Here is a 56,737-nt window from a genome sequence, read left to right as displayed (position 1 = left end):
AACCCGGCCGGGGCAGAGACTGCGTCCCCGGCGATCACGCCCGAATTGGTCGCCGTCGCGCAGTCGCACACCAATCGGCGCAGAAGAAGAGCCAGCACGACCGGAGTAGGAAAACCGTGACGGCTGCCGGTCACGGCCGCCTTGGCGCGCACAGCTTCAAACGTTAAGACGCCCTCTGACGCTGACGGTGTCTGAAAATTCGGCCGGCAGCATCCGGAGGTCCGTGACTTTCAAGCGGCGTTGGTCAAACACTCCGCGCCGATAGCCCACCGGCTGAAAAGTATCAGACGCCGCATATTCCCGCAGCGCGAACGAACGACAGCCAATGCCAACGGCACGTAGGCGCCGAGAGCAGTCATAAGCAGGAAGCCGCATGCCGACCTTGTCGCGCTGCCGATATCGCCGGATCGCACTGGCGAGCATCAAGCACTTGGCAATTCGCCCGGCGCTGCTTTCCCGAGGTTCCAACGGATTTGGCCCTTCCAGGGCGCCAGATCTGGGCATGATCTGAGCTTAGATCTGGTTTTAAGCTGGATAGTATATTACTCTTTTGAGTGGGGCTTGATTCAATTGAAATTCCAGGTGGATTGAATCAATTTGAAGTTGCAAACGATAGATAATGCCGGCCCCCATCTGGCTTCCGCGCTTCCACCGCCGATTGTCGTCATCAACACCGCTCACTCGGGCAGCCGACTTCTTGCTCGGGTGCTGATGGACGCTGGCGTATACATGGGCACGAACCTGAACGAGTCGCTCGATTGCCTGGAAATCCAGCCATTGGTGGAGCACGCGGTTCTCGCGTCACGAAACGGCGTGCCAGCCGGCCGCGAGCTCGACGACCCTCAAAGCCGTCGCTTGGCCGAACGCCATTTCGGCAATCACCTTCGTGACTTGGGTGCCGCGACCCGGTGGGGCTGGAAGCTGTGCGAAACGCTGCTGATCGTCCCCTTGATACGAAGGTATTTTCCGAAGGCGATTTTCATCCATCTGGTGCGGGACGGCCGCGATGTCGCGCTGAGCCCTTTTGTGGCGCCCAAAGCCGCGTTCTGGCGGAAGGTCTATTTCGGCAGTTCCGATCTCGACTCCTGGCACGGATATCCCATGACGCAGCGGGCCTATCGGGCTCGCGGCATGCTGTTTAACGCGCATCGGTGGCAATACCACGTCGATCTTGCCAGGGAGTTTTCTCAAACGCTCGGCGAACGCTATATCGAGGTCAAATACGAGGACTTGGTCCTGGACTATGAGGCTACCGTAAGTCGCCTGTTTGGCAGGCTTTCACTGTCTATGGCCCAGACCGGCAAGAAGCCCAGGCTGCCCACGTCTTCGATCGGCAAATGGCGCCAGCTCCCGCAGCGCGACCTCGATGCGCTGTGTGCCATCATGGAGCCAACGCTCTCCGAGGTCGGATACACGCAAGTCGGAGATATCCCGCCGGCTCGTCATGCAACGCTGCTGGAGAAGCTTGCCTACCGCCGGTATTTTTAGGCGTGTGAAACGGTTTTCCGTCCGGATTTGGCTTGAGACAAACAAGCCACCGCCCTGGGCGCCTGGCGAATGGCGACAGTTCTCCCGGCGCTCGATCAGTTCTGCTGGATGGAAATGCCCTTGTCGTCGATCTTGAGCTCGACGCCTTTCGGCCTTGTCTGCTCGCGATAGATGTAGACGCCAAGCGCGATGACCACGACCACGAGCGCGCCGATGATCAGGTAGAGTGCGTTCTGCTTCATGGCGCGTCTCCGAGGTCCCTTTGCAAGGTCAGGCCTGCTTCACCAGTTTGATCAGCACCAGCAGGATCACCGCGCCGATCGTGGCGTGGACGATCGCGGCAAGGATGCCGCCGCCCACCGCAAAACCCAGCCTCGGGAACAGCCAGCCGGCGATCAGGGCGCCGACGATGCCGACCACGATGTTCCCGACCAGTCCAAAACCGAAACCCTTGACGATCAGGCCCGCAAGCCAGCCCGCGATCGCGCCGACGATGATGAAGAGGAGCAGACTTTCGACACCCATGCATGTCCCTCCGGTGAACGGCGACGGCGGAGACAAGCTCCGAATCAGCCATCGATTACAAGGGCTTCAGGCTAAAGCATGTCTCCCGAAAGTGGAAACCGGTTTCCGGACAAAGGGATTAGCAGATCAAAACCCAAGGCGCATCGAGCAATCGCGGCGTGCTCGGTGCATGTCGCCCGGAAGTGTGCAGCGGTTCTGGGGCAGCGACATGCATCAAAACAAGGACTTAAAGCGCGTCGCCGGAATCCCTTTCAGCGCGACGCGCTTTGGGCGAAAGTTGCGCGCCGGCGACGTCGTTCTTTTGGTCGTCACTCGTCGCCTGAAGCCGGCCGCCAGCTGGTCGGAACGACCTTCTTTTGGGTGTCGCTGTCGATGTAGACCCACCATCCGCCGTCGCGATACTGCGCGATCGATTCGTTGACCACGCCGTCGCTGTCCTTCCACAGGACGGTGACCTTCGAGCCGTCCTTCGGCGCGCTTTCGATCGGTTTGCGCTCTGCCATCTCGACTCTCCCTTGGACCGGCAGGAACGCCCCTCGACGCGCCCGGTTCCGTCAGCTGTGCGCGAAGATGTCTTCTTCCGCCCAGCCCATCAGGTCGAGCTTGGCCCGTGTCGGCAGGAAACGGAAGCAGGCGTCGGCCTCTTCGGTGCGGCCCTCGCGCGCCAGCCGTGCGGCCAGCGCCTCGCGCAGCCGGTGCAGGTAGAGCACGTCCGAGGCGGCATATTCGAGCTGTTCCGGCGACAGCGTTTCCGCCGCCCAGTCCGAGGACTGCTGCGCCTTCGACAGCCCGATGCCGAGCAACTCGTTGCAGATATCCTTCAACCCATGCCGGTCGGTATAGGTGCGCGTCAGACGCGACGCGATCTTGGTGCAGAACACCGGCTCGGCCATGACGCCGAAGCTCTGGTAGAGCACGGCGATATCGAAGCGGCCATAGTGGAACAGCTTGGTGATGGCATGGTTGCGGAGCAGGCTGACGAGATTGGGCGCCTCGCGCTGCCCCGGCGCGATCTGGATGACATCGGCGCTGCTGTCGCCGGGTGAGATCTGCACCACGCAGAGCCGGTCGCGATGCGGGTTGAGACCCAAGGTTTCCGTGTCGATGGCCACCGCCCCGACATCGTAGCGGGACAGATCCGGCAGATCATTCTTGTGGAAACGGATATCGGTCATCTTTCTCTCCGGTCCGCAACCGCAACGCCAGACATCCGTGGGATGCGCAAGCGGCGTTGCGCTGATAATCCGTCCTTGCCGTGATCAGCGCAAAAATCAACAGAAAGTTGCTTCTGAGCTTCGCGTGGTGATGAGGTCAGCGGGTCAGCGCATCGAGAATACGGGCCCAGGAGCGCTGCCCCTTGTGGAAGGAGGTCAGCTCGTATTTCTCGTTCGGCGAATGGATACGGTCGTCGTCGAGGCCGAAGCCGACCAGCAGCGATTCCATGCCCAGATAGGTCTGGAAGTCGCCGACCACCGGGATCGACCCGCCGCCGCCGGTGGTCACCGCCTGCTTCTCCCATTCGTCGGACAGCGCGTCCTTGGCCTTGGCCAGGAACGGTGAGTCGTAGGAGAGCTGAATCGCCGGCGAGCCGCCATGCGGATGGAATTCGACCGAGCAATCGGCCGGGATGCGTTCGCGCACGAAAGTCTGGAACGCGGCACGGATTTTCTTCGGATCCTGCTTGTGGACAAGCCGGAACGACACCTTGGCCGAGGCTTCCGCCGCGATCACCGTCTTGAATCCCTTGCCGGTGTAGCCGCCGATGATGCCGTTGAACTCCGCCGTCGGCCGCGCCCAGGTGAGTTCCAGCACCGAACGGCCCTTTTCACCGGCGGGAATGGAAAGCCCGACCGGTCCAAGGAAGGTCTCGGCGGTTTCGCCCAGCCCCTCCCAGGACTTCAGCACCTGCGAAGGCGTCTCCTCGACGCCGTCATAGAAGCCGGGGATGGTGACGCGGCCGTCCTCGTCGTGGACCTCGGCGAGAATCCTGGCGAGGATGCGGATCGGATTGGCGGCCGGGCCGCCATAGAGACCGGAATGCAGGTCGCGGCTGGCCGCCTTGACGGTGATCTCCTCGCCGACCATGCCGCGCAGCGAGACACAAATGGAAGGCGTCTCGCGGTCCCACATGCTGGTGTCGCAGACCAGCGCGAAATCAGCCTTGAGCTCGGCGGCGTTCGCTGCGAGGAACGGTTTCAGCGACGGCGAACCGGATTCCTCCTCGCCTTCGAAAAGGATGGTGACGCGACAAGGCAGATCGCCATGCACCTGCTTCCAGGCGCGGCAGGCCTCGACGAAGGTCATCAGCTGCCCCTTGTCGTCGGCGGAGCCGCGCCCGGCGATCACCTTGCGGCCGGGCTCGATCTCCTTGATCGACGGCGCGAACGGATCGCTCTCCCAAAGCTCGATCGGATCGACCGGCTGCACGTCGTAGTGGCCGTAGAACAGCACATGCGGCGCCCCCGCGGGTCCCTCGTGATGCGCAACCACCATCGGATGTCCGGGCGTGTCGCGAACGCTGGCGTCGAAGCCGATCGCCTTCAGTTCTGCGACCAGCCAATCGGCGGCCTTGCGGCAATCGGCGCTATAGGCGGGATCGGTGGAGATCGACCTGATGCCGAGCAGGCCGAGAAGCCGCGCCAAGCTCTGGTCGAGATTCTGGTCGAGGCGATCGAGGACGGGGGAGATTCTGGACATGCCGAAGCCTTTCGATTTTTGGGCGAACCCTAAAGGGCCGCGCCGAAAAGGCAAAGCCGCGATCGTTGGACCAAGGGACGGAATTCCTGCCGACGGGCAAAAAAGAACCGCCGTGGTGGAGGGGGAACCACGGCGGTCTTTACTCGAAACGTTGCGGCAGCCCGGAGAGGGGGGATAGGCTGCCGCAGTTTGCCCGGTATAGGCGGGGGACGGGCCTTGCTCCGGACTTCGGCGAAAACTGCCGATGACGTGTATTTGGGTCTGTGAACATGGCGATTCAAGGGCACGAAGATTACACTTTTGTAACATACCCGTGAGCGGCCGATTCCACCTGCCGGGGCGATGTCAGGGTGTTGCTGGAACCGGTGGGTTGCACCGCCTTTGGCATGGACCGCGAAGCTGTGCCGCGCTATCCCTGCCGGCATGAAAAAAGGCGATCATCTCTTCCTCGTCGACGGCTCCGGCTACATCTTCCGCGCCTACCACGCCCTGCCGCCGCTCAACCGCAAGTCGGACGGCCTGCCGACCAGCGCCGTCCTCGGCTTCTGCAACATGGTGTGGAAGCTGATGCAGGATGCCCGCAATACCAATGTAGGCATCGTGCCGACCCACTTCGCCGTCATCTTCGACTATTCGGCGAAGACCTTCCGCAGCGATCTGTATCCCGAATACAAGGCCAACCGCTCGGCGCCGCCGGAGGACCTCATTCCGCAATTCGGTCTGATCCGGCAAGCCACCGCGGCATTCAACCTGCCCTGCATCGAGATGGAGGGTTTCGAGGCCGACGACATCATCGCCACCTATTGCCGGCTGGCCTGCGAAGCCGAGGCTGACACCACCATCATCTCCTCCGACAAGGACCTGATGCAGCTCGTCGGCCCGACGGTCGGCATGTACGACCCGATGAAGGACCGTCAGATCGGCATTCCCGAGGTGATCGAGAAATGGGGCGTGCCGCCGGAGAAGATGATCGACCTGCAGGCGCTGACCGGCGACTCCGTCGACAATGTTCCGGGCGTGCCCGGCATCGGGCCGAAAACGGCCGCGCAGCTCCTGGAGCAGTTCGGCGACCTCGACGGCCTGCTCGCGCGGGCCTCGGAGATCAAGCAGGAGAAGCGACGCGAGACCATCATCGCCAATGCCGACAAGGCGCGCATCTCGCGGCAGCTGGTGACACTGAAGAACGACGTGCCGCTGAAAGAGGGCCTCGACGAGTTGGTGCTCCATGCGCCGGACGGGCCGAAGCTGATCGGCTTTCTCAAAACCATGGAGTTCACCACGCTGACCCGCCGCGTCGGGGAAGCGACCGCAACCGAGATCGGTGACGTGCAGGCTTCGGCTGTGACCATCGAGCGCGCGGATACCGCGCACGGCCCCGATGTCGGGGCGGGTGCGCCGCCGGCAAGACCAGCCGCGCCCGGCTCGAACGGCACTGGAACAACTGCAAGACCCGCCGTCAGGGGTGAGGATGCGCCGCCGCAGGGCGATACCCCTTCCCTGCTCTCGGCGCTGCGGCTGGAGGCGGCGTCGGCCCATAAGATCGACTCCTCCACCTATGTCGCCATCCGGGATACGGACACGCTGAAGGCCTGGATAGCCGAGGCAAGAGAGGGCGGCCTGCTTGCCTTCGACGCCGAGACCTCCTCCTTCGACCCGATGCAGGCCGAGTTGATCGGTCTCTCCATGGCGACTGCACCCGGCCGCGCCGCCTACCTGCCGCTAACCCATGGCAGCGGCAGCGGCGACCTGCTTGGCGGCGGCCTGATGGCCGATCAGATCCCGGTCCGGGAAGCGCTGGCGCTGCTCAAGCCGCTGCTCGAGGACAGGTCTGTTCTCAAGATCGTGCAGGACATGAAATACGACATCGTCGTGATGAGCCGGCACGGTATCGAGGTCGCACCTTTCGACGACACGATGCTGATCTCCTATGTGCTCGATGCCGGCACCTCCGGCGGCCACGACCTCGCCTCGCTGTCGGAGAAGTGGCTGGGCCATGCCCCCGCCTCGAAGAAGGAGCTTGCCGGCTCGGGCAAGAACGCCGTCGGCTTCGACCAGGTCGATATAGGGCGGGCGACCGCCTATGCCGCCGAGCAGGCCGACATCACGCTGAGGCTCTGGCAGGTGCTGAAGCCGAGGCTCGCCGCCAAGGGACTGGTTTCGGTCTATGAGCGGCTGGAGCGGCCGCTGGTGCCCGTACTCGCCCGCATGGAGCAGCGCGGCATTTCGGTCGACAGGCAGATCCTGTCCAGGCTGTCGGGCGAGCTGGCGCAAGGGGCAGCGCGCGCCGAGGAGGAAATCTACGGCATCGTCGGCGAGCGCATCAACATCGGCTCGCCGAAGCAGCTCGGCGACATCCTGTTCGGCAAGATGGGTCTGCCGGGCGGCTCCAAGACCAAGACCGGCCAGTGGTCGACCTCGGCGCAGCTCCTGGAGGACCTCGCCGCCGAAGGCCACGAGCTGCCGCGCAAGATCGTCGATTGGCGCCAGCTCACGAAGCTGAAATCGACCTACACCGACGCGCTGCCCGGCTTCATCAATCCCGGCACCAATCGCGTGCACACCTCATACGCGCTCGCCGCGACGACAACGGGACGATTGTCGTCCTCCGATCCAAACCTGCAGAACATCCCGGTGCGCACCGCCGAGGGGCGCAAGATCAGGACCGCCTTCATCGCCGAAAGGGGCCACAAGCTGGTCTCGGCCGATTACAGCCAGATCGAGCTGCGCGTGCTGGCGCACGTTGCCGAGATCCCGCAGCTCAAGCAGGCCTTCGCCGACGGCGCCGACATCCATGCGATCACCGCCTCCGAGATGTTCAGCGTTCCGGTCGAAGGCATGCCTTCGGAGGTGCGCCGGCGCGCCAAGGCAATCAATTTCGGGATCATCTACGGCATCTCGGCCTTCGGCCTCGCCAACCAACTATCGATCCCGCGCGAGGAGGCAGGCGCCTACATCAAACGCTATTTCGAGCGCTTCCCGGGCATTCGCGACTATATCGAGGAAACCAAGGCCTATGCGCGCGAGCATGGCTTCGTCGAGACGATCTTCGGCCGCCGCATCCACTATCCGGAGATACGAGCCTCCAACCCGTCGATCCGCGCCTTCAACGAGCGCGCCTCGATCAACGCCCGGCTCCAGGGCACCGCCGCCGACATCATCCGCCGCGCCATGGTCCACATGGAGGAGGCGCTGGAAAAGGCGAAGCTCTCGGCCCGCATGCTCCTGCAGGTGCATGACGAACTGATCTTCGAGACGGTGGAGGCGGAGGTCGACGCGACGATTCCCGTTGTGCGCCGCGTGATGGAGAACGCGCCGATGCCGGCGGTCTCGATGTCGGTGCCGCTGCACGTCGATGCCCGCGCCGCCGACAATTGGGACGAGGCGCATTAGCCGGCATCCACGCCGGTAAGTGCGGCGAGATTCAGGTCAGGCCGAGTCGAAAAAGGCGGATTCCGAGACCGGAGCGGAGCGTACTTTTCGTACGTGAGCACCGGAAGCGCAGGAAGCCACCTTTTGCAGGCCGGCCTCACCTGAATATCGGCGTACTTATGCCGCTTCCGACCTGCACTTCGCGCAGACACCCCGAAACTCGATCACCGCCTTCTTGGCGGCAAATCCCGTCGAGCGCACCCACTCGTCCAGCCGGTGGTCGACGTCGTGGTCCGACATCTCCGTCACCTGGCCGCAGCTGTCGCAGATGGCGAAGGCGGTCATCGAATGGCTGTGGTCGTGCGGCTCGGCGCAGGCGACGAAGGAGTTGAGGCTTTCGAGCCGGTGCACGAAGCCCGACTTCACCAGCGTGTCTAAAGCGCGATAGACCTGCAGCGGCGCGCGGAAGCCCCGTTCGCGCAGCTGGTCGAGCAGCGTATAGGCGCTGAGCGGCCCGCTGGCCGCCTCGAGCTTCTCGAGCACGCACAGCTGGTTCTTGGTCAGCGCATCCCTTGCCGTCATCATCCCGTTCCGGTCATGGCGTCGTCCCGCGCGTCGATTGCGCACGCGAACGGTCTCGACTCCATGAGATAACGACGAACCGGCGTTTTTGCCACTGTTTCCGCAGCGCTCGCCGCCCTGGCGTCGGCCAGGCCCTACTTGCGCGGCGGCCCTTTGCGCTCGGCCGAAGCCGCCCACAGGTTGATATCGGCCTCGTGCGCATAGGTGTCGATCTCGGCGAGCTCGGCATCGCTGAAGTCGAGTGCCTTGAGCGCGCCGACGCAATCCTCGACCTGCTCCGGCTGGCTGGCGCCGATCAGCGCCGTAGTCACCCTGCCCCTGCGCAGCACCCAGGCCAGCGCCATCTGCGCCAGCGTCTGGCCGCGCCGGCCGGCGATGGCGTTGAGCGCCTCGATGTTGGCGATCGACTTGTCGTTGATGAAGGCCGGCCTGAGCGACTTGCCCTGGCTGGCGCGGCTGCCCTCGGGAATGCCACCGAGATATTTGTCGGTCAGCATGCCCTGCGCCAGCGGCGAGAAGACGATCGAGCCGATGCCGAGACCCTCCAGCGTGTCGAGCAGCCCGTCCTCCTCGACCCAGCGGTTGAGCAGGGAATAGCTCGGCTGGTGGATGAGGCAGGGCGTGCCGAGCTGCCTCAGAATGTCGGCCGCCTCGCGCGTACGCTGTGAATTGTAGGAGGATATGCCGGCATAGAGCGCCTTGCCGGAGCGCACGGCATGGTCGAGCGCGCCCATTGTTTCTTCCAGCGGCGTCTCGGGATCGAAGCGGTGGGAATAGAAGATGTCGACATAATCGAGCCCTATCCGCTTCAGGCTCTGGTCGAGGCTCGACAGCACATATTTGCGGCTGCCCCATTCGCCGTAAGGTCCGGCCCACATTTCATAGCCGGCCTTGGTGGAGATTATCAGCTCGTCGCGATAAGCGGCAAAGTCGGTGCGCATGATCTCGCCGAAGGCGATCTCGGCCGAGCCGGGCGGCGGGCCGTAATTATTGGCCAGGTCGAAATGCGTGATGCCGAGATCGAAGGCCTTGCGCACGATTGCCTGCTTGGTCTTGTGCGGCGTGTCGTTGCCGAAATTGTGCCAGAGCCCGAGCGAGATCGCCGGCAGCTTCAGACCGGACCGGCCGCAACGGTTATAGATCATCTTCTCGTAGCGGTTTTCGGCGGCGACATAGGGCATAGGGAATCCTCAGATCTGAACGGAGCGGGCCCAGCCGCGAAAGTTGCGCGCATAAACCACGCCCCACCCTTTACCTTCTCCCCGGCGGAAGGAGGAGAGGCAATCGGCAAATTATCGATAATCGCAGGAGGCTACTTCCCCGTGGCCATGAGCGCCTTTGCTTCCTTGATGCCAAGCGCTGCCGGCCGCTCGCATGTCGTCTGCATGGCGACGAACTTGCCGCTTTCGCCCGAGCGCAGGATGCCGGTCATCACGTCGACGGCGTGCAGCGCCAGTTCCATCGAGCAGCGATGCGGCCGCCCTTGCGCGATCGCGATCGCCATGTCGGCGAGGCCGGCGGTGCGGTAGTTGGCCAACATGCCCTGCGAATGCATGTCGTTCGGCACGGCGAAAGGGTGCTCCCATCTCGGTAGCTTCTTGACCGGCTTGGTGCCGTTTGTGAACCGCACCTCGCCGCCGAAGAAGTTCGGGTCCGGCACGAACACGGTGCCGAGCTCGCCATAGAGTTCCATCGGCGCATGGCCGTGGCTCCAGACGTCCCAGCTGGTGTTGAGCGTGATCACCGCGCCGTTCTCGAACTCGAGCAGGCCGTGGATGGTGGTCGGTGTGTTGACTGGGATCTTTTCACCCGCCCGCGGCTTGGAGCCGATGGTTCGCTCCTTGGCCGGCGTCGCCGCGAAGGCCGCCACTCGGCTGACCGGCCCGATCAGTTGGATCAGGTTGGTGATATAGTACGGGCCGATGTCGAGCACCGGACCGGCGCCCGGCTGGAAGAAGAAATCCGGATTGGGATGCCAGTGCTCCATGCCATGGCCCATCACGTGGCAGGTGCCGCTGGTGATCCTGCCGAGCTTGCCGTCATCGATGAGGCTGCGCACCAGCTGATGCGCTCCGCCGAGAAAGGTGTCGGGCGCCGAGCCGATGCGCAGGCCTTTCTTTTGCGCCCGCTTCTTCAGGTCGAGTCCTTCCTTGACCGACAACACGAAGGGCTTTTCGGAATAGACATGCTTGCCGGCGTCGAGCACCTGCTTCGACACCTCGTAATGCACCGCCGGGATCGTCAGATTGACGATGATGTCGATGTCGTCTGCCCTGAGCAGTTGGTCGACTGTCTCGGCGCGCAGCTTGAATTCCTTCGCGCGCGCCTTCGCTGCATCCATGTTGATGTCCGCGCAGGCGCGCATCTCGATACCGCGAAACAGCGGCGCCAGCGAGAAATACGCTCTTGAGATGTTGCCGCAGCCGATCACGCCGACGCCAAGTTTCCTTGCCATGTGTGGTGCTCCTAGTGGGTCTTGGCGGCTGCGATCGAGCGGCGGGCGAAACGCTCGATGTCGTTGGGGTTGTCCTGTTCCATCACGTAGTAGCTTGCGGCGCTCTTGGCGCGGAATGCCTTGATCAGGCCGGGCCAATCGATCGTGCCGTGGCCGACATCCGACCAGCCGTCCTCATCCAGTCCCTCGCCGGGCTTGGCGATGTCCTTGACATGGACGGCGACGATGCGCTTGCCGTGTTTTTCGATCCAGGGCAGCGGGTCGGCGCCGCCGCGCACCACCCAGGCGACATCCATCTCCCAGCCGATGTCCGGAGCGGCCGCCAGGATATGATCCTGTGGCAGCGAGCCATCGGCGAGCGCCTTGAATTCGAAATCGTGATTGTGCCAGGCAAATCCGTAGCCCGCCTTCTTGGCGGTCTCGCCGACCTTGGCCAGACGCTCGCCGAAGCCGCGCCAGCCGGCGGCATCGCTCGGCCGCGCATCAGGCATCAGATAAGGGCAGATCAAAAGGGTTATGCCGAGCGCGTCGGCTGTTCTGCGCACACCGTTGAAATCCTTCTCCAGCGCATCGATCGAGAAATGGCCGGTCGGCATGGCCAGCCCGTTCTTGTCGAGTTCGGCGCGGAAGCCCTTCGGGTCGTCATAGACGCCGCCGAAGCCTTCGACTTCCTTGTAGCCGAGCTCGCCGAGCATTTTCAGCACGTCCGTCCATGGTTGGAAGTTTCGGGCGCTGTAGAGTTGGAATGACCAGTTCATCTGTCTGTCCGTTCTGCTTGGGGTGGTTTGGAAGATCAAAGGCGGTTGCCGGTTTGAGCATCGAAGAGAGAGGCACGCATAGGATCGAAGCCGATGCTGGCCGTGTCCGCATTCTTGGGCGTGCGCTCGGAAGTCACGCGAACGGTGAAATTCTGCTTGGCCAGCTTCAGCCAGACCAGCGTGTCGGACCCCATCGGCTCGACGACCTCGACAGTCGCCGTCGCGGCGAACGGCCACCCAGTGCCGCTATTGAAAGCGACATGTTCGGGGCGGATGCCGAACACCGCCGGTCCCGGCGTCGGCTCCTTCTCGAAAACATAGGTTGCCAGCGGAATACGCACGTCCTCGACCGCGAAGGACCAGCCATCGCCGCTTTTTTCGAGCCTGCCATCGACGAAATTCATCGCCGGCGAGCCGAGAAAGCCGGCGACGAAGCGATTGACCGGGCGGTTGTAGATGGTCTGCGGCGCGTCGAGTTGCTGGATGACGCCGCCTTTCATCAGCGCGATGCGGTCGGCAAGCGTCATCGCTTCGATCTGGTCATGGGTGACGTAGATCATGGTGTTCTCGAGCTTGCGGTGCAGCAGCTTGATCTCGACGCGCAGCTCCGAGCGCAGCTTGGCGTCGAGGTTGGAGAGCGGCTCGTCGAACAGGAAGACGTCGACATCGCGCACCAGCGCCCGCCCGATGGCCACCCGCTGGCGCTGACCGCCGGAAAGCGCGGCCGGCTTGCGCTGCAGCAGCGGCTCGATCTGCAGGATCTCGGCCGCGCGCGCGATGCGTTTGGCGATCTCGTCCTTGGGCACGCCCGCGACGCGCAGGCCGAAGGAGAGGTTCTTCTCGACCGTCATTTGCGGGTAGAGCGCATAGGACTGGAACACCATGCCGATGCCGCGATCCTTCGGCTCTTCCCAGGTGACGTTCTTGCCCTTGATGAAGATGCGGCCCTCGGAGATGTCGAGCAGGCCGGCGATGCAGTTGAGCAAGGTGGACTTGCCGCAGCCGGACGGCCCGAGCAGCACGATGAACTCGCCCTCCGCGACATCCAAGTCGAGCGTTTGCAAAACGGTGACCGCGCCGAAATTGAGCGACAGATTCTGGATCGAAACGCTAGGATTGGCGATCGCTGCCATCGTCATCCTTTCACCGCGCCGGCGGCGATGCCGCGCACGAACAGCTTGCCGGAAATGAAGTAGACGATGAGGGGCACAAGGCCGGTCAGGATGGTGGCGGCCATGTTGACGTTGTACTCCTTCACGCCCTGCACGGAGTTGACGATGTTGTTGAGCTGCACCGTCATCGGATAGGTGTCGGGGCGGGTGTAGACGACGCCGAACAGGAAATCGTTCCAGATGCCGGTCACCTGCAGGATGATGGCGACGACGAAGATCGGCAGCGACATCGGCAGCATGATGCGCAGATAGATGCCCCAGAAGCCGGCGCCGTCGACGCGCGCCGCCCGGAACAGTTCCTCCGGCATCGACGTGAAGTAGTTGCGGAAGAGCAGCGTCAGGATCGGCATGCCGAAGATCGAATGCACGATCACCAGACCGGTCAGTGTCCCGTAGATGCCGATCTCGCGCAGGATGATGACGATCGGATAGATCATCACCTGATAGGGGATGAAGGCGCCGACGATGAGGATGATGAAGAAGGCATCGGCGCCCTTGAAGCGCCAGTTGGCCAAAGCGTAGCCGTTGACCGAGGCGATCGCGATCGACAGCAGCACCGACGGCACCGTAATGCGGACCGAGTTCCAGAAGCCGCGCGAAAGTCCGTCGCAATTGAGACCGGTGCAGGCCTGCGACCAAGCCTTCACCCAAGGCTCGAAGGTGATCTCCAGCGGCGGCGAAAAGATGTTGCCGAGGCGGATTTCGGGCATGCCCTTCAGCGAGGTGACGACCATCACGTAGAGCGGCAGAAGATAGTAGAGCGCCACGACGATGAGGGTGCCGTAGAGTAAGATGTTGCGCCGCGAGAGCACATGCCGCGGCTTTGGTCCGCTCGGCCCGACGGCTTGGCGCCCCAGCGCGTCCGCGTCCCTGGAGACAGCTACGTCAGCCACGTTTCCTGCCTCCGAACTCGAGATAGGCCCACGGCACGATGACGATGACCACGGATAGCAGCATCATGGTCGAGGCGGCAAAACCCTGCCCGAGGTTCTGAGCAAAGAACATGTAATCGTAAACGTATTTCGCCGGCACCTCGGAGGCGATGCCCGGGCCGCCGCTGGTCTGGGCCACGACGAGGTCATAGACCTTGACGATGCCGGCGGCGATGATCACCAGCGTCGTGATGAAGACCGGCCGCATCATCGGGATGACGATAAAGAGGTATGTCTTCCACATCGGTATGCCGTCCACCCGCGCCGCCTTCCAGATGTCCTCGTCGATTCCGCGCAGGCCGGCGAGCATCAGGCACATGATCAGCCCCGTGCCTTGCCAGAGTGCCGCGATCGAAATGCCGTAGATGACGATGCTGGAGTTGTAGAGCGGATCGAAGCTGAAGCTCGTCCAGCCGAGGTCTCGCACCACGCCCTGGATGCCGAAGTCCGGATTGAGCAGCCACTGCCAGACCAGGCCGGTGACGATGAAGGAGAGCGCGAACGGATAGAGGAAGATGGTGCGGAAGGTGTCCTCGAAGCGGATCTTTTGGTCGAGCAGGGCCGCCAGGATAAAGCCGATGACCAGCGAGAACACCAGCGAGATGACGCCGTAGATCAACAGGTTCTCGATCGAGACCAGCCAGCGCGGCGTCGCCCACAGCCGGTAATACTGGTCGAGCCCGACGAAGTTCAGCCGCGGCAGAAGCTTCGAATTGGTGAAGGAGTAGAGCACCGTCCAGGCCGTGCCGCCGACGAAGACCACGAGCGCGGTCAGGATCATCGGGATCGATGCGACTTTGGCATTGAGGTTGCGCAAAAGCTGGTTGGGGCGTTCGCTGTTGCTCATTCGGCAGCCGGGCTGAAACAATGAGGACATCATGCTCCCGACCCCGATTGGCAGGGCCGGGAGCCGGCGGGGGCGCCCGTGATCAGTCGGCCGAAGCGATGATGTCGGCGAAGCGCTTCTGCGCCTCCTCGAGCGTCATGTCGGGCTTGGCGAAGAATTCGGAGAACAGATCCTCCTTCTGCTTCTGGCTGTCCTGCGAGAGCAGCTGGTCCGTCCACGGGATCACCGCGCCTTTGGCGAGAATGGCCAGACCCTTCTTCATGCAGTCGTTCGCCGCGTTGACGTCGACGTCGCCGCGCACCGGCAGCGAGCCCTTCTTGAGGTTGAAGGCGACCTGCGTCTTCGGATCGAGCAGCGTCTCGGCCAGCACTTCCTGCGCCTTCGACTTCTCCGCGTCCTTGAGCAGCGGGAAGTAGAACGCATCGCCGCCGGTGGCGATGACCTCATTCAGGCCAAGGCCGGGCAGGCAGGTGTAGTCCTTGCCGGCGGCCTTGCCGGCGACCTGGAACTCGCCCTGCGCCCAGTCGCCCATGATCTGTCCACCGGCCTTGCCGGTGATGACCAGATTGGTCGCCTGGTTCCAATCCTGCACATTGGTGTTCTTGGCCATCTTGCGCGCATCGTCGGCTGCCTTGAACACTTTGGCGATCTCTGGGCCGGCCGCGAATTTGGCGTCCTTTTGCTGGTACACCTTCAGGAAGGCGTCGGTGCCGCCGACCGCGGCGAGCAGCACGTCGAATGCGCCCGATGCCTGCCAGGGCTGCCCGCCGACGGCGAGCGGGATGATGCCGGCCTTTTCCAGCGCCGGCGCGGCGGCGACGAATTCATTCCAGTCCTTCGGCATCGGCACGCCGGCCTTCTGGAAGGCATCGTTCGACAGCCAGAGCCATTGCCAGGAATGGATATTGACCGGCACGCAATAGATCTTGCCGCCGATCGTGCACGAGTCGAGCAGGCTCTTCGGCCGCACGACCTCCGTCCACTTGCCTTTCGTCGCGATGTCGGTGAGGTCGCGCATCAGCCCGGCCTGGACGAGTTCCTCCGCCTGACGGCCATGGTTGAACTGGGTGGCGCCCATTGGATCGCCGCCGGTGATACGGCTGATCATGATCGGCCGCGCCGTGCCGCCGGAACCGGCGATGGCGCCGTCGACCCAGTGATTGCCGGTCGCATCGAACGCCTTGGCGAGTTCCGCGACCGCCGCCGCTTCGCCGCCAGAAGTCCACCAGTGGGTGACTTCGAGATCGGTCGCGGCCGCCGGTCCGGCGACGTTTAGCGCGACCGTCGCGGCAAACGCGGCGGCCAGGAATTTGTATCGCATTTCGGTTCCTCCCAGAATCTGAAACGTTACAGATTTTCGATACGGCAAATGGTTGAGATAGGCAACCCTCGAATGAAACGGACATACGATTTTTTCGCGTTGCGAAGAAAATTCTTCCTCCAGGATGGCCCAGCTCTGCTCGAGTTAGCTCATTTGTGTCAAAATCCACCAGAAAGGAGACCGTCCTTGTGAATCCAGTGGGTTTCGCCGTGTTTCCAGCCTCTTGTCGCGACGATCAAGGCTGACCCTTCAGTCACGAGCGTTGGCAATCTGTAACGTTTCAGTATATTAAACCGTGGCGCGGGTTGAAGACCGCGATTGTCGGCTTGCGCGATTGCAGCTTGGCCTCGCGGCTGCTATGCGCCTGATGGGCGGGACAAATGGATAGACGGGCGACGAAGACGGACGGCGAGACGTCGGCCAAGGAACGGCCGACGCTGAAGACGCTTGCCTTCATGACGGGCCTCGGCGTCACCACAGTGTCGCGCGCGCTGAAGGACGCGCCCGAGATCGGCGCCGAAACCAGGCGTCGCGTGCAGCTCGTCGCCAAGCAGATCGGCTACCGGCCGAACCGCGCCGGCGTGCGGCTCAGAACCGGCAAGACCAACGTCATCAGCCTGGTGCTCAACACCGAGCACGAAATCATGAGCTTCGTCTCGGATATCATCTACGGCGTCTCCGAGGTGATCGCCGACACGCCCTATCATTTGATCGTCACGCCCTACTCGCGCTCGCAGGATCCGCTGGATCCGGTGCGCTATCTGGTCGAGACGGGTTCCGCCGACGGCGTCATCATTTCCCGCGCGCAGCCCAATGATCCGCGGGCCCGCTACATGCTGGAGCGCGGCATTCCCTTTGCCACGCATGGGCGCACCGATATGGGCCTCGTGCACCCCTATCACGACTTCGACAACTATGCGTTCGCCGGCGAAGCGGTGCGCCACCTAGCCGGCATCGGCCGGCGCCGCCTTGCTCTGGTGACGCCGCCGGTCGGGCTCACCTATTACGGTCACACGCTGAACGGTTTTGCCGATGCCTTGAGCGAGGTCGGCGCCAGCGAGGTTCCGTTCAACAGCGTTTCCATCGATCACTCGATCGATCAGATCAGGATGCGAACCGCGCAATTGATGCGCCGCAACGACCGTCCGGACGGCATTGTCAGCAGCGCCGCCGCCGCTACGCTTGCCGTTGTCGCCGGCATCGAGGACGCGGGCTTGAAGCTGGGCAGGGATGTCGACGTGGTGTCCAAACAATCGTCGGAATTGCTGCACCTTTTCCGGCGCGAGCTGCTCGTCGTCAACGAGAATTTCAGGCTCGCCGGCTCAGAGCTTGCGCGCGCCGTGCTCGGCTGGATCGCCGGCGCCGACCCCGGCTCGCTGCAGTCGCTCAGCATCCCGAGCGAGGTGCTGTCGTATCGCGGTTAGTTTTGGTTTCCTTCGTCATCCACGGGCGGAGCGGGAGCGAAGCGGACGCGGAGACCCGTGGATGACGAGTAAGGTGCTTGACGACGCCATGCGGAGCCAAGCCTACGCCGCCCCACTCCCCCACGGTCCGTGAAACGCCCCCTGCTCGCCGATCCGTTCGAAGCCGTGCGCGCCGAAGAAATCGCGTTGCGCCTGGATCAGGTTCGAGGTGCCGCGTCCCTGGCGATAGCTGTCGAAATAGGCGAGCGCCGAGGCCAGCGCCGGCACCGGCGAGCCGGCCTCCGATGCCTTCGCCACGATCCGCCTGAGCGAGGGATGCGCTTCCTTCATCATGTCAATGAACGCCGGCGCCATCAGGAGATTGGTGGAAGCCCCGCCCGAACCGAAGGCTTCGGCCATCGTGTCCAGCATCTGCGAGCGGATGATGCAGCCGGCGCGCCAGATCTGGGCGATGGTCGGCATCGGCAGGTTCCAGTTGAACTCCCTCGAAGCGCCGCTCATCACCGCGAAACCTTGCGCATAGGCGGCGATCTTGCCGGCGAACAAGGCAAGCTCCAGATCCTTCAGTAGGACCGCCTCGTCGCCCGAAATCTTCTCGACGCCGATATTGCCATAGGCCTTTTCGGCGGCTTGGCGCTCGTCCTTGATCGAGGACAGCACCCGCGCCGCGACCGCCGCTTCGATGGCCGTTGCCGGAATGCCGAGCTGCTGCGCCTCGATCACCGACCATTTGCCGGTGCCTTTCTGCCCGGCGCGGTCGAGGATGATGTCGACCACTGGCTTGCCCGTCTTCGGGTCGTCGGCGGCGAGGACCTTGGCGGTGATCTCGATCAGGTAGGAGTTGAGCCGGCCCTTGTTCCAGTCGGCAAAGACGGCGCCGATCTCCTTCGGCCCCATGCTCAAGCCGTCGCGCAGGATGCCGTAGATCTCGGCGATCATCTGCATGTCGGCATATTCGATGCCGTTATGGATCGTCTTGACGAAATGGCCCGCGCCGTCGGTGCCGAGCCAGGCGGCGCATGGCTCGTCCTTGAACTTGGCCGAGATCGCCGTCAGCACCTTCTCGACCCGCTTCCACGACTCTTCGGTGCCCCCGACCATGATCGACGGCCCATGGCGCGCGCCCTCCTCGCCGCCGGACACGCCCATGCCGATGAAGGTCAGGCCCGAGCCGGACAGCTCTGAGAAGCGCCGCATCGTGTCGCGGAAATTGGCGTTGCCGGCATCGATGACGATGTCGTTGTTGGAAAGCACGCCGCGCAGCGCAGTGATCTGCTCGTCGACCGGCTTGCCGGCCAGCACCATGATGATGATCGGCCGCGGCGGCCGGATCGCGGCGGCAAGCTCCTCCAGGCTGTAGCAGGGAACGACCATGTCCTTCAGCGCCCCGGCACTCTCGACAAAGGCATCGGTGCGCGACGCGGTGCGGTTGAAGACGGCGATGCGGTGCCCATGCTCGGCGATGTTGAGCGCCAGGTTGGAGCCCATCGTGCCGAGGCCGATCAGCCCGATTTCGGCTTTTTCCATCGTTTCTTCCCTGCTTTCGGATCTTCTTGTTGATGCCGCTTTGGGGCACTCTTGCGAAAATGAATGCCGGGCCTTCGCAGCGGCGTCAACCGCCTCGCCGAATTCTTGTCCTTCCGCGATGATCGGCCTATTCCGATCGGATGTCGATCGGCGCTTCGATCTTCACCTGTTCGAAATCCGAGACGAGGATATCGAGCCGGGCTGTCCAGCGGCCGGATATCGGAATGACGAGGTTGTCGACACGCCAGGTGCCGTTGCCGGGCTTGGTCGCCGGCCGCTTGATCGGTTCGATGCCGGAGTCCGGCTTCGAAAGAACCAGCGTCACCGCCTTGGCGTCGAGCGGGCCGAAATCGCCGGTCATGATCACGATCGAGGCGGCGACCTGGCCGGCATGGCCGGGCGTGATGCTGAGATCGGCCATTGCCTTCAGCGTGTGGATGTGGACAGAAGCCGGCTGGGCGGCGGCAATCGCCAGCGCACGTGGTGGCGGCGTGAAGCGCCAGCCGGCGACGACGCCGAGGATGGCGAGCACGATCAGCGTCTCGATGCCGATCGAGCGCACCAGCCGCCTCTGCACTTCCGTGTCGCCCGCCTCCGCCGGCTTGGTCAGCGTCCAGCGGTTCACGGAGGCCAGGGTGAACAGGAACAGCAGCAATGCCAGTTTCAGCAGCAGCAGACGCCCGTAAGCGGTGCCGATCAGAGCACCCGGCTCCTGCACCTGGATAATCGCAAGCCCGATGCCGCTTGCCGCCAGCACGGCAACGATGGGCAGGATCGTGCGCGAGAACCGGCGAAGGAAAATCTTCGCCTCGGCCGGCTGGTGCCTCAACGCCAGGCCCAGCGGTGCCAGCGCGCCTGTCCAGAAGGCGACGGCCGAAGCGTGCAGGAAAACCAGCGGCCGCGTCAGCCATTGCGGCTCGGCGGCGCTCGCATGGCCGCTGGCGGCGAGAGCCGCGCCGACACCGGCAAGCCCGGCCAGGGCAAGCAGCTTGCGGGAGACGGGCGGACCCAGCAGCGACAGCAATGCCAATCCGAACGCGATCAAGGCGACGAGCACAGTCCAGCTGAAGCTGGTCGCAAGCGCGGCCTTCCAGACCGCCGGCTGCGCGATCCGGGCGAGCGGTGCGCCGAGCGCGTCGAGGCCCTGCAGGCCAAGCGAGATCGGTGCCGCGACCAGTCCGCAGAGCACCGCGCCAATGACGAAGCGCTGGCCGCAATGCCTCGCGCCGTCCAGCCAGCCAAAGGCGAAAGCGCCGCCGACACCGAGAAACAGGCCGGCATAAAGAAACAGCTTGCCGGCCCAGATCGCAATTCGCAGCGACCAATCGACGGTCTCGCTCACCACGGGCGCGGCGCCGGGCGCGCCGATGGAAAACAGCACGGAGCCGCCGACCGGATGGCCATCTTCCGAGACCACCCGCCAGCTCAGCACATGCGTTCCCGATTTGAGCGTTTCGGGGTTGTCGATCGCAAGCGTCTGGCCGTCGAGGCGGAAGGAGGTCAGCGCGAATTGCGTACCGTCGGGCCGCACGAGGGTCAGCACAAGCGGCGAGACCGGTTCGCTGAAGGTCAGCGAGAATTGGGTGGGACTCTGCGCCAGCACCGCTCCGTCGGCTGGGTCGGTCGAAAGCAGCGCCGCATGGGCGAAGGCGAGGCCAGGCAGGACCAGCAGCGCCATCAGCATGGAGGCGGCGAGCAGGCTGGCAAATGGCCTGATGCGGAAGCCGCCCGAGGCAGCAGTCGATGGCAAGGGAGCTGGTTTCATACTGTCATGACGAAGTGGTGGCGCGCTGTGGGAGCGCGCCACCAAGAGACTATTTCTTGGGCAGCAGTTTGATGCCGGGCGCCGGATTTTCCAGTGCGTCCTCATCCTGGCCGGCGGCGGGAATCTCGATCCAGCGATCGGCGGCGTCGCCGCATTCCTGCACGACCGGGAAGTAGAGCATCTGGCCGGCCGGCAGATCGGTGGCGAGCGAGGCACGGAAGACGAACTCGTCATAGAATTCGTCCGGTAGATCGCCGCCGCTCCAGTCGACTTCCTTGACCCCGGTGGTCAGCGTCTCGCCATAGAGCTGGTACGACTTTTCGTATCTGCCCTTCTTGGTCTGAAGCGTCCAGCCGGGCTTCGGCATCGGCTTGACCGAGATCACGCCCTCCGGAATCTGCACCCGCACAGCCGTGGTCGCCTTGCCCTCGCAGCCATGCGGCACCCGCAGCACCGCCTTGTAGGTCGAGCCGACGGCCGCCTCCTGCGTTTCCAGCGTGATGTGAGCAAGCGCGGCATTGGTGCCAAGCGCCAAAACCGTGCCCGCCGCCAATAGATATCTCTTCATGCAATGTCCCTCTGATTTCGTGTTGTGGCGAATGGCCGGATCAGTCGTCGTGGTCCATGTCGGCCGTCTCACCCATGCCTTCGACGGCAAAGTCGACCGTGACGCTGCCGGCCTTTTCAAAGGTCAGAGTGGCCTGGAATTTCTCGCCCTGCTTGGGCTGACGCTTGAGGCCGACGAACATCAGGTGATAGCCGCCGGGCTTCAGCGCGACCTTGCCGCCCGCCGGAATTTCCAACCCCCCGCCGACCGGCCGCATGGTCATCACGCCGTCCTTGACCCCCATTTCATGCAGTTCGGCCTTTTCGCAGATGTCGGAGGAGACCGACACCAGCCGGTCCGGCGCTGCACCCTTGTTGGTCACCGAGAAATAGCCGCCGGCCACCTTGGCGCCGGGCGGCGTCGCCCGCGACCATGGATGGCCGATCTCCAGATCGCCGAGCTTGAAACCGTGTGCCGAAGCTTCCGGAATGCAAGCCAACAGAAGGAGGATGAACATGGCAAGGCCGAGATATTCGCGCCCCCGCCCTAGCGGACCGCGATGAGCGTGTGCGCGCGCCGCAGGAAGAAAAACGGACATGGTTGCTCCATGGATATGACATCGCGCCGTCGTCCGGTCGCGAGCAGTCTGAACTTGGATGAATACACCCGCCAAAAGTTCCGCGGGCCGTCTCGTTAGACCGTTGCCGGCGGCGCGCGTGGATTGGCCGGCGACCGGCAACGGGCGAAATCGAGATGCAGGAACGCCCGAGCCGGGAAAGCCACGGTCTCGGACGCCAAGATCCTGGCAGTCGCTTCGATGTCCGGCGGCGGCAGATGCGCCGGTGAAACCATGCTGCAGCCGAGCGAACAGCAGGCCGGCATATGCTGCTGATGCCGCTCGCCGCCCGGAAGCTTGGCTGCCCCTTCATGGGTGCAGATGACGTTGCCGAAGGCATCGGTCTGTGGCGGCTCGCCAAAGGCGAAGGCGCCGAGCGCCGACTGAAGCAACAGCAGCAAGGCCGCGACGAACGCGGCCGGCATGCTCCATCGTCTCAGCCGGATCTCCAACAGACTGCCTCTTGCCAGCAACTGGCCGACCCTAGCACGTGCCCGGCGGCCGGAAAATCGGCAAAACCGTGCTGCGGCAACGGGGCGCGATGCGCCAGGGGATGCGCCGGCGTCAGGCTGGCTGCGCCTGTCGTCCTTCGGGGATAGAGCTCAGCAGCGTCTGCCGCGCGGATTTCAGATGCTTGCGGCAGGCCGCGTCGACCTTGGCGAGATCGCGCGATTTCAGCGCCGCGATATAGGCCAGATGCTCCTGGACAGCGACCTCGTTGCGCTGACGTTCCTCAGCCTTGTTCCATTGGTAGTGGTAATGGAAGATCATCGCGATCACGTCATAAAAGTCGACGATGAAGCGATTATGCGACGCGCGATGGATCAGCCTGTGAAGTCGCTCGTCGAGTTCGGAGAATTCGTTGAACCGCGTGGCGATCTCGCCGGCGAGCTGGCGATGCTCGATTTCCAGCCTCTCCAGATCGACCCAGACCGGGCTGTCCTCCGGCAGCGCGACGAAGGCGGCAGCCGAGCGCAACTCGAACATTTCGCGGATTTCGGTCAGTTCCAGCGCGAAGGCGCGGGTAAAACCCTTCAGCACCCAGTGGCTGTTGCGCCGCTTCTCGATCAGGCCGAAGCGCGAGAAGCGGATCAGGAACTCGCGCACGCTGGTGGTGCCGACGCCGATCTCGCGCGCCAATTCGAGCTCGTTGATCTGCATGCCGGCTTCGGCGCCGCCGGCCAGCAGCTTGCGCATGAACGAGCGCTCGATGATCTCGGCCAGCGTATCGGTCTCCTCGTCGGGGAAGAAGTCTTCCGGCCGCGGCCCGCGAAGCACGATCTTGGTGCGCTTGTTCCAGGCGATCAGGCCGGTCTCCTCCATGCGCGCCAGGATGCTGCGAACCGTGGTTCGGCTGACGCTGAGCAGCGTGCCGAGCTCGGGTTCCGACGGCAGGCTCTTGGTTTCGTCGAGCAGCCGCAGGCAGCGGTTGAAGGCGTCCTTGTAGACGTTGTTGCTCTTCGACATGCCCGTATCCCCTGCGCTTGCGGCGGCTGGCCGGACGCGCGATATGATCGGTGTTCCTAGCCTAAGCCTTGCGAAAGCGGAATCGGTTTTCGCCGGCTCGGCAGGCAGGCGAGGGCGCATCCGAACAGTCGCTGCGTCCCCGATGAAAAAACAATTGACGCAAAAATGTTTTTTCACGATAAAAGACATTATCTTCAAACGGGCGCGTGTCAATCCGCCCGCATTCCCAGGATTACCCAGGACCGCCGCCCGTGAACGCCTCAAACAGCATCCTTCTTTCCCCTGCCGACAACGTCGCGGTCGCCAATGGCCGCATCGAAATCGGTGCCCCGTTGCCGGGGGGCGCCGTCGCGGTGGCGGCGATCGATCCCGGGCACAAAGTGGCGGTCAAGCCGATCGCGGCCGGCGAGGCGGTGGTGAAATATGCCCAGGCGATCGGCCGCGCCACGCAGGATATCGCACCGGGCGAACACGTCCACTCGCACAATCTCGTATTCGAGAGCGGCCGCCTTCCCGTGGTGCCGCCAAGCGAGGCCGAGCACGCCACCGAGGCCGACCGCAAGCGCACCTTCATGGGCTATCGCCGCGCCGACGGTCGCGCCGGCACGCGCAACTTCATCGGCATCATCGCCAGCGTCAATTGCTCGTCCACCGTCTGCCACGCCATCGCCGACGAGGCCAACCGCACGTTGCTGCCCAAATACCCGGGCATCGACGGCTTTGTGCCGATCGTCCACGGCCAGGGCTGCGGCATGAGCGCCACCGGCGACGGCATGATGGTCCTCCACCGCACCCTCGCCGGCTATGCCCGCCACCCGAATTTCGGTGGCGTGCTGATGGTGGGCCTGGGCTGCGAGGTCAACCAGCTCACCCTCTACGGCCAGAAGGGTGCTGCCGCCGGCAAGCGCCACTTCAACATCCAGGAGGCCGGCGGCTCGCGCAAGTCGGTCGAGCGAGCGATGGGCGTGCTGGCCGAAATCGCCGAGGAAGTCGGCCAGTTGCAGCGCGAGCCGATCCCGGTCAGCGAGATCGTGGTCGGCCTGCAATGCGGTGGCTCGGACGGCATGTCCGGCATCACCGCCAATCCGGCGCTGGGTGCCGCCGTCGATATCCTGGCCGGCTGCGGCGGCGTCGGCATCCTGTCCGAAACGACCGAGATCTACGGCGCCGAGCACCTGCTCGCCTATCGCGCCGCGAGCCCTGAGATCGCCGCCAAGCTCGATGGTTTTGTGAAGTGGTGGGAGGATCATGTCGCCAAGCATGGCGCCTCGATCGACAACAATCCTTCGCCCGGCAACAAGCGCGGCGGCCTGACAACCATACTGGAGAAGTCGCTGGGCGCAGTGGCAAAGGGCGGCCGGACGCCGCTCAACGGCGTCTTCGGCTACGCCGAGAAGGTCACCGGGCACGGCCTGGTGTTCATGGACACGCCCGGCTACGACCCGGTCTCGGCCACCGGCCAGGTGGCCGGCGGCGCCAATGTCATCGTCTTCACCACCGGCCGCGGCTCCTGTTTCGGCTGCCGGCCGACGCCGTCGATCAAGATCGCCACCAACTCGACCATGTACCACCAGATGGAAGAGGACATGGACGTCAATTGCGGCGTCATCGCCTCGGGCGAGAAGACCATCGCGGGCATGGGCCGCGAGATCTTCGAACTCATCATCGAGACGGCGTCGGGCCGCAGGACCAAGAGCGAGGCGTTCGGCTACGGCGACAACGAGTTTGTCCCCTGGCATCTCGGCGCCACGCTCTAGAGCAATCCCAGGAAAAGTGCGTAGCGGTTTTCCGTCCGGAATTGCGTGAAAACAAGCACTTAGAGCGGATCAGCGATTCTGAGAAAAGCTGAACCGCTCTAGCACCCCAGCAGGAACATTGGCCTGGCGGACACGACAGACGGCACGGGGAGGGTTTGCATGAACAAGCGCCGGATCGGCACGACCGCGCTCGAGGTGACCGAGATCAGCTTCGGCGGCGCGGCGATCGGCGGGCTCTATCGCGCCTGCTCCCGGGACGCGGCGATGGCGACCCTGGAAACGGCGTGGAATTGCGGCCTGCGCTATTTCGACACCGCCCCCTTTTACGGCTTCGGCCTCTCCGAGCGGCGCACCGGCGACTTCCTGCGTGACAAGCCGCGCTCGTCCTACGTGCTGTCGACCAAGGTCGGCCGCTTGTTTCGGCCGGTGCCTGAGGATCAGGTTCCCGACCACTCCTATGTCGATCCACTGCCCTTCGCGCTCGACTACGATTACTCCTATGACGGCATCATGCGTTCGGTCGAGTTCTCCTACGCGCGGCTCGGATTGAACCGGATCGACATCCTCTTCGTGCACGACATCGGCACCTACACGCATGGCGCCGAGACGACGAAACTGCATTTGCGCCAGCTGATGGACAGCGGCATGAAGGCGCTGGAGGAACTGAAATCGTCCGGCACCATCTCGGCCTACGGCCTCGGCGTCAACGAGGTGCGGATTTGCCTCGACGTGCTGAAGCGCGCGCCGCTCGACTGCATCCTGCTTGCCAGCCGCTATTCGCTGCTCGACCGCAGCGCCGAGGCCGAACTGCTGCCGCTCTGCCGCGAGCGCCAGACCTCGCTGGTCATCGGCGGCGTTTTCAACTCGGGCATCCTGGCGACCGGACCGGTGGAAGGGGCGCATTTCGACTATCTGCCGGCCCCGCAGGACATCCTCGACCGCGTCGGTGCGATGCAAAAGATCGCCACCGCAGGTGGCTATCCGCTGGCCGCCGCCGCCTTCCAGTTTCCTCTGCACCAGCCCGTGGTCGCCTCGGTCCTGACCGGCACGGCCAAGCCCGCCAACCTGACGCGCAACCTCGAACTGCTCGACGTCAAGGTGCCGCCGGCGGAGTTCGCCAAGTACGATCCCTACAAGATCGTACAACAGCTTTGATGCCCTGCTTCAAGGCGCAATGGCGCGGCCCCGCTCGCTCAACTCGTCGCCATCGCACGATACTTGCCGGCACGCCACGCGATCTCGCAAGATGGGCGCATGAGAAATCCGGCCCGATCAGGGCCATCATCGAGATCGGATGAGACGATGCAGAAGATCGACGCGCACCAGCATTACTGGCGGATCGACCGCGGCGACTATTTCTGGATGGGTCCGCATGTCGCGGCCATCATGCGCGATGTCTTTCCGGCCGACCTCAAGCCGCATCTCGACGCTGCAGGCATTGGCCGCACCGTCGTCGTGCAGGCGGCGGCCACGGTCGCCGAAACGGACTTCATGCTCGATCTTGCCGAGAACGAGCCCAGCATCGCGGCGGTGGTCGGCTGGGTCGACCTCGAAGCCGACGACGTCGAAGCGACATTGCGCCGGCTGGCGGCGCGGCCGAAGTTCCGCGGCATCCGCCCCATGCTGCAGGACATCGACGACACGTTCGACATCCTTAAGCCGAAGCAACTCGCAGCGCTGAAGCTTCTGCCGAAGCTCGGCCTGCGCTTCGACGCGCTGGCCCAGCCGCGCCACCTGCCGGTGGTCGCAGCCATCGCCGACCACATTCCAGACCTGCCCATCGTCGTCGACCACGCGGCGAAACCCTTCATCGCCAGGGGCATCCTCGAACCCTGGGCGAGCGACATGGCGGCGCTGGCGAAGCGACCATCGGTGGTTTGCAAATTCTCCGGCCTGGTCACCGAGGCCGGCGCGAACTGGTCTGTTGCAGGCCTGAAACCCTATGCCGATCATCTGCTCGCCTGCTTCGGGCCGGAGCGCCTGATGTTCGGCAGCGACTGGCCGGTCTGCGAGTTGGCCGCAACCTACGAGAATTGGCTCGCCGCGGCGAAGGAGCTTCTGGCGGGGCTCAGTCCAGCCGAACTGGACGCCGTCTTCGGCGGCACCGCCGCACGCTTCTACGGCATCGATTAGTCGCTGGCGGCTAGTGAATGGTGAATGGTGAATGGTGAATGGTGAATGGTGGGCAACATAGGGCGCGGCGAAGGAAAGGATCTCAATCACTAATCACTAATCACTAATCACTAATCACTAATCACCATTCACCATTCACCATTTGACCGACAGCAGCCCAAACAGGGCGTTCAGTCCCGGCCTGCCGCCTTCCAGCCATCCCTGATGTGCTTATACCCCTCCCTATACACCGCCTCCGGGTTCTCCGCGAAATCGCGCCACACCTTGGTCGCGGCCGCCAGATCCTTCAGCGAGCGCCCGAAGGACTCGATGGTCAGCCAGTCGTCATAGCCGCTCTTGCGGATGGCGGCGAAGGTCTCCTTCCAGGGGACGTGGCCACGTCCCGGCACGCCGCGGTCGTTCTCCGAAATATGGATATGAACGACGTTCCGGCGGTTGCGCGTATAGGCGCCAATCGGATCGGCCTCCTCGATATTGGCATGAAAAGTGTCGTACATCGCCTTGATGTGCGGCCGGTCGATCGCGTCGATATGCTCCGACAGATCGTCCATCGTGTTCAGCAGATAGCATTCGAAGCGGTTGAGCGCTTCGAGCCCGATGGTGACGCCCTTCTTGCCGGCATGGTCGCCTATCGCGCGCTGCGAGGCGATGGACCGCTTCTTCTCGGCCGCCGTCGGTCCGCTGCCGGAAAAGGCGCCGAGCGTCGAATGCAGCGGCCCACTCAGCCTGTCCGCGCCGAGCGCGGCGCTGCAGTCGATCGCCCATTTCATGTAGTCGATGCCGGCCCTGCGCGTCGCGCGGTCCGGCGAGATCAGGTTCATCGCTGGATCGCCCATGGCCGAGACCGCCGTGCGTTGCAGGCCGATACGGTCGAGCATCTCGCCAAGCTTTTTGTAGTCGTCAGGCATCCCACCGAAGACCGGTATCTCGACGCCGTCGAAGCCGGTCGCCTTGATGTCCTTCAGCACCGCCTCGTGCTTCTTCGAGACGCTCGTCGTCCACAAGAACATGCACATGCCGATTTTCATCGACACCCTCCCCTTGCAGAGCGCCTAGGGGTGGCGAGGTTCAGGTCAGGCCGAGCCGGAGCGGTGGATTCTGAGAACCGGAGCGGAGCGTATATCCGTACCTGAGCACCGGAAGCGCAGGAAGCCGCCGTTTGCAGGCCGGCCTCACCTGAAGATCGTCACCCCTACAGCTTTGTCCAGGCCCCATTCTTCTTCGACGACTTCACGCAGGCCTCGATGAAGGCCATGCCCTCGACGCCGTCGGCAATCGTCGGGAAGACGACATCCTTGGCCAGCTTGCCGCCCTTCCGGCGCGCCGCACGGATGGCGCGGGCGGCCTCCTGGTAGATGTTGGCAAAGCCTTCGAGATAGCCTTCAGGATGGCCGGACGGCACGCGCGTGACACGTCCCGCGACCGGCATTGCGCCGGCGCCGGCGCGGGTCAGCAACTGCTTCGGCTGGCCGAAAGGCGTGTACCAGAGATAATTCGGGTCGGCCTGCACCCATTCCAGCCCGCCTTTCGAACCGTAGATGCGCAGCTTCAGCCCATTCTCGTGACCGGGCGCCACCTGGCTTGCCCAGATCATGCCCTTGGCCGGATGCGCCTTGCCGACCGGCTTGAAGCGCAGCAGCACGTTGACGTTGTCGTCGAGTTGCCGGCCGGGCACGAAGGCGTCGAGGTCGGCCGACAAGGAATCCAGCTCAAGCCCCGAGACGAAGCGCGCAAGGTTGTAGGCATGCGTGCCGATGTCACCCAGCGCGCCGCCGGCTCCGGCCTGTTTTGGATCGGAGCGCCACGCTGCCTGCTTCTGGCCAGTCGCGGCAAGGTCTTCGGTCAGCCAGTCCTGCGGATATTCCGACTGCACGATGCGGATTTCGCCGAGCATGCCCTTGGCCACCATCTCGCGCGCCTGACGGATCATCGGATAGGCAGTGTAGTTGTGGGTGAGGACGAACACCTTGCCGGTCTTTTCGACCAGCGCCGCGAGCTTCTTGGCCTCGGCCAAACTCGTCGCCAGCGGCTTGTCGCAGATGACGTGGATGCCTGCCTCGAGGAAGGCCTTGGCCGCCGGCACATGCACATTGTTGGGCGTCACGATCGCCACCGCCTCGATGCCGTCGGGGCGCTTGGCTTCGGCCTTGGCCATCTCGGCGTAGGAGCCGTAGCTGCGCGACGGGTCGAGCCCGAGCTCTTCGGCCGAAGCCTTGGCTCGTTCCGGATTCGATGACAGCGCGCCGGCCACCAGCACGAAATCATTGTCCATGCGTGCCGCGATCCGGTGCACCGCGCCGATGAAGGCGCCCTGCCCGCCGCCGACCATGCCGTAGCGGATCGGGCCGCCTCCCGTTTCCGCCTTCGATGCGCCGACCATGTTTGTCTCCCTCGTGTGAAATACCCCTCCCCTTGAGGGGAGGGTGGCCCGAAGGGCCGGGAGGGGTCGGTTCATGCCGAGCTCTACACCCGGCGACCCCACCCCGATCCGCTACGCGGATCGACCCTCCCCTCGAGGGGGAGGGAAAGCAGTGCTAGATCCCCATCATCGCGCGCAGCAGCTTTTTGTCACTCGTGCCGCCGGCGAAATCGTCGAACGCCCGCTCCGTCACCCTGATGATGTGGTGCTGGATGAACGGCGCGCCTTCGGCGGCGCCGTCCTCGGGATGCTTCAGGCAGCATTCCCATTCCAGCACCGCCCAGGAATCGTAATTGTACTGGGTGAGTTTCGAGAAGATGCCGCTGAAATCCACCTGGCCGTCGCCGAGGGAACGGAAGCGGCCGGCCCGGTTTACCCAGCCCTGATAACCGGAATAGACGCCCTGCCGGCCCGTCGGGTTGAACTCGGCATCCTTGACATGAAAAGCCTTGATCCGCTCGTGATAGATGTCGATGAACTCGAGATAATCGAGCTGCTGCAGGAGGAAGTGCGACGGATCGTAGTTGATGTTGCAGCGCTTATGGCCGCCGACCGCGTCGAGGAACATCTCGAACGTCGCGCCGTCGAACACGTCCTCGCCCGGATGGATCTCGTAGCCGACGTCGACGCCGTTCTCGTCATAGGCATCGAGGATCGGTTTCCAGCGCTTGCCGAGCTCGGCGAACGCCTCCTCGATGAGGCCTGGCGGGCGTTGCGGCCACGGATAGAGATAGGGGAAGGCGAGCGCGCCGCTGAAGGTGACCGACGCCTTGAGGCCGAGATGCTTCGACGCCTTGGCGCCGAACTCCATCTGCTCGACCGCCCATTTCTGTCGCGCCTTTGGGTTGTTGTGCACCTCGGCCGGTGCGAAGCCGTCGAACTGCGCGTCATAGGCCGGGTGCACCGCCACGAGTTGGCCCTGCAGATGCGTCGACAGCTCCGTGATCTCGACGCCGGCATCGGCGCAAATGCCTTTCACCTCGTCGCAATAGGTCTTCGACGCCGCCGCTTTCTTGAGGTCGAACAGGCGTCCGTCCCAGGTCGGGATCTGGACGCCCTTGTAGCCGAGGCCGGCCGCCCATTTGGTGATCGAAGCCAGCGAATTGAACGGTGCGGCGTCGCCCGCGAACTGCGCCAGAAACAGGCCGGGACCCTTCATCGTCGTCGGCATTCGGCATCCTCCCTCTGTGTTCTCACGACCAAGCATAGCGCCGATTGGAAGGAGGGCCAGCCTGTTTGGTCATCTTCCGCGGACATGTGTCGGTCTCGCCATTCTGGTATGACCAAATATCGTTATCGGGTCAAGCGCCATGATGGTCGCTGGCGACGCGCGCCTCGGCATTCGGCAGCACCGTTTTTCCATATTAATCAGCACTGTAAAGGGAAAATCCAGGCTCGGCCTCCGGCTCCTTGCCGCGCCGGGCAAATTGCTGTAGACCTCGCATCAGGCCCAATTGGTCGAACCAGTTTGCCAATCTACTGGAACGCCGTGGGGAGGAGATCGCGCGGCGTGGCTTCGCCGGAAGAACGCCGCGGAAAACGTGACAGGCGAATTCTGGGAAGGATAGACCATGCATCTTTCGACGCACAACTGGATGCGGGCGGAGCCGTTGGAGGTGACGCTCAAGCGCATCAAGAAACTCGGCTATGAGTCGATCGAGATTTCCGGCGAGCCGGAACAGTACAAGACCAACGAGACACGCGCCCTGCTGAAGGAGCACGGCATCCGCTGCTGGGGTTCGGTGACGCTGATGCTTGGCGAGCGCAACCTTGCCGCCAAGGACCAGGGCCAGCGCGAGCGCTCGGTGAAATATGTCAAGGACGTGCTCACCATGGTGAGCGAGCTTGACGGCGAGATCATCACCCTGGTTCCCGCCACCGTCGGCAAGGTCGTGCCTGACGGCACCGAGGCGGAAGAATGGGGTTGGGTGGTGGACGCCACGCGCGAATGCTTCGCCCACGCCAAGAAGGTCGGCGTCAAGATCGCCGTCGAGCCGCTCAATCGCTTCGAGACATATCTCTTCAACCGCGGCGCCCAGGCGCTCGCGCTCGCCGATGCGGTCAGCCCGGAATGCGGCGTCTGCCTCGACGCCTATCACATCCACATGGAGGAATTTAACGTCTACGACGCCATCCGACAGGTGGGAAAGCGCCTGTTCGACTTCCACGTCGCCGACAACAACCGCTTCGCCGCCGGCCTCGGCCAGATCGACTGGCCGAAGATCGTCGGCACGCTGAAGGAGATCGGCTATGACGGCGCGCTGACCAACGAATTCGTCGCGCCCGTCGACCGCACGCCGGCGGCACCCTATCCCGAGATGGTGGAGCGCAACCCGGTCGATATCTCGCCCGAGCAGCTCAAATTCATCCAGGACCACGGCTCCAGCCTGCTGACCGAGAAGTTCTACACCGACCAGATGCGCATCACCGCCGAAACGCTGCTGCCGCTGATCAGATAGACGGTTCGATTGAAACCCTTCCGCCTCGCCGGGCGGCAGGGCCGGGGATGAAGATGCGCATCAGAAACGTCCAGGCCTGGTGGGTCCGCATACCGATCGCAGTCGCGAAGCAGCATCGCAGCGACTTCGGTCAGGTGACGACGTTCGACGCCGCCATATTGCGCATCGAGACAGAAGACGGCCTGGTAGGCTGGGGCGAGGGCAAGAACGCCGCCGGCAGCGCCGGCAGCTACGGCGCCCTCGTCCATATGCTCAACCACGAGATCGCGCCGCAGCTGATCGGCCGCGACCCGGCCGATATAGGCGTGGTCTGGGAGATGCTCTACAACGGCGTGCGCCACCAGACGGCGGCCCATGCCGGCCACGCCATGCCGCAGCTGGCGCGGCGCGGCATGAGCGTGGCCGCAATCAGCGCCGTCGACATCGCGCTCTGGGACATTCTCGGCAAGTCGCTGGGACAGCCGGTCTGGCGGCTGCTCGGCGGCCGCAAGGTCGAGCGCATGCAGGCCTATGCGTCCGGCGGCTGGGCCGCCGCCGATGCCATTGGCGACCAGCTGAAATCCTATATCGCCAAGGGCGGCTTCAGAGCGCTGAAGATGCGCATCGGCGCCATGGACGGCGCCCCGCATATTTCGGCCGCGCGCGTGCGCGCCGCCAGACAGGCAATCGGCCCGGATGTCCAGCTGATGGTCGACGCGCACGGCACCTACACCGTCGCCGAGGCGAAGCGCTTCATCAGCCTTACCGCCGATCTCGACCTCGCCTGGTTCGAGGAGCCGGTGATCGCCGACGATAAGCCGGGCATGGCCGAGGTACGCGCCTCAGGCTCGGTCCCGATCGCCACGGGCGAAAGCGAGGCGACACGCTATGCCTTCCGCGATCTGGCGGTGCTCAAATCGGCCGACATCTTCCAGCCCGACCCCGCCTTCTGCGGCGGCATCAGCGAGGCGATGAAGATCGGCACCATCGCCAGCGCCTTCAACCTGCGCCTGGCGCCGCATCTGTGGGCGGGAGCGCCGTGCTTCTTTGCCGGGCTGCATGTCTGCGCCGCTTCGCCGGCCAGCTTCACGATCGAATATTCGCTCGGCGCCAATCCGATGATCCACGATCTCGTCGAAGAGACTGTCGAAGCAAAGGACGGTATGATAGCGATCCCCGAAAAGCCTGGATTGGGTTTCACCATTTCCGAGCGGTTCCTGGAGGCGCACGCGCAACGCATTTGACGATGAAAGAAAAGAACCTTCTCGCCGAACTCGCCGCCTATCTGTTCTCCAACTCGGACAAGGAGACCGGCCGCACACCGTCGGAGCGCGAGCTGGCGGAGCATTTCGGCGTCAGCCGCGGCCAGATCCGCGAGGCGCTGGCGATCCTGGAAGCCATGCGCATCGTCGAGCGCCGCGCCAAATCCGGCATCTATGTCGATACCAAGCAGGCCAGCGTGGAAGCGTTAGCGCTTTTCGCTCGCGCGGGCCTGCCGCTCGACCCGGTGCAGATCTACGAGACCGTCGAATTGCGCAAGATCCACGAGATCAAGGCCGCCGAGCTTGCCTGCTCGCGCGCCACGGAGGAGAATTTCGAGCGGTTGCGCGAAATCCTGAAAGCTTCCGAGGAGCGCATCGCCGCCGGCGAAGGTCTCGCCAAGGAAGATCGCGAGTTTCACCTTGAGATCGTGCGGGCGACCAAGAACGGCGTCTTCCACAACATCTGCAGTGTCTATTATCTGATGGGCGAGCAGCGCTTGCCGATCTATTTCAACGATCCCGAGCGCAGCGTGCGCTCGCATGCCGAGCACATCCAGATCTACGAGGCGCTGCTGCGCCGCGACGGCAACCTTGCCCAGGCGCTGATGAGCGCTCATCTGCAGGGCGCCGAGAGCTACTGGAAGGGGCTGATAGAAGGCCGGGCAACGGAGCCGGATAGCGCGGTGCTCGAAAAGGCCTGAGCATTTTGCAGCCAAGCGGAATCGCTTGGCGTGGCAGAAATGCGGCTAAACAAACAGGGGCTCAATGCGAAAGATCCTGTCGACGCATCCGCTGCACCCACGCGCGACCGCCATGTTGGGGGGAGCAGGCCGGCTGGCTATCGCGACTGCCCTCGACGCCAGGACGTTGACCGCCGAAGCCACGGACGCCGACATCGTCATCGTTCGCGCGCCGCTGCCGCCGGATCTCTTTGCCGGCGCGGCGAACTTGCGCGCCGCGATCCGCCATGGCGCAGGGCTGGACATGATCCCGGTCGACGCGGCCACTGCCGCCGGTGTCCTGGTGGCGAACGTGCCGGCGGTCAACGCCCGCTCGGTCGCCGAGCATGTGATGTTCGTCGCGCTCGCGCTCTTGCGCCGTTTTCGCATGATGGATCGCGATCTGCGCGCCAAGGGCTGGCTCGCCGGTCGCGAGCACGCCAATTCGACCAGCGAGCTGGCCGGCAAGACCATGGGCATTGTAGGCCTTGGCGCCGTCGGCCAGGCCGTCGGTCATATCGCCGCGCACGGCTTCGACCTCAATGTCATAGCGACCACGCGCAGCCTGCGTCCGGCGCCCGAGCGCGTCGGCTTCCTGTCGATCGACGCGTTGGTCGAGCAGAGCGACATCATCGTTCTCTGCTGCCCGTTGACCGAGGAGACGCGCGGCCTGATCAGCCGCGAGCGCATCGCGCGCATGAAGCCCAATGCGCTGCTGATCAACGTTTCGCGCGGACCGGTGGTCGACGACGATGCGCTGATCGAAGCATTGCGGAACGGCCGCATCGGTGGCGCCGCGCTCGACGTTTTTGCGTCCCAGCCGCTGCCGCCCACCCATCCCTATTTCGGTTTCGACAATGTCATCGTCACCCCGCACATGGCAGGCATCACCGAGGAATCGATGATGCGCATGGGCGTCGGCGCTGCCGGCGAGGCGCTGCTGGTTCTCGCCAACAAGCTGCCGGTCAACCTGCGCAACCCGGAAGTGATCGAGCACTACCGGCGACGTTTCCCGAGCAGCGATTAGTTCCCCGGCGAGCACCGCGACAGTGCAGACATGAGAGGCCGGCAGGGCCAGAGGGGGCGCGACGGGATGCAACGGCATTTCCGTGATGTGCATCTTGCTTCGGTCGCGGCACCCATATTAACGGCCAAGCAAAGCCTCCACCGCCGCAGCAATGCTGAGAAGCTGACGGTCGTGGCCATGCCGCCCCACCAGCATCAGTCCGACCGGGAGTCTCATGCCCGGCATCGGCAGCGAAATCGCGCAGAGATCGAACTGGTTGGCAACCTGGGTGTTGCGCAGCAGCAGGCCTTCCGTCCGGTTTCGAAGCGCTTCGTCGCTGGCGATGACGGCGATCGACGGCGCTACCATCGGCGTGGTTGGAAAAGCCAGCACATCGACCCCACTCAGCCGTTCATCCATTGCCGCGACCAGTTCCGTTCGGCGTCGGATTGTCCGGATGTAGACGGAGGCGGTCACCGCCAGAGCCCGCGACAACGGCCCGCTGACATGCGCATCGACCGGCACCGAGGCACCCGTCGCCAGCCAGTCGGCATGAACCTCGGCGCCTTCTATTGCCGCGATCGAGGCCTGCTTGGTCGCCGCACGCATCTCTACGATGAGGTCGTCGATCGACCAGTCGGCGATTCGCGCGCCGGCCTGTCCGGCCCTGTCGACGCAAGTCCCGAAAGCTGCAGCGACGTCGGCCTGCGTGTCGCTGAACAGCATGCCGCGGGGAATGCCGATGCGCAGGCCGGCAAACGGGAGCGGCTGCGGAGCAGCCGGCTCCTCGCCGGCCATGACCGCATCGGCGATCGCGCAGTCGGCAACGCTGCGGGCGAGCGGCCCGATGGAATCCAGCGTCGTCGACAGCGGGAAGGCGCCCGCCAGCGGCACGCGCCGCGCCGTCGGCTTGAAGCCGACGACGCCGTTGAGCGAGGCCGGAATGCGCACCGAGCCGCCGGTGTCCGAGCCGATCGAGATGTCGCTGCTGCCCTCGCCCACAGCCACCCCGGCCCCGGACGACGAGCCGCCCGGGATCAGGCTGGCATCGGCGGCATTGCCGGGCGTGCCGTAATGCAGATTGTCACCGATCGCGGTGAAGGCGAATTCGGTCATGTTGGTCTTGCCGAGGATCACGGCGCCCGCCTGGCGCAGCCGGCGCAGGATCGTGGCATCCCGCGTTGCCGGCGGCGCGCCTGCAAGCATCAGCGAGCCCGCCCTGGTCGGCTCGCCGGCGACATCGAACAGATCCTTGATCGAGACGATCGCACCGTCGAGCGGCCCGAGGCTCATGCCGGCCTTTTGCCGGGCGTCCGCTGCATCCGCTGCCGCGCTCGCCGCCTCGCGATAGAGCTTCATGTAGACCTTCTCGTCGGCAACGCGGTCCGCAAGGCGCGACAGGATGGCTTCGAGGCGGTCGCGGGCGGCTTGCATGTCGATGTCGGACTCCGGCAGCATGAAACGTCTTTGAGGCACCGGCCAAGGGATAACCCGTCAAGGGCGCCTTTGCACTTACCGAAGCGAGAGGAAGAACCGATGCTCTACAAAGGCAGCTGCCACTGCGGCAAGGTGGCGTTGGAGGTCGAGGGCGAGCTTGGCGGCGCCGTGCGCTGCAACTGCTCGATCTGCGCGCGCAAGGGCGCGCTGCTCTGGGCAGTGCCGCATGCCAGCATGCGCCTTGTCGCCTGGGGCGACGACCTCGGCAGATACAGCTTCGGCAAGGCCTCGATCGCGCATCGCTTCTGCCGGACCTGCGGCATCCATCCGTTCGCCGAGGATGTCGGCCAGGGCAGCGAGCGCAGCGCCTATATCAACATCAATTGTCTCGAGGACGTCGACCTCGCCGCGGTGCAAGTGTTCGATTTCGACGGCCGCTCGGCGTGAGGGCCATCCCAACGGTATCGGCCCGAAACCCCCGAAGAGTCTGGGCCGATCCGAAAAGGGATACCGGCTTCTTGCTATTCAGCCTGTCTCGGTCCCACGGCAAAGGTCACCAGGGCCGCGAGCAGGGTTGCCGCGGCGCTATAGGCGAAGGCGCTGGCCACGCCGGCATGGTCGACCAGCAGGCCGCCGAAGACCGCGCCCAGCGCGATTGCCACCTGGAACGTGGCGACCATCAGCCCGCCGGCGCTCTCGGCCTGGTCGGGCGCGGCGCGCACCAGCCAGGTCTGCAGCCCGACCGGCACCGCGCCGAAGGCAAAGCCCCAGGCGGCGACCGCCGTTGCCGCGATCACCGGCGAGGCGCCGAGGGTCAGCATGGCAAGCGCCGACAGCGCGATCAGCAGCGGCGCCAGCGCGACGGCAAGCTTCAGGTTGCGCTCGGCCAGGAAGGCGCCGGCGAAATTGCCGAAGAAACCGCCTATGCCATAGGCGAGCAGCACCAGCGAGATGGTCGCTATCGGCATCGCCGGCACCGTCTCGAGGAAAGGCCGCACATAGGTGAAGCCGGCAAACTGTCCGGAGGCGACCAGCAGCACGACCAGGAGGGCGACGCGAATGGTCGACCGCTTCAGCACCTCGATCAGGGTGCGAAAGCTTGCCACCGCCATAGGCGGCAGGCTGGGAATGGTGGCGAGCTGCACCAGCAGCGCCAGCGCGCCGACGACTGCCGCGATCATGAAGGCGGTGCGCCAGCCCCAGATGTCGCCGACATAGGCGCCGACGGGCGCCGCGGTGACGGTCGCCACCGACACGCCGGTCAGGATGATCGACATGGCGCGCGGCATCAGCCGCATCGGCACCAGCCGCATCGCCGTGGCGGCCGACATCGACCAGAAGCCGCCGAGCGCGACGCCCAGGACCACCCGGGCTAGTAGCAGCATCGTGAGTGAGGATGCGAAGGCGGCAAGCAGGTTGGAGACGATCAGGAGCACGCTGAGCAGCCACATGACCAGCCGACGGTCGAGCCGCTTGGTGACGATGGCCATGGTGGGCGCGGCAATCGCGCCGACAACGGCCGTCGCCGTAACCGCCTGGCCCGCGGCACCCTCACTGACGCCGAGATCCTGCGCCAGCCGCGTCAGCAGGCTGGCGGGCAGGAATTCGGCGGTCACGAGGCCGAACACGCCGAGCGCCAGCGAGACCACCGCGCCCCACACGGGCTCGCTTCGTTCCTCGGGTTCGGTTCTGTCGAGGACAGCAGCGTCGATGGCGCCCGTGGCGGGTTCAGTCATGGCAAATTCTCCGATCTGTCTGCGGCGCCACGTCAGGGGATGACCGGCTCGGGCTCCACCTGTTCGATGCCTGGCGGGCGGCTTCGTCGGTCGATTTGGTTGCGCTGCAACATTGGCTTGCGGTGCAACATAGGGAGTGACTGCCTGGAGTTTCCATGCTAGAAACGCCGAAATGTCTTACAATTCGTCCAAAACCACAGGGCCCTCATCGGGCGATCCACTAACCCATGCTGCGCGGCTTGCGGCTCGACGGCGTCGATTATGGCCGCTGCGTGCTGGGCGAGCCCTGGGCCGTTTCCTTCCCGGCGCAGAAGGCGGCGCGGTTCCATTTCATCAGCCAGCAGGGCTGCTGGCTATTCTCACCGGCCAAGGAATGGATCGAGCTCTCGGTCGGCGACGCGCTGTTGATCTCGCGCGGCGACGAGCATGTGCTGGCGAGCGCGCCCGGCGTCCCTCCGGTGCCGATCGGCCGCTACACCATCGAACCGGTCTGCGAGAACATCTACGACGTCTCCAACGGCTGCGACGGCCGTAAGACCTTGCTGTTTTGCGGCAGCATGCATTTCAACCTCGACCGTTCGCATCCTCTGCTCGACATGATGCCCGACCTGATGCAGGCGCATAAGCTGATGGCGAACGCGCCGGGCATCCAGCATCTGCTCGACGCGATGGCCGGCGAGGTGACGATGGACCGCGTCGGTTCCGGAGGTATTCTTGCCCGCCTGGCCGACGTGCTCGCCGCCACCATCATCCGCTCCTGGGTGGAGAACGGCTGCGGCGACGCCACCGGATGGATCGCCGCCGTCCGCAATCCGGATGTCGGCAAGGTGCTCGCCGCCATTCACCTGCAGCCCGACCGCGACTGGACGGTCGAGGCGCTGGCGCGGCTGATGGGAGCGTCGCGCTCCGCCTTCGCGCAGCGCTTCGCTGCCGTCGTGGGCGAGACGCCGGCCAAATACGTGTTGCGCGTGCGCATGCACCAGGCGCGGCAGTGGCTCGCGCGCGACGGCATGCGGGTATCGGTCGCGGCGGCGAAATTGGGCTACGATTCGGAAGCCTCCTTCAGCCGCGCCTTCAAGCGCGTGATGGGCCTGGCGCCGAGCCATGTGCGCAACAACGGCGTCGAAGGGCAACCCTGACGCTCGATCATCGACTGTCTGCGAGAGGCGCTTCTCTTCTGAGGAAGGACGCCGGCGCTATCCGGCGTGCCGCAGGCTCACCCCGCTACCCTTGTCGAACATCACCACCTTGTCCGGGTTCCAGGCGAAGCGGACGGGCTGCTCGATCTCGACGGCGGTCCTCGCCGGCACGGTGGCTCTCAGCATCGTTTCGCCGACCCTCAGCGTCACGATCTTCTCGACGCCATGGTTCTCGACATCGTGGACCTTGGCCTCGACCGGCGCGCCGCCTTCCAGATAGACGTCCTCCGGACGGATGCCGAAGACGAGCGGCCGACCGTCGGCCGCGCCGTCGGTTTTGACCGCGCCTGAAAGCGGCAGCTCGAAATTCATCGGCGCCATCACCGCGCGGTCGTTGACCAGTTTGCCGTCGATGAGATTCATCGGCGGCGACCCGACGAAGCTCGCGACGTAGGTGTCGCGCGGATTGTTGTAGATTTCCTGCGGCGTGCCGGTTTGGACGATGCGGCCGTGGTTGAGGACGCCGACCTTGTCGCCCATCGACATTGCCTCGATCTGGTCGTGGGTGACGAACAGGAAGGTTGCGCCGAGTTGCATCTGCAGGTTCTTCAATTCCGTGCGCAGCGCCTCGCGCAGCTTGGCGTCGAGCGCCGACAGCGGCTCGTCCATCAGGAACACGCGCGGCTTGCGCACGATCGCCCGGCCGATCGAGACGCGCTGCATCTCGCCGCCGGAAAGCCGGTCGGTCTTGCGGTCGAGCAGGTGCTCGATGCGCAGCGTGCGGGCGGCGCGCGCGACGCGGTCCTTGATCTCGGCGTCGGGCAGCCGACGGATCTTCGGCTTCAGCGGGAATTCGAGGTTCTCGCGCACCGTATAGCGCGGATAGAGCGAATATTGCTGCAGCACCAGCGCCACGTCGCGCTCGGCCGCGCCCCATCCGCCAACATCGACGCCGTCGATGAAGACCTGGCCCTCGGTCGGCTTCTCGAGCCCGGCAATCAGGCGCAGCGTCGTCGTCTTGCCGGCGCCGGTCTCGCCAAGCAGCACGAAGAACTCGCCATCGGCGATTTCGAGGTTGAGCCCGGTCAGCGCCGTGTGGCCGCCGAACTTCTTGGTGATGTTCTTCAGCTCGATATGGGCCATGTCTCTCTACTGTCTCGTTTCTATTCCGAGGGCGGCCAGCCCTCCGCTGCGGCTCCGGGCGTTCGATTGTTCGAAAGGCCAAATCGTTGGTCTTTCGTGTCCTTCGGCCATCACAATCTCACACCAAGCGACCTGCCGCTTGCCGTGTCGAAGAAATGCGCCTGCTCCGGATCGATGCGGGCATGGACCTTCACGCCGGGCCCTGAGACGTAACCGGCCTTTGTGCGGGCGCGCAGCATCTTCGAGCCCACCTTGAGGTCGACGATGTCGAAGGAGCCGAGCGGCTCGATGATCTGCGCCTCGACCGGCAGGTAGCCGGGCGCGGCGTCATGGCGGACGAGCACCCCCTCCGGACGGATGCCTAACGTCAGCCCGCCATTGGCAGCGTGGCCGTTGAGCTTGGACAGCAATTCGCGCGGGAACTCGAAACCCTTGGCCGCGCCGCCGATCGCGACGGCGGCGGTGCCGGCCGCATCGGCGACGCTGGCCTCGGCGATGTTCATCACCGGGCTGCCGACGAATTGCGCCACGAAAAGATTTGCCGGATGCGAATAGACCTCGTCCGGCGTGCCGACCTGCTGGATGAAACCCTCATGCATGATGACGATGCGGTCTGCGAGACTCATCGCTTCGATCTGGTCGTGGGTGACGTAGATCGTGGTCGAGCCTTGCTTGACGTGCAGCCGCTTGATCTCGGCCCGCATCTCCTCGCGCAGCTTGGCGTCCAGCGCGCCGATCGGCTCGTCCATCAGCATCGCCTTCGGGCGCCGCACCAAGGCACGGCCGATCGCAACGCGCTGCATGTCGCCGCCGGAGAGTGCGGATGGCCGCTTGTCGAGCAGGTCAGTGATGCGCAGCACCCGCGCGATCTCGCGCACCGACTTGTCGACCTCGCCGCTGCTCATGCGCGTTGCGCGCAGCGGAAAGGCGATGTTCTCGAACACCGTCATATGCGGATAGAGCGAGAAGGACTGGAACACCATGGCGATGTCGCGGTCGGCGGCCTTGAGATGCTGCACCGCCTTGCCGTCGATCAGTATGTCGCCCTTGTCGATCGTCTCGAGCCCCGCTACCGCGCGCAAAGTGGTCGTCTTGCCGCAGCCCGACTGACCGAGCAGCACGATGAACTCGTTGTCGGCGATGGCGAGGTTGAGATTGTGGATGACCTGAACGGCACCGAAGAATTTCTCGATGCCGCGAAGTTCGATCTGCGTCACTGCCGGGCTCCCTCATGCGTCGCGGCGCCGGTTTCCTCGCTGCGCTCCGGCGCAATCTTGGACGTGATGTTGAAGCCGATCAGCCCGGTCAGGATGATCGTCACGCCGTAGGAATGCAGGCCGAGGCTCCATGGCTGGCAGAGCGCGATGATGCCCAGCACCATCAGGATCTGCGATGCCGGCAGCAGGTATTTCTCGTTGACGGCGCGAAAGCTCATTTGCGGATCGCTCCGAACGTCACGCCGCGAAGCAGGTGATTGCGCAGCAGGAAGGTGAAGATCGCGACGGGCAGCAGGAACAGGAACGTGCCGGCGGCAATCGTCGTCCAGTCCGGCAGGCCGGAGCCGATCTGCGACGGGATGAAGGGCGGCGCCGTCTGGGCGCGCCGGTTGGTCATGATCAGCGCGAAGGCGTATTCGTTCCAGGCGGTGATGAAGCAGAACACCGCGGTGGCGGCGATGCCGGTCGCCGCCTCCGGCAGCACGATCTTGAAGAAGGCCTGCATGCGCGTGTAGCCGTCGACGAGCGCCGCCTCCTCATACTCCTTCGGGATCTCGTCCATGAAGCCCTTCATCAGCCAGACCGAGAAGGACAGGTTGAAGGCGACGTAGAGGATGATCAGTCCGATATGCGAGTCGTTGAGGCCGACCGCGCGGTACATCAGGAACATCGGGATGGCGACAACCACCGGCGGCAGCATGCGTGTCGAGAGGATGAAGAAGAGCAGGTCCGCCTCGCCTGCGATCTTGAAGCGCGAGAAGCCGTAGGCGGTGAATGTTCCCATGCCGACGGCAAGCACCGTGCTGATCACCGCCACGATCAGGCTGTTCATGAATCGGTCGGGATATTGCGAAAGCTGCACGTCCTTGCCGACCTTCAGCACCCGCTCGCCGCCGTCATAGATGCGCTTTTCCCACCAGGGCGCTGCCTCGTAGACTTGCGGGTCGACGGTCTTCTGCATCTGCACGCGCTTGGTGAAGAGCCGCACGAACGGCGTCACCTCGGGCTCGAACAGCACGGTCGGCGGCACGCTGACGGCCAGCTCCTTCGGCTTGAACGCCGTCGAGGCGATCCAGTAGATCGGCGCCAGGAAGATTAGCGTCGCGATCAGCACCGCGGCAATGGCGATGCGGTTGAGCGCAACCTCGGAAGAAGTGCGGACGGCGGCCATGTTAGCGCTCCTTCACCTTGTTGAGGTACTTCACGTAGAGGTTGGTGATGGCCAGCACCATGATCAGCACGATGTAGGCCAGCGCGCAGGATTTGCCGGTGTCCCACTGCTGAAAGGCCTGCTTGTAGAGCCGGATCGCGATGAGCTCGGCCGTCGGCTGGGTCGTCATCGTGTAGGCGATATCGAAGGTCTTGAAGGCTTCCATCGTGCGGAAGATCAACGCGATCAGCAGGATCGGCGAGACCAGCGGCAGCGTGATGCGGGTGAAGGTGTACCACCAGCTGGCGCGGTCGATCGCGGCGGCTTCGTAGAGATGCTGCGGCACGGCCGAGAGGCCGGCGAGCGAAAGCAGCATGACGAAGGGCGACCACATCCAGATGTCGGTGATCGCGACCGCATAGAGCGCGCTGTCGGGATTGGAGAGCCAGGCGAAGTCGCCCAAACCGAAGACGTAATTGATCGGGCCCCAGGACGGGCTGTAGAGCAATTGCCAGAACAGGCCGACGACCGCCGCCGACATCATCATCGGCAACAGCAGCAGCGTGGTGATCAAGCCCTTCATCGGGAAGCTGCGGTTGAGCAGCAGCGCGAGACCGAAACCTACGACCATCTGGCCCGCCACCGAAACGATGACGTATTTCGCCGTGATGACGAAGTTCGACCAGATGTGATCGTCGCTGAGCAGCTCGCGATAGTTCTGCAAGCCGACGAACTGCCAGGGCTCGCTGCGGTTCGCGGCGAAATTGGTGAAGGAATAGCCCAGCGAATAGATCAGCGGGAAAATATTGAAGACGATCAGGAAAACCAGCGTCGGAATGATGAACATGTTGCGGATGGTCAGATCCGACCAGCCGCGCGCGGCGGCCCTGGAGGCGGGATCAAGATTGGTGAGGGCTACCGAAGCCAACGATCGTTCTCCTGAGAAACAGGAATGCCGGAGGGGAAACCCTCCTCCGGCATTCTGATTGTGATGCTTACTTGTAGCGGTTGTACTTGGTGAACGTCGCCTTCCAGTCGGCGGCGGTCTTGTCGAGCGCTTCCTGGGCGGTGCCCTTGCCGCCGACGACGAACGGATAGATGTTCTGGTTCAGCTGATCGAGCACTTCCGCGTATTCAGGCGTCGCCCAGAAATCCTTGACCATGAACATGGTGTCGTAAAAGGCCTTGTTGTAGGGCGTGGCATTCTGGAACGCCTCCGACTTCAGCACGGCCTGGCTGCAGGTGTAGCCGCCGAGTTCGGCCCACTTCTTCTGGGTCTCGTCCTTGATGAACCACTCCAGGAATTTCATCGCCTCGTCCTGGTTCTTTGAATAGGAGACGATTGAAATTCCCTGGCCGCCGAGAGCGGCGAAGCGCTTGCCGTCCGGGCCGGCCGGATTGGCGAAGAAGCCGGTAACGTCGGCATAGGGGTTGGTTGCCTTGTTCACGAGCGGCGGGAAGAAGGCGAAGAAGTTCATGCTCATCGCGGCGAGGCCGCCGGTGATCGCCTGATTGTCTTCCACGAAGAAGGTCTTGCCCCAGCCGGGAGGCGTGAACTTGTAGAGCTCCTTGTACATGTCGAGGCCCGCGGCAGCCTCTTTCGAATTGGTGATGCCGTCGACCTTGTAGGTCGCGTAGTCGCCGAGATCGCCGCCATAGCTGAAGATGGCGCTTTCGACGCCCATTGCCATCGCGTCATAGGAATTGTCTGTATAGATGGCGATGCCGTAGCGCTTCTGGTCCGGACGGTGGAAGAACTCGGCGATGTCGCGCAGCTGCGCATAGGTCTTCGGCACGTCGAGATCGTAGCCGTACTTCGCCTTGAAGGCTTCCTTCTCCTTCGGGTCCTCGAACCAGTCCTTGCGGTAGGACCAGCCGATCGCGTCGCCTTCCAGCGGGATCGCCCAGTACTTGCCGGAACCGCCGGGATATTCGGCATAATATTTGATGGTCGCCGGCGCCATGACATCGCCGAGCTTGTGCTTGTTGAAGAAGTCAGTGAGGTCCACATAGTGGCCCTGCGTCGACCCGGCGCCTAGCCATTGCGAGTCACCGACCACCATGTCGTATGCGTCGCCATGCGCGTTGAACTCGGTGAAGGCCTTGGTCTGGAAATCCGGCCATGGCGTCGTCTGCACCGTGACCTTCACCCCGGTCTCGGCGGTATAGTCGTTAACGAGTTCCTGCAGATAGTTCGCCGGATCCCATTCCGCCCAGAAGATGGTGAGTTCCTTGTCCTGCGCGCGGACGGATGTCCCGCAGGCAAGCGCCAGCCCGATACCAGCAATCATGCTGGTCACTATCTTGCGCATAGTTTTCCTCCCTTGTGCGCATTCTACCTTTCATGAGCGCCGGCATCGTCGCCGGCCTGGTAGTTCCTCCGCAACGGCAGTTTGCCGGTTCCGAACCTCCTCGCCTTGCCGGAAAAATGGATCGCAATCCCTACTTGCGACCCGCTTTACGCCAACTGATCTGGTATTACCAATTTCGGATGTTCGTCAAGCTCTTTCTTGGACGCCGGGACGCGGCCCGACAGCCCATTCAGTGCCGCATCGGTCTGATTTACCTTAGTTTTTCTGCTCCTCTTTGGATAGAACACTTGTCTTCTTCCATCTGCTGTAGTCAATATTGCCAAGCGCTCTTCCGATCTGGTCCAACCAGATACTATCATTCGGCGCCGGGGGCCGAGAGTGCCCCATCCACTTTCGCCATTGATTCCGCCATGGCGGCACGCACCAGGGCGCCGGCCGCCCACTGCGTGACCTGCGCCACCCCCTGACTGTCCAGCCCCCACATGTCTTTCAGGACGATCAGCACCTCTACCCCGAACATCATGGACAGCGCCTGGGCCAGGCGCCTGAACTTGCGCGGCGGCAAGCGGTCCTTGAGCGGTGCGATCGCGTCCTTGAGGAGATCGACGCGATGACCGCGCGTGAATGCGGGCTCGGTCCCGAGCGTGCCCGCCTGCTGCCGCGCCCACTGGTCGAGCGAAAGCTTCAACGCCGCCTTGAACGTCGCTTCGAATGCCTCGATCCGCGGCATGGCCGAGCCAAACAGGTCTGCCACCCGACGCTCCGGATCGCTCGAAGCAGACTTCCAGGTGAGGATCGGACCAAGTCCCTCGTCGACGACCGCCTGCACCAGAACGGCCTGGCTCGGGAAATAGCGATAGGCGGTCGCGCGCGACACCTGCGCCGCCTCGGCGACTTCGCTGACGGACGGCGTGGCGCCGGATTGCATCAGCTTCGTCGCCGTCTCCAGCATCAACCGCCTGGTGCGCGCGCGCGGCCCCTTTTCGGCCATCGGCGTTTGCTCGGCGTCGTCGCTGGAAGCGGCTTGTTGACGTGAGACATCCATGTCAATATGATACGCGCGTCTCAAAAAATTGCAATGGCCTCCCCTCTCTGGAATGGCTTCGTTGACACTCTACGGCGCCCCCTTCTGTCCTGCCGGACATCTCCCCCACTTGGGGGGAGATCGGATTTCATCTTTGCTTTCGCCAATCACCAAGGTTGGAGGAGAGGCGTCAAGGCCGCGGCAAGCCAATCTCCCCCCTCGTAGGGGAGATGTCCGGCAGGACAGAGGGGGACGCCGTAGGGCACTAAATTTTTATGCCTTGAGAAGCGCCGCCTCCGCGCCAGCCGGCACGGGGAGGCGTCGATGAAGCGCATCTACGTGGTCGGCACGGCCGACACCAAGGGTGAGGAGCTCGCCTTCCTCGCCGATGCCGTCGCTGCTGCCGGCGGTGCGGTCGCCCGTGTCGACATCGGCACGCGCCGCGCCACCGTGCCGGTCGATATCGCGGCAAGCGACATTGCCGCGCATCATCCGGATGGAGCCGCGGCGGTGCTTGGCATCGACGACCGCGGCAGCGCCGTCGCCGCCATGGGCATTGCCTTTGCCCGCTTCATCCAATCGCGTCACGATATCGCCGGCGTGATCGGCATTGGCGGTGGCGGCGGCACTTCGATCATCACCGCCGGCATGCGCGCGCTGCCGCTCGGTCTGCCCAAAATCATGATCTCGACACTCGCCTCCGGCGATACTGCACCTTACGTCGATGTTTCCGACATCGTCATGATGCCGTCGGTCACCGACATGGCCGGCCTCAATCGGCTTTCGCGCGTCGTGCTGCACAATGCCGCTCAGGCGATAGCCGGCATGGCCGCAACGCCGGCGCCGTCCACCCTCGGCAAGCCGGCGCTTGGGCTGACCATGTTCGGCGTCACCACGCCATGTGTGACGGCAATCGTCGAGCATCTGCGTGCGCAATACGATTGCATGGTCTTCCACGCCACCGGCACCGGCGGCCGCTCGATGGAGAAGCTGGCCGATTCGGGCCTGCTTGCCGGCGTTATCGACATCACCACGACCGAGGTCTGCGATCTGCTGTTCGGCGGCGTGCTGCCGGCAACGGAGGATCGCTTCGGCGCCATAGCCCGCACCGAACTGCCCTATGTCGGCTCGGTCGGCGCGCTCGACATGGTGAACTTCTGGGCGCCGCCAACCATCCCCGAGCGCTATCGCGGCCGGCAGTTCTACGAGCACAATCCCAACGTGACACTGATGCGCACCACTGCCGAGGAATGCCGCAAGATCGGCGAATGGATCGGTAGACGCCTCGCCCGCTGCGAAGGCCCGGTCCGCTTCCTGATTCCGGAAAAGGGCGTCTCCGCTCTCGACGTCGAAGGCGGCGCCTTCTTCGATCCCGAAGCGGACGCAGCGCTCTTCGACGGCATCGAGCGCACCATCATGCCGGCGGAGACCCGCACCGTCACACGCCTGCCGCTGCACATCAACGATCCCGCCTTCGCCAAGGTCGCGGCCGAAGCCTTCCTCGACATTGCCCAGAAGTGAGACCGACAAGCATGGCCGCCATTCCGCGCAGAATGATTCTGGATAAGTTCCGCAAGATGATCGCCGAAGGCGTGCCGATTGTCGGCGGCGGCGCCGGCACCGGCCTGTCGGCCAAGGCCGAGGAAGCAGGCGGCATCGACCTCATCATCATCTACAATTCCGGCCGCTACCGGATGGCCGGACGCGGCTCAGCCGCCGGTCTGCTCGCCTATGGCAACGCCAACGAGATCGTCAAGGAAATGGCCTGTGAGGTGCTGCCGGTGGTCAAGAACACGCCGGTGCTGGCCGGCGTCAACGGCACCGATCCCTTCGTCATCATGCCGCTGTTTCTCGCCGAGCTGAAGACGATGGGCTTTTCCGGCGTGCAGAATTTTCCGACCATCGGCCTTTTCGACGGCACCATGCGGAAGAGCTTCGAGGAAACCGGCATGGGCTTCGGCCTCGAGGTCGACATGATCGCCGAGGCGCACAAGCTCGACCTGCTGACCACGCCTTACGTCTTCAATCCGGACGAGGCGCGCGCCATGAGCAGGGCCGGCGCCGACATCATCGTCGCCCACATGGGCGTGACGACGGGCGGATCGATCGGCGCCACGTCGGCCAAATCGCTCGATGACTGCGTCAAGCAGATCGACGCCATCGCCGAGGCCGCGCGCTCGGTGCGCCAGGATGTCATCCTGCTTTGCCACGGCGGGCCGATCTCGATGCCCGACGACGCGCGCTACATATTGGAGCGCTGCGAAAGGCTGCACGGCTTCTATGGCGCAAGCTCGATGGAACGGCTGCCGGCCGAGGCGGCGATCGCCAGGCAAACGGCGGATTTCAAGGCGGTCAAGATCGGGAAAGGATGACGTAATGGCCGACAAGGAAAAAGTGTTCGTCTATCCGAAGGACGTCAGCGCCTTCGGCTTCGACTGGGGCAAGCTCGCCCTCACCGTGGCGCCGGAAGTAAATGGCGCGGAGCGCTTTTCCGGCGGTGTCGTCGACCTCCCGCCCGGCAAGGGGCACACCCGTCACAACCATCCGGGCGCCGAAGAGATCATCTTCGTCATCTCCGGCAATGGCGAGCAGATGGTCGAGGACGAGAAGGGCAATCCGGTGGTTGCCAAGGTCGGCCCCGGCTGCACCATCTACGTGCCCGAAAGCCGGTTCCATTCCACGCTCAACACCGGCGATCAGCCGATGCAGCTTTTCGTCGTCTACTCGCCGGCCGGACCTGAACTCGCGTTGCGCGATCTGCCGGATTTCAGGCTGCTGCCGCCGGGTTAGTGAGTAGCGCCGACGCTAGGTCCATTAGATGCCGCCTCTGTTCCACCCCCGCCCGCGGTCGCCGAACATCACATAGCCGGTTTCGGTAACCGCGACCGTGTCTTCCAGCTTGATGAAGCCGCGCGTCGGGTGGAGCATGGTCGTCTCGACCGAGAGCACCATGTTTTTCTCCAGCGGTTTGGCCGCATAGGTGCCTTCATAAGCAACCGGGTGGTTGGTCATCAGGAATGGCGCCTCATGCGTGATCAGCCCCATGCCGTGGGCGAAGAAATCCGTGTAGGCCGCGACCTTCGAACGCTTCAGCACGCTTTCGGCATGCGTGATCATGTCGCCGCCCAGCGTGCCGGCCTTGACGTTGGAAAACGCCGCCTGCTGCACCGCCTCGACTTCGGCCAGGAGGTCTTCGAGTTCTCCGTCCGGCTCGCCCAGCACGCCCATGCGGCAGAGGTCGCCGATATAGCCGTGATAGTTGCCGCCGGAATCGATCGACAGCACATCGCCCTTTTGCCACGCCTGGCTTGAAGCGGCGCGGTTGTGGCTGGAGCCCAGCGTCAGCAGGCAATATTCGAAATGCGCGCCACGATTGGTTTCCTCGCGCCGCAACTGCTCGATGATGTCGGTCTTCGTCGTGCCCTCGCGCGCCCAGGCGATCGTCGCCAGCATCGAGTCGGTGATCAGTTCGGAGGCGATGCGCAGCTTTTCGAGCTCGGCTTCGGTCTTGATGGCGCGCATGCGTTCCAGCATGCCGGTCGCATCGATCAGCTTCGCATCCGGCAGCGTCTTGCGGATCAAGGCATAGGCATCCGACGGCAGGAAGGCCGGCTCGATGCCGATGCGAGCAGCGCTCTTGCCGATCTTATGCAGATGCTCAACAGCGAGGTTGGCGGCGTCGAGCGTGCCCCAGCACGCCGCATGCAGCGTCGGCGTCCAGAACGGATGGTTCTGATGCTCACCGCCTTCCATCTTGTTGCCGATATAGGCGGCGTGTTCCGGCCCGCCCTTCTCATAGAGGACAATCGGCAAATAGCGGCTATGGCCGATCGCATCCATGGCCGCGAAGAAGATGAACTTGTAGCCGCCGAGCAGATATTGCGTGTTGTGCTTGGAGGTGGCGAGGAGCACATCGATGCCGGCCTCGTCCATCAGCCGGTCCACCCGTCCCTGGTCGAAAGGGATGCCGCTGACGTTTGCCTTGTCCGCAGCGATGTTCATTTCGTCCTCCTTGGAGTAGTCAGTCCGATCGTCGGATCGCCGGCTGTCCTCATGCTTGCCCGTCTAGCTGCCGGCCAAATTTGCATCATCTCGGCCACTCTGGTCCAGCCAGAATTGATGACGTCGATCCGATATCGCCTTGCCCACCCGACCCTGGAAGAAATCCGACCAATTTGGTCTTACCAGACTGCGATGTGGTGCAGTGGACGGAAATCTCAAAGGCAAGGCAGCATGCGCCAAATCCGTCTCTGGCGAAACCTCTGCCAACGACCATAATCCCGTCCATCGATTGCGTCTGCGACCTGACGCGGGTGAAGAGCAACGCTCGAACTGACGATTTCACGCCGGTCTGCTGGCAGGTTCGCCGGCCGGTCGCCGAGAGCGGCGATGCACGCGCCCCGCAATCGGCGATCGGCAACGGCTGGTGCCAGCGACGCCGACTTTCGTCTCCTGGGCGCGCCGCAAATATTCGTGCCGGCAGCAGCGCATGACTAACGATGGTCCGTGGATGCCAGGTCGAACCGTTCCACGGCGCGCATGATGCCGCGCAGTTCGGCAAGGCCCTTGAGCCGCCCGATCAGCGAATAGCCCGGGTTGATCCTCGTCTTGCCGATGTCGTCGGCAAGCAGATGCCCATGGTCCGGCCGCATCGGGATGCGCCAATCGGAGCGGCCCTCCCTGCGGCGGTGCGCTTCCTCCTTCATCAGCGCCAGGACGACGTCGGCCATGTCGGTCGAGCCTTCCAGATGCTCCGCCTCGAAGAAGGAACCGTCCGCCTCGCGCGTCACATTGCGCAGATGCGCAAAATATATCCTTGGCGCGAATTCCTCGATCATGGCGACCAGATCATTGTCGGCCCGCACGCCATAGGAGCCGGTGCAGAAGGTCAGGCCGTTCGCCGGACTGTCGACGGTATCCAGGATGAAGCGTGCGTCATCGGCGGTGGAGACGACGCGCGGCAAGCCATAGAGCGAGAAGGGGGGATCGTCCGGATGGATGCACATGCGCGCCCCGACTTCCTCCGCGACGGGGATGATCTCGTTGAGGAACCAGGCGAGATTGGCGCGCAGTTCGGCCGGGCCGATCGCCGCGTACTCAGCAAGCGCCTCGCGCATCGTCTCGCGATTGTAGGTGCGCTCGGTTGCCGGCAGGCCGGCGATCAGGTTGCGTTCGATTTTGTCGATATCATCGCTACTCAAGGTCTTGAGCCGCTCTTCCGCCTGCTTGAGTCGTGCCGGACTGTAGCTCGCCTCGGCCTTCGGCCGTTTCAGCACGAAGACGTCATAGGCGGCGAAGTCGAGCGCGTCGAAGCGCAGGGCATAGCCGGTGGTCGGCAGCCGGTACATCAGATCGGTGCGGGTCCAGTCCACGACCGGCATGAAATTGTAGCAGATGGTGGAGACGCCGGCCGTGGCCAGCGCCCGGATCGTGTCCTTGTACCAGCCGGTATAGCGCTCCCGCTCGGGCGCCCCGATCTTGATCGAGTTGTGAACGGGAATGCTCTCCACCACCGACCAGGCCAGTCCCGCTGCCTCGACGATGCGCTTGCGCTCGAGAATGGCATCCAGCGGCCAGGCGCTGCCGTCATAGATGTTGTGCAGCGCCGTCACGATACCCGTGGCGCCGGCCTGCCTGACATGATCGAGCGTGACCGGATCGTTAGGGCCGTACCAGCGCCAGCACTGTTCCATGACTGCCTCTCCAAGGCTGCTTCCCGAAATTGGGTCGGTTTTCGGGACAAAGACATGCGCAAGATCAAAAACGAGCACACCTAGCGAATCTGGAGCATCGCGATGCGCTTTGGTGTGGTTGCGATCGACCATATTGTCGGATGACAAAGGCCGTCAAATCGGGTGATTGCAGCCAGCGTGCGGCTCCCGATGAAGCGGTCGCCGGCCAGGTCATCGATTTCAAGGTAGCGGCATCGGCTTGTCACTGAGAGTGCGCAAATAGGCGATGAGGTCGATCCGTTCGGTCTCGTCCGGAACACCAGGTGTCTCCATGTAAACGCCCGGCGTGGTGAGCATGGGCCCGAAGAGATATCTGTTCAGGTCCTCGAACGTCCACACACCCTCCCAGCCCAGCAGGGCTTCGGAATAACGTCTATCTTCCAGAGATGCCTTGTCGCGGCCGACGACACTCCACAAATTCGGTCCCACTTTGCTCCCGCCCTGCGGTTCGATACTGTGGCAACGGGTACACAAGCGGTCGAAGTGGGCTCGGCCTTTCTCGACATCGGCTGTCGCCAACTTCATCGAGATTGGGGCTGGCGTCGGCAAGACGACGCCGCGCGACATGAGATAGTCGGCAATTTCGCGTTGCCCCGCACGTTTTGCCAGATGGATCGGTGTCTTGCCGTCTTCTGCCTTCGCATTCACGTCTGCGCCGGCCTCGACCAGCGCCTTCACGCAGTCGAGACAACCGAGGGTGACGGCGACATGAAGGGCAGGTTCGCCGGCACGGCGGGAATTCGGATCTGCGTCCCGTTCCAGCAACAGATTCAACAGCTCGATCTTGCCTGTTCCTATGGCCGCCATCAGTGGGGGACCCCAAGTCGTCTGGGCGTTGACGTCCGCACCACGTTCTATGAGGAGTCTTGCCGCTTCGACGTGGCCCATCCAGACCGCAAAATAGAGCGGCGTCGCGTCTCCATCACTCTCATCTATGCCGGCACCCGCATCGAGCGCTGCTATGATCGCCGCGACGTCGCCGACTTGCGCGGCGTCGTGGATGTCGGCGGCATGCGATACGCTCGGGATGTGTGCAAGCAGCAGTGCAATGAAGAGCGAGGACGTGCGCATTTGGCATCTCCCAAGGCAAACCCCGGTATGCGTCACACTTGCAAGACGGCAGAATACCGCGAATGGCTGATCAGGCCAATCGGTGCCTAGTCCTATTCCACGAAGGCGCGATGAGCCGCGGATCCCACGGCAACTGTTTCGGGACGAAGACCTGCGCAAAGTCAAAGACCTGAAGCACACCCAGCGAAGCTGAACATCGGATGCGCTTTGGTGTGGTTGCGATCGAGCTTATTGTTGGATGACAATGGCAGTCAGATCGGTGATTTCGGCGGGCGTGAGCCTCCGATGAACGGCATCCAGCCTGGCTTGGCCTGGCGGGGCACAATTCTCGGACACTTTGCAGGAGTTCTGGTCATGAACGATTTCGACGGCAAGGTTGCGCTGGTCACGGGAACGACCGGGATCGGTCGGGCGACGGCCCGGCGTCTTGGCGAAGGTGGAGCTGCGATCATCGCCTTGGGCATCGATCTCGAGGCCAACGCGATGTTGCAGGCCGAACTCGAGCGTTCTGGCGTCGACACTCTGGTGCTGGCCGCGGACGTTTCCAAGCCGGATCAGGTCGAGACGGCAATCGCGGCGGGTGTCGAGCGTTTCGGTGGACTGGACGTCATCGTCAACTCGGCTGCGGTCCATCCTTACGGCACCGCGACCAGCACGGACTTCGAGACCTGGAACCGGGCGATGTCTGTCAATGTCGGCTCGATCTACCTCACCGCGCATTTCGGCATCCCGCAAATGATCAGGCGCGGCGGCGGCGCCATTGTCAACGTCGCCTCGGTGCAGGGCCATGCCTGCCAGCAGAACGTCGCCGCCTATGCCACCACCAAGGGCGCCATTCACACGCTGACCCGCTCGCTGGCGCTCGACTACGCCCGCCAGGGCATCCGCGTGAATTCAGTCAGCCCGGGATCGGTCCGCACGCCGATCCTTGAGAGGGCCGCGCGCGGCGATGATCCGAACGCCGACATCGAAGCCGCCTTCAGGCGCTTCGGCGAGGCGCATCCGATCGGCCGCATCGGCGAGCCGGAAGAGGTGGCGGAGCTCATCGCCTTTCTCTGCTCGTCCAAGGCAAGCTTCTGCACCGGCGCCGACTACAGGATAGATGGCGGTCTCCTGGCAGGTATCGGCGTGAGGTAAGGACCATCGCGTTGCTGGACCGGCTGGGGCTCGCACCCATCCATGGCCTGCCCAGCCGCCCACACGATCAGCGCTTGCCGCATTCTTTTGTCTGCATTGATGGGCCGGGGTGATTGGCGCGTCGCCTCGCATGGAAGGATCTTGGCGACGAGGGACAGGCGCGACAAGGCCGCAGCACAAACGAAAACGGCCCGCGCGAGGCGAGCCGTTTTCGGATTTGGTTGCGGGGGCAAGATTTGAACTTGCGACCTTCAGGTTATGAGCCTGACGAGCTACCGGGCTGCTCCACCCCGCGTCAACGATACAGGTAAGTTTGAGCTTACCGAATTCAAGAGGCCGCCAAATGAAAGGGCCGCTTGCGCGGCCCGAAATCCCGTTTGGCGGGCCTTATCGTAAGGAGAAGATTTGTTTCCATCCGGATCCTCTGGAGACGGATGTGAGATGAACGTGCGCTTGGCAGACCTGGCAGCGACCTACTCTCCCGCGTCTTGAGACGAAGTACCATCAGCGCTGGAGCGTTTCACGGCCGAGTTCGGAATGGGATCGGGTGCAGCCGCTCCGCCATAACCACCAGGTCGGCAAAACGCACGTTCAAATCGAGAAGCTGTCTATTCGTGCCGGCGTCAATCCCCTGGATTGCGCCTCAATGGGCATTAGGAATGAGAACGATCAAGCCGATCGAACTATTAGTACCGGTAAGCTTCAAGCGTTGCCGCTCTTCCACACCCGGCCTATCAACGTGGTCGTCTTCCACGGTTCTCAGGGAATACTCGTTTCAAGGTGGGTTTCCCGCTTAGATGCCTTCAGCGGTTATCCCGTCCGGATATAGCTACCCTGCTATGCGGCTGGCGCCACAACAGGTCCACCAGAGATCCGTCCATCCCGGTCCTCTCGTACTAGGGACAGATCCTTTCAATATTCCTACACCCACGGCAGATAGGGACCGAACTGTCTCACGACGTTCTGAACCCAACTCACGTACCGCTTTAAATGGCGAACAGCCATACCCTTGGGACCTGCTCCAGCCCCAGGATGCGATGAGTCGACATCGAGGTGCCAAACAACCCCGTCGATATGGACTCTTGGGGGTCATCAGCCTGTTATCCCCGGCGTACCTTTTATCCGTTGAGCGATGGCCCTTCCACACGGGACCACCGGATCACTATGACCGACTTTCGTCTCTGCTCGACTTGTCAGTCTCGCAGTCAGGCAGGCTTATGCCATTGCACTCAGCGAACGATTTCCGACCGTTCTGAGCCCACCATCGCGCGCCTCCGTTACTCTTTAGGAGGCGACCGCCCCAGTCAAACTACCCACCATACATTGTCCCGGACCCGGATAACGGGCCGCGGTTAGACATCCATAGTGATAAGGGTGGTATTTCAAGGGTGGCTCCACCTGAGCTGGCGCCCAGGCTTCAAAGCCTACCACCTATCCTACACATGCCACTACGAATGCCAATGTAAAGCTATAGTAAAGGTGCACGGGGTCTTTCCGTCTAACCGCAGGAACCCCGCATCTTCACGGGGAATTCAATTTCACTGAGTCTATGCTGGAGACAGCGGGGAAGTCGTTACGCCATTCGTGCAGGTCGGAACTTACCCGACAAGGAATTTCGCTACCTTAGGACCGTTATAGTTACGGCCGCCGTTTACTGGGGCTTCGATTCAGAGCTTGCACCCCTCCTCTTAACCTTCCAGCACCGGGCAGGCGTCAGACCCTATACGTCGTCTTGCGACTTCGCAGAGCCCTGTGTTTTTGATAAACAGTCGCTACCCCCTGGTCTGTGCCACCCTCCTCTGCTTGCGCAGAAAAGGGTCACGCTTCTTCCGAAGTTACGCGTGCAATTTGCCGAGTTCCTTCAGCATAGTTCTCTCAAGCGCCTTGGTATACTCTACCAGACCACCAGTGTCGGTTTCGGGTACGGTCTATAAGGAGGAGCTATTTCCTGGAACCACTCCGCTGCCCTTTCAATCCGATAAGATTGGACAACTTGTGTGATCCGTCACTACCTCCAGGCCCACGAATATTAACGTGGTTCCCATCGACTACGCGTTTCCGCCTCGTCTTAGGGGCCGGCTAACCCTGCTCAGATTAACTTTAAGCAGGAACCCTTGGTCTTTCGGCGGGGGAGTCTCTCACTCCCCTTACGTTACTCATGTCAGCATTCGCACTTCTGATACCTCCACCGCCCCTCACGGGTACGGCTTCATCAGCTTACAGAACGCTCCGCTACCGCTCGTATTGCTACGAACCCTAAGCTTCGGTGTATGGCTTTAGCCCCGTTACATTTTCGGCGCAAAGACCCTTATTTAGACCAGTGAGCTGTTACGCTTTCTTTAAATGATGGCTGCTTCTAAGCCAACATCCTGGTTGTTTTGGGATCCTCACATCCTTTCCCACTTAGCCATAA

50 protein-coding genes, 1 tRNA gene, 2 rRNA genes and 1 pseudogene (2 of these 54 cut by a window edge) are annotated in these 56,737 nt (G+C 63.5%); 17 read left to right on the top strand and 37 right to left on the bottom strand.

Translation table 11 applies throughout. From position 1 onward, the window contains the following. Both EJ074_RS21790 and EJ074_RS21785 read left to right on the top strand, forming a co-directional pair. On the top strand, positions 1 to 120 hold the 3' portion of the coding sequence (locus EJ074_RS21790; protein ID WP_129553782.1) for a mechanosensitive ion channel family protein. It extends 2,106 nt beyond the left edge of the window; 120 of the gene's 2,226 nt are visible here — the last part of the coding sequence; its start codon lies beyond the left edge, outside the window; it ends in the stop codon at positions 118 to 120. 477 nt (positions 121 to 597) lie between these two features. Beyond that, entirely contained in the window at positions 598 to 1,488 is an 891-nt protein-coding gene (locus tag EJ074_RS21785) for a sulfotransferase (protein WP_165349996.1), read from the top strand. A gap of 95 nt (positions 1,489 to 1,583) precedes the next feature. On the opposite strand, the gene EJ074_RS21780 is transcribed toward EJ074_RS21785, so the two are convergent. The 5 genes from EJ074_RS21780 to EJ074_RS21760 form a co-directional block, all read right to left on the bottom strand. Further along, a complete protein-coding gene (locus tag EJ074_RS21780) occupies positions 1,584 to 1,730 on the bottom strand; it encodes a hypothetical protein (protein WP_095804386.1) in 147 nt (48 codons plus the stop codon). A gap of 28 nt (positions 1,731 to 1,758) precedes the next feature. Continuing rightward, positions 1,759 to 2,013 carry a GlsB/YeaQ/YmgE family stress response membrane protein gene (locus tag EJ074_RS21775; protein ID WP_129553780.1) on the bottom strand — a complete coding sequence of 85 codons (255 nt, stop codon included), beginning with the start codon at positions 2,011 to 2,013 and terminating at the stop codon, positions 1,759 to 1,761. A gap of 308 nt (positions 2,014 to 2,321) precedes the next feature. Beyond that, positions 2,322 to 2,516: a hypothetical protein gene (locus tag EJ074_RS21770; protein ID WP_095804388.1), complete on the bottom strand. Its 195-nt coding sequence runs from the start codon at positions 2,514 to 2,516 to the stop codon at positions 2,322 to 2,324. 51 nt (positions 2,517 to 2,567) lie between these two features. Continuing rightward, positions 2,568 to 3,188: a ribonuclease D gene (locus tag EJ074_RS21765; protein ID WP_129553779.1), complete on the bottom strand. Its 621-nt coding sequence runs from the start codon at positions 3,186 to 3,188 to the stop codon at positions 2,568 to 2,570. A 136-nt stretch (positions 3,189 to 3,324) separates the two neighbouring features. Next, on the bottom strand, positions 3,325 to 4,710 hold the full coding sequence (locus EJ074_RS21760; protein ID WP_095804390.1) for a M20/M25/M40 family metallo-hydrolase: 1,386 nt from the start codon (positions 4,708 to 4,710) through the stop codon (positions 3,325 to 3,327). Between the two features lie 423 nt (positions 4,711 to 5,133). Between EJ074_RS21760 and polA the strand changes: the two genes are divergently transcribed. Further along, positions 5,134 to 8,100: a DNA polymerase I gene (gene polA, locus EJ074_RS21755; protein WP_165349995.1), complete on the top strand. Its 2,967-nt coding sequence runs from the start codon at positions 5,134 to 5,136 to the stop codon at positions 8,098 to 8,100. Positions 8,101 to 8,256: 156 nt separating this feature from the next. Here polA and EJ074_RS21750 read toward each other — a convergent pair whose 3' ends face one another. The 8 genes from EJ074_RS21750 to EJ074_RS21715 form a co-directional block, all read right to left on the bottom strand. Further along, on the bottom strand, positions 8,257 to 8,661 hold the full coding sequence (locus EJ074_RS21750; RefSeq protein WP_129554080.1) for a Fur family transcriptional regulator: 405 nt from the start codon (positions 8,659 to 8,661) through the stop codon (positions 8,257 to 8,259). A gap of 134 nt (positions 8,662 to 8,795) precedes the next feature. After that, on the bottom strand, positions 8,796 to 9,842 hold the full coding sequence (gene mgrA, locus EJ074_RS21745; protein WP_129553777.1) for an L-glyceraldehyde 3-phosphate reductase: 1,047 nt from the start codon (positions 9,840 to 9,842) through the stop codon (positions 8,796 to 8,798). 131 nt (positions 9,843 to 9,973) lie between these two features. Continuing rightward, entirely contained in the window at positions 9,974 to 11,116 is a 1,143-nt protein-coding gene (locus EJ074_RS21740; protein ID WP_129553776.1) for a Gfo/Idh/MocA family oxidoreductase, read from the bottom strand. 11 nt (positions 11,117 to 11,127) lie between these two features. Beyond that, a complete protein-coding gene (locus EJ074_RS21735) occupies positions 11,128 to 11,874 on the bottom strand; it encodes a sugar phosphate isomerase/epimerase (RefSeq protein ID WP_129553775.1) in 747 nt (248 codons plus the stop codon). A 35-nt stretch (positions 11,875 to 11,909) separates the two neighbouring features. After that, complete coding sequence (ugpC, locus tag EJ074_RS21730; RefSeq protein ID WP_129554079.1) at positions 11,910 to 13,007, bottom strand: sn-glycerol-3-phosphate ABC transporter ATP-binding protein UgpC; 1,098 nt, start codon at positions 13,005 to 13,007, stop codon at positions 11,910 to 11,912. 2 nt (positions 13,008 to 13,009) lie between these two features. Further along, positions 13,010 to 13,939: a carbohydrate ABC transporter permease gene (locus EJ074_RS21725; protein ID WP_129553774.1), complete on the bottom strand. Its 930-nt coding sequence runs from the start codon at positions 13,937 to 13,939 to the stop codon at positions 13,010 to 13,012. Beyond that, on the bottom strand, positions 13,932 to 14,825 hold the full coding sequence (locus EJ074_RS21720; protein ID WP_095804397.1) for a sugar ABC transporter permease: 894 nt from the start codon (positions 14,823 to 14,825) through the stop codon (positions 13,932 to 13,934). Before EJ074_RS21720 ends, EJ074_RS21725 begins: the two co-directional genes overlap by 8 nt. An 82-nt stretch (positions 14,826 to 14,907) precedes the next feature. Beyond that, positions 14,908 to 16,146, bottom strand: coding sequence for an ABC transporter substrate-binding protein (locus EJ074_RS21715; protein WP_129553773.1), 1,239 nt, complete (start codon positions 16,144 to 16,146; stop codon positions 14,908 to 14,910). 380 nt (positions 16,147 to 16,526) lie between these two features. Here EJ074_RS21715 and EJ074_RS21710 point away from each other — a divergent pair, with 380 nt between their 5' ends. Further along, positions 16,527 to 17,570 carry a LacI family transcriptional regulator gene (locus tag EJ074_RS21710; RefSeq protein ID WP_129553772.1) on the top strand — a complete coding sequence of 348 codons (1,044 nt, stop codon included), beginning with the start codon at positions 16,527 to 16,529 and terminating at the stop codon, positions 17,568 to 17,570. Between the two features lie 102 nt (positions 17,571 to 17,672). On the opposite strand, the gene gndA is transcribed toward EJ074_RS21710, so the two are convergent. The 6 genes from gndA to EJ074_RS21680 all read right to left on the bottom strand — a co-directional run bounded on the left by gndA (position 17,673) and on the right by EJ074_RS21680 (position 23,492). Next, entirely contained in the window at positions 17,673 to 19,097 is a 1,425-nt protein-coding gene (gene gndA, locus EJ074_RS21705) for an NADP-dependent phosphogluconate dehydrogenase (RefSeq protein WP_129553771.1), read from the bottom strand. A gap of 127 nt (positions 19,098 to 19,224) precedes the next feature. Next, entirely contained in the window at positions 19,225 to 20,781 is a 1,557-nt protein-coding gene (locus EJ074_RS21700; protein ID WP_245454886.1) for a copper resistance CopC/CopD family protein, read from the bottom strand. Between the two features lie 130 nt (positions 20,782 to 20,911). Continuing rightward, complete coding sequence (locus EJ074_RS21695; protein ID WP_129553769.1) at positions 20,912 to 21,430, bottom strand: YcnI family protein; 519 nt, start codon at positions 21,428 to 21,430, stop codon at positions 20,912 to 20,914. Between the two features lie 40 nt (positions 21,431 to 21,470). Then, entirely contained in the window at positions 21,471 to 21,926 is a 456-nt protein-coding gene (locus EJ074_RS21690) for a copper chaperone PCu(A)C (protein WP_245454885.1), read from the bottom strand. Positions 21,927 to 22,102: 176 nt separating this feature from the next. Further along, positions 22,103 to 22,450 (bottom strand): hypothetical protein, encoded by a 348-nt coding sequence (locus EJ074_RS21685; RefSeq protein ID WP_095804404.1) that lies wholly within the window; start codon positions 22,448 to 22,450, stop codon positions 22,103 to 22,105. 139 nt (positions 22,451 to 22,589) lie between these two features. After that, on the bottom strand, positions 22,590 to 23,492 hold the full coding sequence (locus EJ074_RS21680; protein WP_095804912.1) for a GntR family transcriptional regulator: 903 nt from the start codon (positions 23,490 to 23,492) through the stop codon (positions 22,590 to 22,592). 251 nt (positions 23,493 to 23,743) lie between these two features. Between EJ074_RS21680 and EJ074_RS21675 the strand changes: the two genes are divergently transcribed. From EJ074_RS21675 to EJ074_RS21665, 3 genes are all read left to right on the top strand, one after another. After that, positions 23,744 to 25,249, top strand: coding sequence for an altronate dehydratase family protein (locus EJ074_RS21675; RefSeq protein WP_129553767.1), 1,506 nt, complete (start codon positions 23,744 to 23,746; stop codon positions 25,247 to 25,249). Positions 25,250 to 25,408: 159 nt separating this feature from the next. Beyond that, positions 25,409 to 26,404, top strand: coding sequence for an aldo/keto reductase (locus tag EJ074_RS21670; protein ID WP_129553766.1), 996 nt, complete (start codon positions 25,409 to 25,411; stop codon positions 26,402 to 26,404). Between the two features lie 147 nt (positions 26,405 to 26,551). After that, complete coding sequence (locus tag EJ074_RS21665; protein WP_129553765.1) at positions 26,552 to 27,382, top strand: amidohydrolase family protein; 831 nt, start codon at positions 26,552 to 26,554, stop codon at positions 27,380 to 27,382. A gap of 170 nt (positions 27,383 to 27,552) precedes the next feature. Here the strand turns inward: EJ074_RS21665 and EJ074_RS21660 are convergent, their stop codons facing one another. The 3 genes from EJ074_RS21660 to EJ074_RS21650 all read right to left on the bottom strand — a co-directional run bounded on the left by EJ074_RS21660 (position 27,553) and on the right by EJ074_RS21650 (position 30,972). Beyond that, positions 27,553 to 28,410 carry a sugar phosphate isomerase/epimerase gene (locus EJ074_RS21660; protein ID WP_129553764.1) on the bottom strand — a complete coding sequence of 286 codons (858 nt, stop codon included), beginning with the start codon at positions 28,408 to 28,410 and terminating at the stop codon, positions 27,553 to 27,555. Between the two features lie 164 nt (positions 28,411 to 28,574). Next, entirely contained in the window at positions 28,575 to 29,762 is a 1,188-nt protein-coding gene (locus tag EJ074_RS21655; protein ID WP_095804412.1) for a Gfo/Idh/MocA family oxidoreductase, read from the bottom strand. A 154-nt stretch (positions 29,763 to 29,916) separates the two neighbouring features. Continuing rightward, a complete protein-coding gene (locus tag EJ074_RS21650; RefSeq protein WP_129553763.1) occupies positions 29,917 to 30,972 on the bottom strand; it encodes a sugar phosphate isomerase/epimerase in 1,056 nt (351 codons plus the stop codon). A 400-nt stretch (positions 30,973 to 31,372) separates the two neighbouring features. Here EJ074_RS21650 and EJ074_RS21645 point away from each other — a divergent pair, with 400 nt between their 5' ends. From EJ074_RS21645 to EJ074_RS21630, 4 genes are all read left to right on the top strand, one after another. Further along, the gene (locus EJ074_RS21645; protein WP_095804414.1) at positions 31,373 to 32,260 is read left to right on the top strand and encodes a sugar phosphate isomerase/epimerase; all 888 of its coding nucleotides are present in this window, start codon (positions 31,373 to 31,375) and stop codon (positions 32,258 to 32,260) included. A gap of 53 nt (positions 32,261 to 32,313) precedes the next feature. Then, the gene (locus EJ074_RS21640) at positions 32,314 to 33,483 is read left to right on the top strand and encodes a mandelate racemase/muconate lactonizing enzyme family protein (RefSeq protein WP_129553762.1); all 1,170 of its coding nucleotides are present in this window, start codon (positions 32,314 to 32,316) and stop codon (positions 33,481 to 33,483) included. Positions 33,484 to 33,485: 2 nt separating this feature from the next. Continuing rightward, positions 33,486 to 34,202, top strand: a complete 717-nt coding sequence (locus EJ074_RS21635; protein ID WP_129553761.1) for a FadR/GntR family transcriptional regulator — start codon at positions 33,486 to 33,488, stop codon at positions 34,200 to 34,202. Between the two features lie 64 nt (positions 34,203 to 34,266). Beyond that, on the top strand, positions 34,267 to 35,247 hold the full coding sequence (locus EJ074_RS21630; RefSeq protein ID WP_129553760.1) for a hydroxyacid dehydrogenase: 981 nt from the start codon (positions 34,267 to 34,269) through the stop codon (positions 35,245 to 35,247). Between the two features lie 117 nt (positions 35,248 to 35,364). On the opposite strand, the gene EJ074_RS21625 is transcribed toward EJ074_RS21630, so the two are convergent. Continuing rightward, positions 35,365 to 36,660: an amidase gene (locus EJ074_RS21625; protein ID WP_129554078.1), complete on the bottom strand. Its 1,296-nt coding sequence runs from the start codon at positions 36,658 to 36,660 to the stop codon at positions 35,365 to 35,367. A 102-nt stretch (positions 36,661 to 36,762) separates the two neighbouring features. Here EJ074_RS21625 and EJ074_RS21620 point away from each other — a divergent pair, with 102 nt between their 5' ends. Beyond that, entirely contained in the window at positions 36,763 to 37,110 is a 348-nt protein-coding gene (locus EJ074_RS21620; RefSeq protein ID WP_095804417.1) for a GFA family protein, read from the top strand. Positions 37,111 to 37,184: 74 nt separating this feature from the next. On the opposite strand, the gene EJ074_RS21615 is transcribed toward EJ074_RS21620, so the two are convergent. Then, positions 37,185 to 38,399 carry an MFS transporter gene (locus EJ074_RS21615; RefSeq protein WP_129553759.1) on the bottom strand — a complete coding sequence of 405 codons (1,215 nt, stop codon included), beginning with the start codon at positions 38,397 to 38,399 and terminating at the stop codon, positions 37,185 to 37,187. A gap of 172 nt (positions 38,400 to 38,571) precedes the next feature. Here EJ074_RS21615 and EJ074_RS21610 point away from each other — a divergent pair. After that, a pseudogene (locus EJ074_RS21610) lies at positions 38,572 to 39,538 on the top strand (AraC family transcriptional regulator). Between the two features lie 57 nt (positions 39,539 to 39,595). On the opposite strand, the gene EJ074_RS21605 reads toward EJ074_RS21610, so the two are convergent. The 7 genes from EJ074_RS21605 to EJ074_RS21575 form a co-directional block, all read right to left on the bottom strand. Further along, the gene (locus EJ074_RS21605) at positions 39,596 to 40,681 is read right to left on the bottom strand and encodes an ABC transporter ATP-binding protein (RefSeq protein WP_129553758.1); all 1,086 of its coding nucleotides are present in this window, start codon (positions 40,679 to 40,681) and stop codon (positions 39,596 to 39,598) included. Between the two features lie 110 nt (positions 40,682 to 40,791). Further along, a complete protein-coding gene (locus EJ074_RS21600; RefSeq protein WP_129553757.1) occupies positions 40,792 to 41,898 on the bottom strand; it encodes an ABC transporter ATP-binding protein in 1,107 nt (368 codons plus the stop codon). After that, positions 41,895 to 42,116 (bottom strand): hypothetical protein, encoded by a 222-nt coding sequence (locus EJ074_RS21595; protein ID WP_129553756.1) that lies wholly within the window; start codon positions 42,114 to 42,116, stop codon positions 41,895 to 41,897. Before EJ074_RS21595 ends, EJ074_RS21600 begins: the two co-directional genes overlap by 4 nt. After that, complete coding sequence (locus EJ074_RS21590) at positions 42,113 to 43,069, bottom strand: carbohydrate ABC transporter permease (RefSeq protein WP_129553755.1); 957 nt, start codon at positions 43,067 to 43,069, stop codon at positions 42,113 to 42,115. Before EJ074_RS21590 ends, EJ074_RS21595 begins: the two co-directional genes overlap by 4 nt. Position 43,070: 1 nt before the next feature. Next, complete coding sequence (locus EJ074_RS21585) at positions 43,071 to 43,976, bottom strand: sugar ABC transporter permease (protein WP_129553754.1); 906 nt, start codon at positions 43,974 to 43,976, stop codon at positions 43,071 to 43,073. Between the two features lie 67 nt (positions 43,977 to 44,043). Then, the gene (locus EJ074_RS21580) at positions 44,044 to 45,360 is read right to left on the bottom strand and encodes an extracellular solute-binding protein (protein WP_095804424.1); all 1,317 of its coding nucleotides are present in this window, start codon (positions 45,358 to 45,360) and stop codon (positions 44,044 to 44,046) included. Between the two features lie 355 nt (positions 45,361 to 45,715). Further along, the gene (locus EJ074_RS21575) at positions 45,716 to 46,405 is read right to left on the bottom strand and encodes a TetR/AcrR family transcriptional regulator (protein ID WP_129553753.1); all 690 of its coding nucleotides are present in this window, start codon (positions 46,403 to 46,405) and stop codon (positions 45,716 to 45,718) included. 303 nt (positions 46,406 to 46,708) lie between these two features. Here EJ074_RS21575 and EJ074_RS21570 point away from each other — a divergent pair, with 303 nt between their 5' ends. Genes EJ074_RS21570 through EJ074_RS21560 form a run of 3 tightly spaced genes read left to right on the top strand, consistent with a single transcriptional unit; the run spans position 46,709 to position 49,174 of the window. Then, positions 46,709 to 47,905, top strand: a complete 1,197-nt coding sequence (locus EJ074_RS21570; RefSeq protein WP_129553752.1) for a Tm-1-like ATP-binding domain-containing protein — start codon at positions 46,709 to 46,711, stop codon at positions 47,903 to 47,905. Positions 47,906 to 47,916: 11 nt separating this feature from the next. Continuing rightward, positions 47,917 to 48,756 (top strand): phosphoenolpyruvate hydrolase family protein, encoded by an 840-nt coding sequence (locus tag EJ074_RS21565; RefSeq protein WP_129553751.1) that lies wholly within the window; start codon positions 47,917 to 47,919, stop codon positions 48,754 to 48,756. A gap of 4 nt (positions 48,757 to 48,760) precedes the next feature. Further along, the gene (locus tag EJ074_RS21560; RefSeq protein ID WP_129553750.1) at positions 48,761 to 49,174 is read left to right on the top strand and encodes a cupin domain-containing protein; all 414 of its coding nucleotides are present in this window, start codon (positions 48,761 to 48,763) and stop codon (positions 49,172 to 49,174) included. A 24-nt stretch (positions 49,175 to 49,198) separates the two neighbouring features. Here EJ074_RS21560 and EJ074_RS21555 read toward each other — a convergent pair whose 3' ends face one another. The 3 genes from EJ074_RS21555 to EJ074_RS21545 form a co-directional block, all read right to left on the bottom strand. Then, positions 49,199 to 50,386: a Xaa-Pro peptidase family protein gene (locus EJ074_RS21555; protein ID WP_129553749.1), complete on the bottom strand. Its 1,188-nt coding sequence runs from the start codon at positions 50,384 to 50,386 to the stop codon at positions 49,199 to 49,201. 491 nt (positions 50,387 to 50,877) lie between these two features. Then, complete coding sequence (gene uxuA, locus EJ074_RS21550) at positions 50,878 to 52,077, bottom strand: mannonate dehydratase (protein ID WP_129553748.1); 1,200 nt, start codon at positions 52,075 to 52,077, stop codon at positions 50,878 to 50,880. Between the two features lie 219 nt (positions 52,078 to 52,296). Continuing rightward, positions 52,297 to 53,187: an ankyrin repeat domain-containing protein gene (locus tag EJ074_RS21545; protein ID WP_129553747.1), complete on the bottom strand. Its 891-nt coding sequence runs from the start codon at positions 53,185 to 53,187 to the stop codon at positions 52,297 to 52,299. A 354-nt stretch (positions 53,188 to 53,541) separates the two neighbouring features. Here EJ074_RS21545 and EJ074_RS21540 point away from each other — a divergent pair, with 354 nt between their 5' ends. Beyond that, entirely contained in the window at positions 53,542 to 54,324 is a 783-nt protein-coding gene (locus tag EJ074_RS21540) for a glucose 1-dehydrogenase (RefSeq protein WP_129553746.1), read from the top strand. Between the two features lie 218 nt (positions 54,325 to 54,542). Here EJ074_RS21540 and EJ074_RS21535 read toward each other — a convergent pair. The 3 genes from EJ074_RS21535 to EJ074_RS21525 all read right to left on the bottom strand — a co-directional run. Next, positions 54,543 to 54,619: transfer RNA gene (locus tag EJ074_RS21535), tRNA-Met, on the bottom strand. Between the two features lie 165 nt (positions 54,620 to 54,784). Continuing rightward, positions 54,785 to 54,899: ribosomal RNA gene (gene rrf / locus EJ074_RS21530) — 5S ribosomal RNA — on the bottom strand. Positions 54,900 to 54,989: 90 nt separating this feature from the next. Beyond that, positions 54,990 to 56,737 (bottom strand): 23S ribosomal RNA (locus EJ074_RS21525); it runs 1,108 nt beyond the window's last position.

Source organism: Mesorhizobium sp. M3A.F.Ca.ET.080.04.2.1 (assembly GCF_003952525.1).
Classification (GTDB): Bacteria; Pseudomonadota; Alphaproteobacteria; order Rhizobiales; family Rhizobiaceae; genus Mesorhizobium.
This window is presented reverse-complemented; position numbering and strand designations above follow the sequence as displayed.

Bases quoted from the DNA above. Each gene is read 5' to 3' on its own strand.
- EJ074_RS21780 (WP_095804386.1), bottom strand. From the start codon at position 1,730: ATGAAGCAGAACGCACTCTACCTGATCATCGGCGCGCTCGTGGTCGTG.
- EJ074_RS21775 (WP_129553780.1), bottom strand. From the start codon at position 2,013: ATGGGTGTCGAAAGTCTGCTCCTCTTCATCATCGTCGGCGCGATCGCG.
- EJ074_RS21770 (WP_095804388.1), bottom strand. From the start codon at position 2,516: ATGGCAGAGCGCAAACCGATCGAAAGCGCGCCGAAGGACGGCTCGAAG.
- EJ074_RS21765 (WP_129553779.1), bottom strand. From the start codon at position 3,188: ATGACCGATATCCGTTTCCACAAGAATGATCTGCCGGATCTGTCCCGC.
- EJ074_RS21760 (WP_095804390.1), bottom strand. From the start codon at position 4,710: ATGTCCAGAATCTCCCCCGTCCTCGATCGCCTCGACCAGAATCTCGAC.
- polA (WP_165349995.1), top strand. From the start codon at position 5,134: ATGAAAAAAGGCGATCATCTCTTCCTCGTCGACGGCTCCGGCTACATC.
- EJ074_RS21750 (WP_129554080.1), bottom strand. From the start codon at position 8,661: ATGACGGCAAGGGATGCGCTGACCAAGAACCAGCTGTGCGTGCTCGAG.
- mgrA (WP_129553777.1), bottom strand. From the start codon at position 9,842: ATGCCCTATGTCGCCGCCGAAAACCGCTACGAGAAGATGATCTATAAC.
- EJ074_RS21740 (WP_129553776.1), bottom strand. From the start codon at position 11,116: ATGGCAAGGAAACTTGGCGTCGGCGTGATCGGCTGCGGCAACATCTCA.
- EJ074_RS21735 (WP_129553775.1), bottom strand. From the start codon at position 11,874: ATGAACTGGTCATTCCAACTCTACAGCGCCCGAAACTTCCAACCATGG.
- ugpC (WP_129554079.1), bottom strand. From the start codon at position 13,007: ATGGCAGCGATCGCCAATCCTAGCGTTTCGATCCAGAATCTGTCGCTC.
- EJ074_RS21720 (WP_095804397.1), bottom strand. From the start codon at position 14,825: ATGAGCAACAGCGAACGCCCCAACCAGCTTTTGCGCAACCTCAATGCC.
- EJ074_RS21715 (WP_129553773.1), bottom strand. From the start codon at position 16,146: ATGCGATACAAATTCCTGGCCGCCGCGTTTGCCGCGACGGTCGCGCTA.
- EJ074_RS21710 (WP_129553772.1), top strand. From the start codon at position 16,527: ATGGATAGACGGGCGACGAAGACGGACGGCGAGACGTCGGCCAAGGAA.
- gndA (WP_129553771.1), bottom strand. From the start codon at position 19,097: ATGGAAAAAGCCGAAATCGGGCTGATCGGCCTCGGCACGATGGGCTCC.
- EJ074_RS21700 (WP_245454886.1), bottom strand. From the start codon at position 20,781: ATGCTGATGGCGCTGCTGGTCCTGCCTGGCCTCGCCTTCGCCCATGCG.
- EJ074_RS21695 (WP_129553769.1), bottom strand. From the start codon at position 21,430: ATGAAGAGATATCTATTGGCGGCGGGCACGGTTTTGGCGCTTGGCACC.
- EJ074_RS21690 (WP_245454885.1), bottom strand. From the start codon at position 21,926: ATGTTCATCCTCCTTCTGTTGGCTTGCATTCCGGAAGCTTCGGCACAC.
- EJ074_RS21685 (WP_095804404.1), bottom strand. From the start codon at position 22,450: ATGCCGGCCGCGTTCGTCGCGGCCTTGCTGCTGTTGCTTCAGTCGGCG.
- EJ074_RS21680 (WP_095804912.1), bottom strand. From the start codon at position 23,492: ATGTCGAAGAGCAACAACGTCTACAAGGACGCCTTCAACCGCTGCCTG.
- EJ074_RS21670 (WP_129553766.1), top strand. From the start codon at position 25,409: ATGAACAAGCGCCGGATCGGCACGACCGCGCTCGAGGTGACCGAGATC.
- EJ074_RS21665 (WP_129553765.1), top strand. From the start codon at position 26,552: ATGCAGAAGATCGACGCGCACCAGCATTACTGGCGGATCGACCGCGGC.
- EJ074_RS21660 (WP_129553764.1), bottom strand. From the start codon at position 28,410: ATGAAAATCGGCATGTGCATGTTCTTGTGGACGACGAGCGTCTCGAAG.
- EJ074_RS21655 (WP_095804412.1), bottom strand. From the start codon at position 29,762: ATGGTCGGCGCATCGAAGGCGGAAACGGGAGGCGGCCCGATCCGCTAC.
- EJ074_RS21650 (WP_129553763.1), bottom strand. From the start codon at position 30,972: ATGCCGACGACGATGAAGGGTCCCGGCCTGTTTCTGGCGCAGTTCGCG.
- EJ074_RS21645 (WP_095804414.1), top strand. From the start codon at position 31,373: ATGCATCTTTCGACGCACAACTGGATGCGGGCGGAGCCGTTGGAGGTG.
- EJ074_RS21640 (WP_129553762.1), top strand. From the start codon at position 32,314: ATGCGCATCAGAAACGTCCAGGCCTGGTGGGTCCGCATACCGATCGCA.
- EJ074_RS21635 (WP_129553761.1), top strand. From the start codon at position 33,486: ATGAAAGAAAAGAACCTTCTCGCCGAACTCGCCGCCTATCTGTTCTCC.
- EJ074_RS21630 (WP_129553760.1), top strand. From the start codon at position 34,267: ATGCGAAAGATCCTGTCGACGCATCCGCTGCACCCACGCGCGACCGCC.
- EJ074_RS21625 (WP_129554078.1), bottom strand. From the start codon at position 36,660: ATGCAAGCCGCCCGCGACCGCCTCGAAGCCATCCTGTCGCGCCTTGCG.
- EJ074_RS21620 (WP_095804417.1), top strand. From the start codon at position 36,763: ATGCTCTACAAAGGCAGCTGCCACTGCGGCAAGGTGGCGTTGGAGGTC.
- EJ074_RS21615 (WP_129553759.1), bottom strand. From the start codon at position 38,399: ATGACTGAACCCGCCACGGGCGCCATCGACGCTGCTGTCCTCGACAGA.
- EJ074_RS21605 (WP_129553758.1), bottom strand. From the start codon at position 40,681: ATGGCCCATATCGAGCTGAAGAACATCACCAAGAAGTTCGGCGGCCAC.
- EJ074_RS21595 (WP_129553756.1), bottom strand. From the start codon at position 42,116: ATGAGCTTTCGCGCCGTCAACGAGAAATACCTGCTGCCGGCATCGCAG.
- EJ074_RS21590 (WP_129553755.1), bottom strand. From the start codon at position 43,069: ATGGCCGCCGTCCGCACTTCTTCCGAGGTTGCGCTCAACCGCATCGCC.
- EJ074_RS21580 (WP_095804424.1), bottom strand. From the start codon at position 45,360: ATGCGCAAGATAGTGACCAGCATGATTGCTGGTATCGGGCTGGCGCTT.
- EJ074_RS21575 (WP_129553753.1), bottom strand. From the start codon at position 46,405: ATGGATGTCTCACGTCAACAAGCCGCTTCCAGCGACGACGCCGAGCAA.
- EJ074_RS21570 (WP_129553752.1), top strand. From the start codon at position 46,709: ATGAAGCGCATCTACGTGGTCGGCACGGCCGACACCAAGGGTGAGGAG.
- EJ074_RS21565 (WP_129553751.1), top strand. From the start codon at position 47,917: ATGGCCGCCATTCCGCGCAGAATGATTCTGGATAAGTTCCGCAAGATG.
- EJ074_RS21560 (WP_129553750.1), top strand. From the start codon at position 48,761: ATGGCCGACAAGGAAAAAGTGTTCGTCTATCCGAAGGACGTCAGCGCC.
- EJ074_RS21555 (WP_129553749.1), bottom strand. From the start codon at position 50,386: ATGAACATCGCTGCGGACAAGGCAAACGTCAGCGGCATCCCTTTCGAC.
- uxuA (WP_129553748.1), bottom strand. From the start codon at position 52,077: ATGGAACAGTGCTGGCGCTGGTACGGCCCTAACGATCCGGTCACGCTC.
- EJ074_RS21545 (WP_129553747.1), bottom strand. From the start codon at position 53,187: ATGCGCACGTCCTCGCTCTTCATTGCACTGCTGCTTGCACACATCCCG.
- EJ074_RS21540 (WP_129553746.1), top strand. From the start codon at position 53,542: ATGAACGATTTCGACGGCAAGGTTGCGCTGGTCACGGGAACGACCGGG.